This window comes from Brevibacterium sp. LS14 (genome assembly GCF_012027885.1).
Taxonomy (GTDB): Bacteria; Actinomycetota; Actinomycetes; order Actinomycetales; family Brevibacteriaceae; genus Brevibacterium; species Brevibacterium casei.
Map to the genome: position 1 here is coordinate 1 of NZ_SJXG01000052.1, position 57,671 is coordinate 57,671.

At 68.5% G+C, this 57,671-nt stretch carries 52 protein-coding genes and 1 tRNA gene (1 of these 53 running past the window's edge); 17 read left to right on the forward strand and 36 right to left on the reverse strand.

The window, feature by feature from the left end; translation table 11 throughout:
• A partial coding sequence (locus EZE58_RS11470) for an IS30 family transposase (protein WP_240941127.1) occupies positions 1-1,077 on the forward strand: 1,077 nt, incomplete at its 5' end.
• Between the two features lie 25 nt (positions 1,078-1,102).
• Here EZE58_RS11470 and EZE58_RS11475 read toward each other — a convergent pair.
• The 5 genes from EZE58_RS11475 to EZE58_RS11505 all read right to left on the reverse strand — a co-directional run bounded on the left by EZE58_RS11475 (position 1,103) and on the right by EZE58_RS11505 (position 3,930).
• Positions 1,103-1,465, reverse strand: coding sequence for a hypothetical protein (locus EZE58_RS11475; protein ID WP_009380856.1), 363 nt, complete (start codon positions 1,463-1,465; stop codon positions 1,103-1,105).
• Positions 1,462-2,007, reverse strand: a complete 546-nt coding sequence (locus EZE58_RS11480) for an ImmA/IrrE family metallo-endopeptidase (RefSeq protein WP_162909129.1) — start codon at positions 2,005-2,007, stop codon at positions 1,462-1,464. The genes EZE58_RS11475 and EZE58_RS11480 overlap by 4 nt, the downstream gene beginning before the upstream one ends.
• 371 nt (positions 2,008-2,378) lie before the next feature.
• Positions 2,379-3,068, reverse strand: a complete 690-nt coding sequence (locus EZE58_RS11490; protein WP_240388934.1) for an IS3 family transposase — start codon at positions 3,066-3,068, stop codon at positions 2,379-2,381.
• A gap of 50 nt (positions 3,069-3,118) precedes the next feature.
• Positions 3,119-3,424, reverse strand: coding sequence for a transposase (locus EZE58_RS11495; protein ID WP_009380850.1), 306 nt, complete (start codon positions 3,422-3,424; stop codon positions 3,119-3,121).
• Positions 3,425-3,857: 433 nt separating this feature from the next.
• Positions 3,858-3,930 (reverse strand) — tRNA-Thr (locus EZE58_RS11505).
• A gap of 280 nt (positions 3,931-4,210) precedes the next feature.
• Here EZE58_RS11505 and EZE58_RS11510 point away from each other — a divergent pair.
• The gene (locus EZE58_RS11510) at positions 4,211-5,302 is read left to right on the forward strand and encodes a M20/M25/M40 family metallo-hydrolase (protein ID WP_040342462.1); all 1,092 of its coding nucleotides are present in this window, start codon (positions 4,211-4,213) and stop codon (positions 5,300-5,302) included.
• Positions 5,303-5,338: 36 nt separating this feature from the next.
• On the opposite strand, the gene EZE58_RS11515 is transcribed toward EZE58_RS11510, so the two are convergent.
• Together EZE58_RS11515 and tmk are read right to left on the reverse strand one after the other, a co-directional pair.
• A complete protein-coding gene (locus EZE58_RS11515) occupies positions 5,339-6,496 on the reverse strand; it encodes a DNA polymerase III subunit delta' (RefSeq protein ID WP_009380844.1) in 1,158 nt (385 codons plus the stop codon).
• A complete protein-coding gene (gene tmk / locus EZE58_RS11520) occupies positions 6,493-9,324 on the reverse strand; it encodes a dTMP kinase (protein WP_100227541.1) in 2,832 nt (943 codons plus the stop codon). Before tmk ends, EZE58_RS11515 begins: the two co-directional genes overlap by 4 nt.
• A 140-nt stretch (positions 9,325-9,464) precedes the next feature.
• Between tmk and EZE58_RS11525 the strand changes: the two genes are divergently transcribed.
• Positions 9,465-10,244: a lipoate--protein ligase family protein gene (locus EZE58_RS11525; protein WP_313451372.1), complete on the forward strand. Its 780-nt coding sequence runs from the start codon at positions 9,465-9,467 to the stop codon at positions 10,242-10,244.
• A 116-nt stretch (positions 10,245-10,360) separates the two neighbouring features.
• Here the strand turns inward: EZE58_RS11525 and topA are convergent, their stop codons facing one another.
• On the reverse strand, positions 10,361-13,147 hold the full coding sequence (gene topA, locus EZE58_RS11530) for a type I DNA topoisomerase (protein ID WP_167560604.1): 2,787 nt from the start codon (positions 13,145-13,147) through the stop codon (positions 10,361-10,363).
• 160 nt (positions 13,148-13,307) lie between these two features.
• Complete coding sequence (locus EZE58_RS11535; RefSeq protein ID WP_131248568.1) at positions 13,308-15,086, reverse strand: methyltransferase; 1,779 nt, start codon at positions 15,084-15,086, stop codon at positions 13,308-13,310.
• Positions 15,087-15,127: 41 nt separating this feature from the next.
• On the opposite strand from EZE58_RS11535, the gene EZE58_RS11540 reads away from it, so the two are divergent.
• On the forward strand, positions 15,128-17,401 hold the full coding sequence (locus EZE58_RS11540; protein WP_131248569.1) for a DEAD/DEAH box helicase: 2,274 nt from the start codon (positions 15,128-15,130) through the stop codon (positions 17,399-17,401).
• A 1-nt stretch (position 17,402) separates the two neighbouring features.
• On the opposite strand, the gene EZE58_RS11545 is transcribed toward EZE58_RS11540, so the two are convergent.
• The 4 genes from EZE58_RS11545 to EZE58_RS11560 form a co-directional block, all read right to left on the reverse strand.
• Positions 17,403-17,720, reverse strand: coding sequence for an Rv3654c family TadE-like protein (locus EZE58_RS11545; RefSeq protein WP_131248570.1), 318 nt, complete (start codon positions 17,718-17,720; stop codon positions 17,403-17,405).
• Complete coding sequence (locus tag EZE58_RS11550) at positions 17,717-18,103, reverse strand: TadE family type IV pilus minor pilin (protein WP_131248571.1); 387 nt, start codon at positions 18,101-18,103, stop codon at positions 17,717-17,719. The genes EZE58_RS11545 and EZE58_RS11550 overlap by 4 nt, the downstream gene beginning before the upstream one ends.
• A gap of 1 nt (position 18,104) precedes the next feature.
• Positions 18,105-18,368, reverse strand: a complete 264-nt coding sequence (locus EZE58_RS11555; RefSeq protein WP_101624217.1) for a DUF4244 domain-containing protein — start codon at positions 18,366-18,368, stop codon at positions 18,105-18,107.
• A gap of 285 nt (positions 18,369-18,653) precedes the next feature.
• Positions 18,654-19,265, reverse strand: a complete 612-nt coding sequence (locus EZE58_RS11560; protein WP_100227540.1) for a GNAT family protein — start codon at positions 19,263-19,265, stop codon at positions 18,654-18,656.
• A gap of 151 nt (positions 19,266-19,416) precedes the next feature.
• Between EZE58_RS11560 and EZE58_RS11565 the strand changes: the two genes are divergently transcribed.
• Positions 19,417-20,760, forward strand: a complete 1,344-nt coding sequence (locus EZE58_RS11565) for a D-serine ammonia-lyase (protein ID WP_009380828.1) — start codon at positions 19,417-19,419, stop codon at positions 20,758-20,760.
• Here EZE58_RS11565 and EZE58_RS11570 read toward each other — a convergent pair whose 3' ends face one another.
• Positions 20,761-21,678 carry a LysR family transcriptional regulator gene (locus EZE58_RS11570; RefSeq protein WP_167560606.1) on the reverse strand — a complete coding sequence of 306 codons (918 nt, stop codon included), beginning with the start codon at positions 21,676-21,678 and terminating at the stop codon, positions 20,761-20,763.
• Between the two features lie 132 nt (positions 21,679-21,810).
• Here EZE58_RS11570 and EZE58_RS11575 point away from each other — a divergent pair, with 132 nt between their 5' ends.
• The 3 genes from EZE58_RS11575 (at position 21,811) to EZE58_RS17585 (ending at position 24,366) form a co-directional block, all read left to right on the forward strand.
• Positions 21,811-22,863, forward strand: coding sequence for an MBL fold metallo-hydrolase (locus EZE58_RS11575; protein WP_131248572.1), 1,053 nt, complete (start codon positions 21,811-21,813; stop codon positions 22,861-22,863).
• 130 nt (positions 22,864-22,993) lie between these two features.
• The gene (locus EZE58_RS17715; RefSeq protein ID WP_346773184.1) at positions 22,994-23,698 is read left to right on the forward strand and encodes an MFS transporter; all 705 of its coding nucleotides are present in this window, start codon (positions 22,994-22,996) and stop codon (positions 23,696-23,698) included.
• Positions 23,587-24,366, forward strand: a complete 780-nt coding sequence (locus EZE58_RS17585; RefSeq protein ID WP_346773185.1) for an MFS transporter — start codon at positions 23,587-23,589, stop codon at positions 24,364-24,366. The genes EZE58_RS17715 and EZE58_RS17585 overlap by 112 nt, the downstream gene beginning before the upstream one ends.
• 37 nt (positions 24,367-24,403) lie before the next feature.
• Here EZE58_RS17585 and EZE58_RS11585 read toward each other — a convergent pair whose 3' ends face one another.
• The 5 genes from EZE58_RS11585 to EZE58_RS11605 all read right to left on the reverse strand — a co-directional run bounded on the left by EZE58_RS11585 (position 24,404) and on the right by EZE58_RS11605 (position 31,001).
• Positions 24,404-25,027 carry a type II secretion system F family protein gene (locus EZE58_RS11585; protein WP_119297066.1) on the reverse strand — a complete coding sequence of 208 codons (624 nt, stop codon included), beginning with the start codon at positions 25,025-25,027 and terminating at the stop codon, positions 24,404-24,406.
• A gap of 5 nt (positions 25,028-25,032) precedes the next feature.
• Positions 25,033-25,716 (reverse strand): type II secretion system F family protein, encoded by a 684-nt coding sequence (locus EZE58_RS11590; RefSeq protein ID WP_144588084.1) that lies wholly within the window; start codon positions 25,714-25,716, stop codon positions 25,033-25,035.
• Entirely contained in the window at positions 25,713-26,882 is a 1,170-nt protein-coding gene (locus EZE58_RS11595; protein ID WP_009380820.1) for a TadA family conjugal transfer-associated ATPase, read from the reverse strand. The genes EZE58_RS11590 and EZE58_RS11595 overlap by 4 nt, the downstream gene beginning before the upstream one ends.
• Positions 26,879-27,886, reverse strand: coding sequence for a septum site-determining protein Ssd (gene ssd, locus EZE58_RS11600; protein WP_009380819.1), 1,008 nt, complete (start codon positions 27,884-27,886; stop codon positions 26,879-26,881). The genes EZE58_RS11595 and ssd overlap by 4 nt, the downstream gene beginning before the upstream one ends.
• Positions 27,887-28,115: 229 nt before the next feature.
• A complete protein-coding gene (locus EZE58_RS11605; protein ID WP_144588087.1) occupies positions 28,116-31,001 on the reverse strand; it encodes a hypothetical protein in 2,886 nt (961 codons plus the stop codon).
• A gap of 277 nt (positions 31,002-31,278) precedes the next feature.
• Between EZE58_RS11605 and acs the strand changes: the two genes are divergently transcribed.
• Both acs and EZE58_RS11615 read left to right on the forward strand, forming a co-directional pair.
• Positions 31,279-33,213, forward strand: coding sequence for an acetate--CoA ligase (acs, locus tag EZE58_RS11610; RefSeq protein WP_101624098.1), 1,935 nt, complete (start codon positions 31,279-31,281; stop codon positions 33,211-33,213).
• Positions 33,214-33,306: 93 nt separating this feature from the next.
• Positions 33,307-33,714: a phage holin family protein gene (locus EZE58_RS11615; protein ID WP_009380816.1), complete on the forward strand. Its 408-nt coding sequence runs from the start codon at positions 33,307-33,309 to the stop codon at positions 33,712-33,714.
• A 151-nt stretch (positions 33,715-33,865) separates the two neighbouring features.
• Here the strand turns inward: EZE58_RS11615 and EZE58_RS11620 are convergent, their stop codons facing one another.
• Both EZE58_RS11620 and nth read right to left on the reverse strand, forming a co-directional pair.
• A complete protein-coding gene (locus EZE58_RS11620; protein ID WP_101624099.1) occupies positions 33,866-34,687 on the reverse strand; it encodes a CoA pyrophosphatase in 822 nt (273 codons plus the stop codon).
• A complete protein-coding gene (nth, locus tag EZE58_RS11625; RefSeq protein ID WP_205772248.1) occupies positions 34,684-35,421 on the reverse strand; it encodes an endonuclease III in 738 nt (245 codons plus the stop codon). Before nth ends, EZE58_RS11620 begins: the two co-directional genes overlap by 4 nt.
• 202 nt (positions 35,422-35,623) lie before the next feature.
• Here nth and EZE58_RS11630 point away from each other — a divergent pair, with 202 nt between their 5' ends.
• Positions 35,624-36,301: a Crp/Fnr family transcriptional regulator gene (locus EZE58_RS11630; protein ID WP_040342444.1), complete on the forward strand. Its 678-nt coding sequence runs from the start codon at positions 35,624-35,626 to the stop codon at positions 36,299-36,301.
• 269 nt (positions 36,302-36,570) lie between these two features.
• Here the strand turns inward: EZE58_RS11630 and EZE58_RS11635 are convergent, their stop codons facing one another.
• The 15 genes from EZE58_RS11635 to EZE58_RS17220 all read right to left on the reverse strand — a co-directional run bounded on the left by EZE58_RS11635 (position 36,571) and on the right by EZE58_RS17220 (position 53,872).
• Entirely contained in the window at positions 36,571-37,335 is a 765-nt protein-coding gene (locus EZE58_RS11635) for an MBL fold metallo-hydrolase (RefSeq protein WP_131248573.1), read from the reverse strand.
• A complete protein-coding gene (locus tag EZE58_RS11640; protein ID WP_131248574.1) occupies positions 37,332-38,309 on the reverse strand; it encodes a hypothetical protein in 978 nt (325 codons plus the stop codon). Before EZE58_RS11640 ends, EZE58_RS11635 begins: the two co-directional genes overlap by 4 nt.
• Positions 38,299-38,772, reverse strand: coding sequence for a RidA family protein (locus tag EZE58_RS11645; RefSeq protein WP_009380809.1), 474 nt, complete (start codon positions 38,770-38,772; stop codon positions 38,299-38,301). Before EZE58_RS11645 ends, EZE58_RS11640 begins: the two co-directional genes overlap by 11 nt.
• A 43-nt stretch (positions 38,773-38,815) precedes the next feature.
• Complete coding sequence (locus tag EZE58_RS11650; protein WP_009380800.1) at positions 38,816-38,971, reverse strand: hypothetical protein; 156 nt, start codon at positions 38,969-38,971, stop codon at positions 38,816-38,818.
• Positions 38,972-39,178: 207 nt separating this feature from the next.
• Positions 39,179-41,536 (reverse strand): transglycosylase domain-containing protein, encoded by a 2,358-nt coding sequence (locus EZE58_RS11655; RefSeq protein WP_167560612.1) that lies wholly within the window; start codon positions 41,534-41,536, stop codon positions 39,179-39,181.
• 55 nt (positions 41,537-41,591) lie between these two features.
• Entirely contained in the window at positions 41,592-42,494 is a 903-nt protein-coding gene (locus EZE58_RS11660; RefSeq protein ID WP_131248575.1) for a metallophosphoesterase, read from the reverse strand.
• Between the two features lie 50 nt (positions 42,495-42,544).
• Positions 42,545-43,450, reverse strand: a complete 906-nt coding sequence (locus EZE58_RS11665) for a metal ABC transporter permease (protein ID WP_119297059.1) — start codon at positions 43,448-43,450, stop codon at positions 42,545-42,547.
• On the reverse strand, positions 43,450-44,385 hold the full coding sequence (locus EZE58_RS11670) for an ABC transporter ATP-binding protein (protein ID WP_119297058.1): 936 nt from the start codon (positions 44,383-44,385) through the stop codon (positions 43,450-43,452). The genes EZE58_RS11665 and EZE58_RS11670 overlap by 1 nt, the downstream gene beginning before the upstream one ends.
• Entirely contained in the window at positions 44,385-45,425 is a 1,041-nt protein-coding gene (locus tag EZE58_RS11675) for a zinc ABC transporter substrate-binding protein (protein WP_119297057.1), read from the reverse strand. Before EZE58_RS11675 ends, EZE58_RS11670 begins: the two co-directional genes overlap by 1 nt.
• A gap of 136 nt (positions 45,426-45,561) precedes the next feature.
• Positions 45,562-46,614: an aspartate-semialdehyde dehydrogenase gene (locus tag EZE58_RS11680; protein WP_119297056.1), complete on the reverse strand. Its 1,053-nt coding sequence runs from the start codon at positions 46,612-46,614 to the stop codon at positions 45,562-45,564.
• Positions 46,611-47,930, reverse strand: coding sequence for an aspartate kinase (locus tag EZE58_RS11685; RefSeq protein ID WP_009380780.1), 1,320 nt, complete (start codon positions 47,928-47,930; stop codon positions 46,611-46,613). Before EZE58_RS11685 ends, EZE58_RS11680 begins: the two co-directional genes overlap by 4 nt.
• Before the next feature lie 364 nt (positions 47,931-48,294).
• On the reverse strand, positions 48,295-48,528 hold the full coding sequence (locus EZE58_RS11690; protein ID WP_009380776.1) for a helix-turn-helix transcriptional regulator: 234 nt from the start codon (positions 48,526-48,528) through the stop codon (positions 48,295-48,297).
• Positions 48,528-49,157 carry a DUF2975 domain-containing protein gene (locus EZE58_RS11695; RefSeq protein WP_081591051.1) on the reverse strand — a complete coding sequence of 210 codons (630 nt, stop codon included), beginning with the start codon at positions 49,155-49,157 and terminating at the stop codon, positions 48,528-48,530. The genes EZE58_RS11690 and EZE58_RS11695 overlap by 1 nt, the downstream gene beginning before the upstream one ends.
• A 354-nt stretch (positions 49,158-49,511) precedes the next feature.
• The gene (gene recR, locus EZE58_RS11700) at positions 49,512-50,108 is read right to left on the reverse strand and encodes a recombination mediator RecR (protein WP_063250836.1); all 597 of its coding nucleotides are present in this window, start codon (positions 50,106-50,108) and stop codon (positions 49,512-49,514) included.
• A 5-nt stretch (positions 50,109-50,113) separates the two neighbouring features.
• On the reverse strand, positions 50,114-53,872 hold the full coding sequence (locus EZE58_RS17220) for a DNA polymerase III subunit gamma and tau (protein WP_009380770.1): 3,759 nt from the start codon (positions 53,870-53,872) through the stop codon (positions 50,114-50,116).
• 90 nt (positions 53,873-53,962) lie between these two features.
• On the opposite strand from EZE58_RS17220, the gene EZE58_RS11710 reads away from it, so the two are divergent.
• The 6 genes from EZE58_RS11710 to EZE58_RS17225 form a co-directional block, all read left to right on the forward strand.
• A complete protein-coding gene (locus tag EZE58_RS11710) occupies positions 53,963-54,625 on the forward strand; it encodes a DUF1707 domain-containing protein (protein WP_009380763.1) in 663 nt (220 codons plus the stop codon).
• Complete coding sequence (locus EZE58_RS11715; protein ID WP_009380761.1) at positions 54,625-54,903, forward strand: hypothetical protein; 279 nt, start codon at positions 54,625-54,627, stop codon at positions 54,901-54,903. The genes EZE58_RS11710 and EZE58_RS11715 overlap by 1 nt, the downstream gene beginning before the upstream one ends.
• Before the next feature lie 77 nt (positions 54,904-54,980).
• Positions 54,981-56,066 carry a GNAT family N-acetyltransferase gene (locus EZE58_RS11720; protein WP_119297053.1) on the forward strand — a complete coding sequence of 362 codons (1,086 nt, stop codon included), beginning with the start codon at positions 54,981-54,983 and terminating at the stop codon, positions 56,064-56,066.
• A gap of 31 nt (positions 56,067-56,097) precedes the next feature.
• Positions 56,098-56,718 carry a DUF4178 domain-containing protein gene (locus EZE58_RS11725; RefSeq protein WP_119297052.1) on the forward strand — a complete coding sequence of 207 codons (621 nt, stop codon included), beginning with the start codon at positions 56,098-56,100 and terminating at the stop codon, positions 56,716-56,718.
• Positions 56,718-57,353, forward strand: coding sequence for a DUF2617 family protein (locus EZE58_RS11730; RefSeq protein WP_131248577.1), 636 nt, complete (start codon positions 56,718-56,720; stop codon positions 57,351-57,353). Before EZE58_RS11725 ends, EZE58_RS11730 begins: the two co-directional genes overlap by 1 nt.
• A protein-coding gene (locus EZE58_RS17225; protein WP_009380753.1) for a hypothetical protein crosses the window boundary here: on the forward strand, positions 57,350-57,671 show its 5' portion. 206 nt of this gene lie beyond the right edge of the window; 322 of the gene's 528 nt are visible here — the first part of the coding sequence; it begins with the start codon at positions 57,350-57,352; the stop codon falls past the right edge of the window. The genes EZE58_RS11730 and EZE58_RS17225 overlap by 4 nt, the downstream gene beginning before the upstream one ends.

Below are 57,671 nucleotides of genomic sequence, written 5' to 3' on the forward strand. Positions count from 1 at the left end.
AACACTCCCGGTCGGCGGGGGTCTGATCGGTGGAGTGTGCAGATGGCGCGGGTGGGGTTGTCGTTCAGCGACAGGTCGGAGATCTCGGCGGCCTCGAAAGCGGGCTGGTCGGTGCGGAGGATCGCCCGTCACCTGGGGCGTTGCCCGTCGGTGATCTCGCGGGAGCTTCACCGGAACTCGACGAAGACCCGCGGCTACCAGGCCGTGACCGCAGACGTCAGAGCGCAGCGTCGGCGAGCTCGCCCGCAGCAGCGGAAGGTCGCGGGGGATCCGGTGCTGCAGGCGAGGGTGGACGCCGACCTGGCCGCGTCCTGGACGCCGAACGAGATAGCGGGCCGGTTGCGTCTGGAGGCGACAGACCCGACCGTTGAACGCATGGCGAACTCTCCTGACGCACGCGGCCGAACCGTCTCCGGTGAGGCTATCTACCAGTACATCTACGCAATCCCGAAGGGTGAGCTCGCCCGCAAGGGCATCTTCCTGCAGTCCAAGCGGACCAAGCGCCGACCACGTACGACCGGGCGGACGCGCGGTGGCCCAATCGTAGGTATGGTCCCGATCGCGGAGCGAGGTGAGGACGCCGCCCAGCGTCGGGTGCCGGGGCACTGGGAGGGTGACCTGATCATCGGGAAGAACGGCACCTCGTGCGCGGCGACGCTGGTGGAGCGGATGAGCGGGTTCACCGGGCTGCTGGCCCTGCCCTCGAAACACGCCGAGCCAACCGCTGACGCGGTCATCGAGTTTTTCAACGACCTGCCCGAGATGATGAAGGCATCGTTGGCGTGGGACCAGGGCAGCGAGATGGCCCAGCACGCGAAGGTCTCCCTGGCCACGGCGATGCCGGTCTACTTCGCCGATCCCCACTCGCCCTGGCAGAGGCCCAGCAACGAGAACACGAACCGGCTCTACCGGGAGTATCTGCCCAAGGGCACGGTGATCCCCGATCACCAGCCCTACCTCACCACCATCGCCGAGGAGATCAACAATCGACCCCGCCGCCGACTGGGCTATCTCACGCCCACCGAGGCATTCGCTCGACTGCTCGCCGGCGAGCCCCATGTTGCTTCGACGCCTTGACATCGCCGAGGCCTTTGGTGACACGTTAGTTGGCGCCGTTTGACTTATCGCTGAGCTCGAAGGGGCTGCCTCGGTAAACGTTCGACGTGAGGACGCCGACTAGAATGAACGGCTGCACGCCGAATGCCGCGATCGCAGCTACCTGACCGGATGCCGTCAATTCCATGTTCCCTATACCTAGCATGAAAACGAGAATCACAGTCAGCAAAAAGCTGATGACGACGAGAAAACAGACTCCCACAAAGAGAATCTTCTGCTGACCGTTGCGCTGCTTGACTCCTTGTGCAATTTCGCCGGCAAGGTCCGACACATTTTCCGAGCGATTGACATTGGTCTTTAGTTCTTCCGCCGGGGCGTCCCCGAGAGAGTCGTCGCTCGCCTTGTTCACCTCGGGTGCTTCCTCAGGCGCTGCAGACGCTTCGAAACAGCGTCAACGGAAACGTCGAAGAACTCAGCCATCTCTGCAAGTGTGTAACCACTTTCTTTGAGCTCGAGGATCTTCGCCTCAGGCATCAGCAAAGCTCCGGCAAACTCGTCTGCGAAGAACTCATGCAGATCGTAGTCGGTGCTCCGCTTCAGTTCTTCGAACGAATAGTCGTCGTCGTCGGCAAGTTCGCGACGCTCAACTATGTGCCCAATTTCGTGCGCCCACGTGAACCGGTTCCGGCGCTTGACGTGTCGGGAGTTGAGTACGATCTTTGCTGGCTTCCCAGCTTCCTTCGAGACAACGCCAGACAGATCGTCGCCCAAGTCTGCTTCGTAAGCCTGCGCCCCCACCTCTGAGTTGAAGGGCTTCATGCGGACCGGATAGTTGCCACTCCACACCGTGTCAAGGAGTCGCTTGGCTTCTCTCCTTGCGGCCTGGTAAACAAGTTCAGCCATCGCCGTCCCCCTCTCTCCTGTAGGTTTCTCAAAGAGCGCCTTGGTCAAAGAGACTATTCCACGCGTCACTGACACGAATCTCTGTATCACCATACGTCACCTCGAACCTGTCGGTGTAGCGCCGCGCTGGAAGGCATCAAAGGTGGCCCCGCCGCTCGGTGTGAGCGACGGGGCGTAGGTCAGTGCCTCGGTTCGTAATGTCAAGCCCCGGGTTTCGTAGAGGTTCCTTTTCTTGGTTTCCTTGCAGCTGCGGGTGTTGTCGCGGACAGGTTGCTCCATTCCGAATGGACCTCGAGCGGCGGGCGGTACCCGATCGCTGAGTGCAGCCTGGACTGGTTGTACCAGGCCACCCACGCAGGCGTCTTCGCCAACACCTCGATCAACCCCGACCACACCTTACGGTCGATCAACTCAGCCTTCTACACCGAGTTCAGTGCCTCAGCCATCGCATTATCGAACGAATCCCCACGCGATCCCACAGACGCGACGATCTCTGACTCCGCGAGGGCCTCACCATAGCGAATCGACCGGAATTGAACCCCGCGATCGCTGTGATGCACCAGCCCGGACACGTCTTCACCAACCCGATACTTCGCCGCCAACGCCATCGTCAAAGCGTCTCTGGCCAGAGACTCCCGCATATGGTTCGTCACCTGCCAGCCCACGATCTCCCGATGGAACACATCAAGAATGAACGTCGTGTACACCCACCCAGCCTGAGTCGGGACGTACGTGATGTCGGCGACCCAGACGCGGTTCGGGCCCGGTGCTGTGAACTCACGCTCAACGAGATCGTCCGGACACTCCTCAGCCCGGGCCGAGACCGTCTTCGGACGCTTGCGCTTCCTCCGGACCCCGTCGATGCCCAACCGACGCATCAACCGCTCCACCGTACAGCGGGCCACCGCACCGAAACGGTCGGCGTAGCCGCGGTTGATCGCCTTCCACATCTTCCGCACCCCGTAACAGGAATAGTTCGCCTCATAGACGTCTCTGATGACGACCATGAGCTCCCGATCTCTGATCGCACGTGCCGAGGGTGGGCGCTTCTTGTACGCGTAATACGAGCTCACAGCAATCCGTGCAGCAGTCCCTTTCAGGGCGCGCACGATCGGCTCGACTCCGAACTCGTGACGATTGTCGTCGATAAAATCAACGACTACTTCGATGGGCGGCCTGGCTCCGCCGCGAAGAAAGCCGACGCTCTCTTCAGGATCTCGTTGGCTCGTTTCGCTTCGGCCAGCTCAGCCCGCAGCCGGCGGTTCTCCGCTTCCAGGTCGACTGACTCAGTCGGCGTGGATTTGCCGGATTCCTTGTGCTTGCGCACCCAAACCCGCAGGGTCACTTTGCTCAGGCCGAGTTCCTTCGCGACGCGGGTGATGGCTCCGTTCGCAGTTTCGGGATCGGCTTGGGCATGGATGACGAGCTCGACGGCACGAGCCTTGAGTTCGTCGGTGTATTTCACTGGCAAGAGAGAAACTCCTTCTTCCAATCTCCCTGCCTCGTTTATCCCCGGGGCATGACAGAGTCCCCGACTCGGGTGCAATCTTCCCCACATCAGTCGGCACCTGGCTAGACAAGAACAACTACGCTGCGCGTTTTCGGCAGGTTCGCGAGATGGCCGACGGTGTGGATCTGTCATGGGTGACATCGCACACCATCCGAAAGACTGTCGCTACGCAGGTCTACCGCTCGTCGGACCTCAAGGGGGCCTCACAGCAGCTTGGGCACTCCGAGGTGGGCGTGACCAGCAAGCACTACATAGAGCACGAGAATCGCGGTCCTGCCGATGTTGTCGGGGTTCTCGACGCGTTCATCGCCCGGACACAAAGCGTGGCGTAATCGTGTCATTCGGATATGACGAAGGCCGGATACCTGAGTATCCGGCCTGGTCACCGAGCCGCCTGCGGGAATCGAACCCGCGACCTATTCATTACGAGTGAATCGCTCTGCCGACTGAGCTAAGGCGGCAACCGCACCAACTCTAGCCAATGTCCGTGCCCAGGGTCAAAACGGCGAAGCCCAGTCAGCGACGTCCCCGCGGGGACGTGTTCACCTCGACGGGAAGCCCTCTGATCAGCGCATTCATCCAGGGAAATCCCGCCGTGCTCGGAAGCCGGACGGATCAGCCGCCCAGCGCCCGACTCCCATGCGACACGGATCACAGGCCGCTGACCAGCTAACCTTGGGAGGACGATCTGAAAGCAGAAGAGAGGCACAGTCCGTGAGAGAGTTCGATTCCACAGAGTTCATGAGCGACTTCCAAGCGCTCATCGAATGCGAATCGTTCTCCCACGACCCCGAGGCGCTCGCCCGCAGCGCCCGCCTCATCTCCCGCATCGGCACAGGACTCCTCGGTGCGGCGCCGCACGTCATCGAGACGGACTCACGCCCGCACCTGCTCTGGCGCTTCGGCGACGGCCCTCGCGAGGTCGTCCTCATCGGCCACCACGACACCGTCTGGCCGACCGGCACCCTCAAGACCTTCCCCTACTCCGCCGTCGACGGCGTCGTCCGCGGCCCCGGCGCCGACGACATGAAGGGCGGGGTCCTCATCGCCCTCTACGCCATGGCACGAATGCGGGCCGAACGCGGCAGCCTCGACGGGGTGAGCATCCTCATCACCGCCGACGAGGAACTCGGCTCCCCCGGTTCGCGCGAGATCATCGAGAACGAGGCCCGCGGAGCGAAAGCGGCCCTCGTCTTCGAAAGCGGAGCCCCCGACGGCTCGGTGAAGATCGCCCGCAAGGGGGTGGCCATCTACTCCCTCGAGGTCGAAGGCCTGGCCGCCCACGCCGGAGTCGAACCCGAGAAGGGCATCAACGCCACCGTCGAGATCGCCAACCAAGTCGTGCGGATCGCGGCCCTCCACGCCCCGGCCGTCGGTACCTCCGTCGTCCCCACGGTCATGCACAGCGGATCGACGACGAACACCGTCCCCGCCGAGGCGGTCGTCGGCATCGACTCACGTGCCGCGACCGTGTCCGAACAGGAGCGCATCGACGCCGAACTGCGGTCCCTCACCCCGTCCGTCGCCGGAGCGAAGCTCAACCTGCGCGGCGGCATCAACCGCGCACCGCTCGAGGAGGAGATGGCCATGGCCCTCTATGCCCGAGCGCAGCGCCTCGCTTCGACCCTGGGCCACCCGCCGCTGCGCTCGGTCGCCGTCGGCGGCGGCTCGGACGGCAACTTCACCGCCGGAGTCGGCACGCCCACGCTCGACGGGCTCGGCACCGTCGGCGGCGGTTCGCATGCTCGCACCGAGCACGCCCTGCAGTTGTGGATCCCGCGCCGGGTCGAACTCACCGCCGCCCTCGTCGGCGAAATCCTCGACGAAGCCTGAGCAGCCCCACGCTGTGCAGGACTGATCCGAGGTCGGTCAGGCTGCGCCGTCCCGGTCCGCGGCCAGCCACGGATTCGAGAGCAGGACGAACGCGGATTCGACGATGAGCACCGGTGACATCGTCGTCTGCAGGCGTCGCCTCGCCTCGGCGATGGCGTCGATGCGCAGCAGCGTCGTATCGGCGGTGTCCCTGTTGCCCTGCTCGGCGATGAGCTCGTCCTCACCGGCGTTGATCCACCCGTCGCGGATCCCCAGCTGGTACATGAGGATGTCCCGGTAGAGACTCATGAGCTCGAGGAAGATCCGATCGAGCTCATCGTTGCGCGCCCGCACCGACCGCCGCTTCTGCTCCTCCTCGAGCCTGCGGATCTGCGCCCTGGCCGACGGGGGCACGGTCTTCTCCCCCGCGATGCCGAGGGTCTCCATGAGATCGCTGCGCTCCTTCGCGTTGCGCTCCTCCACCCGGGCCTTCGCCGTCTCCGCCGCCTCGTCGACGATGCGACCGGCCAACCGGATCGTCGCCCCCACCGAGGTGAGCTTGCCGGGGATGTCGAGGATCTTCCGCCGTTCGTCCGCAGCGGTCTCGCTCAGCGCCATGTGCTTGGCCCGCCCGATGTGGTTCTGGGCGACCGCGGCCGCCCAGCGCGCCCGCTCGGGGGCGACGTGGTCGCGTTCGATGAGCAGCGTCGAGACGGCCTCGCGCGAGGGGATGCGCAGCCGCACCGGACGGCACCGGGACCGGATCGTCGTGAGCACGTCGATCGGGCTCGGCGCGCAGAGCAGCCAGACCGTGGCAGGCGGCGGTTCCTCGATGGCCTTGAGCAGGACGTTGGCGGTGCGTTCGGTCATCCGGTCCGCGTCCTCGATGATGACGACGCGCCACGGCGCATTCACCGGCGCCGACTGTGCAGTGCCGACGAGATCGCGGACCTCGTCGATGGCGATGACGGACTTCTGCGTCGACATGATCGTCAGCGACTCGTGGTGACCTTTGAGCACACGATCGGTCACCTCGTTGGGAGCCTCTCCCCCGGAGATGAGCGCGGCGGCGAACGCGCGCGCGGCGTTCGAGCGCCCCGACCCGGGAGGACCGGTGAAGAGCCACGCGTGCGTCATCGCCCCCGGAGAGTGGAGGGCGTACTCGAGCTGGCGGACGACATCGTCCTGGCCGACGAGTTCGTCGAAGACGCTCACCGGCTTCCCTCCGGCCCGTTACCGCGGGAGCGGTTGCGCTCACGCTGTCGACGCACCCGCTCACGCGCCTGGCGTTCGATCTCGGCCTGCGCCTGGAGGCGCTCCCGGCTCGTCTGCCGGGCGCTGCGCGCAGGCAGGACGGTCGTCTCCGCCTCGTCGGCGGCGTCGGCCGACCGGTCCTGTCCCCGGGCCTCCGAGGTGTCGATGACGTTCGTCGGCGCCTCATCGGGGTCATCCTCGTCGGTGAGCGGTGCCCTCGGGGTGAATCGCTGCGCCGGCAGCACAGTCGTCGCCGCTTCCCCGGGATCGCCCGGCTTGTCAGCGGACCGCTTCGGCTCATCGCTGTCCCCGCGCTCGGCGGCTTCGCGCTCGGTCGCCCGGGCATCGGTCGTCGAGGTGACGTTCCGACCAGCAGCAGGCTTCTCGCGTTCGATGACGACGATCTCGTCGTCCTCGCCGTCAGCCTCGTCGTTCCTGCCTGCGGCGGAGTCGACGTCCGCCTCGTCAGGACGGTCGTCCCTGAGGTCGGCGCCGAGGTCGACGCGATCGGTCGCGACGCCGTCCGCCTCGGCATCGGGACGCGCCGTCGGCACGACGCGCTCGTCGGAGACGGGGATGAAGCGCGACCGCTCGTCGGCCTCGTCGTCTCCCGCTGACTCGCTCTCGTTCGACCGGTGATCCACCCCTGGGCTCGGCGGATCGGGCGCGCCGGTGGACGGCGCATCGGGATCGTCCGCGGCCGCCGCGGCGGAGGCCTCGGGAGCACCGACGGTTCCGGGCGCGCCGGGGGTTCCGAGGACGATGGTCTCCGATTCCTCGGCGACGCCGGTGACCGGCTTCTTCGAGGACTCATCGACAGCCTCGGCGGCACCGGCCGCGCCACCCGACCCCGCGGTCAGGGTATGGGGCAGGCGCGCATGGACGGCCTCGAGGATCTGCCCGGTGAGCTCGTCGGCGGTCACGGAGGCATCGAGGACGACGTAGCGCTCAGGGTCCTTCTGCGCGCGCGAGAGGTAGGTCTGGCGCACACGCTGGTGGAACTGCTGGCTCTCCTCGTCGAGGTAGTTGGCGCCTCCGCGCGCGCTCATCCGTTCGGCGGCGACCTCGGGGTCGATGTCGAGGACGATCGTCAGGTGCGGGATGAGCCCTTCGGTCGCCCAGCGGCTGAGTGCGAGGATCGTCGTCGGATCGAACTCCCGGCCCGCTGCCTGGTAGGCGACGGTCGAGTCGATGTAGCGGTCGGTGATGACGATGCTGCCCGCCTCGAGGCCGGGATCGACGAGGGAGGCGACGTGATGGGCGCGGTCGGCTGCGAAGAGGAGCGCCTCGGTGCGCGGGCTCGGCGGATCGGAGTCGAAGAGCACCGACCGGATCTGTCGGCCCAGCTCGGTCCCTCCGGGCTCCCGGGTCGATTCGACGCTGTAGCCCTCATCGGCCAGCGCCCGGGAGATCCGTGCGATCTGCGTGCTCTTGCCCGATCCGTCGCCGCCTTCGATGGCGATGAAGAAGCCGGGGCCGAACCGGTCGGCCAGAGCCCCGACGCCGTCTCTGCTCGCGTCGTCGGTGTGGGCGTGCGGGCGGAAGCCGTGGACGATGTCGACCGAGAGGCCCTGCAGGCCGTGCGGGTCGAAGACGAAGAGGCCGACGATGCCGGCGACGACCGCTGCGAGGCCGATGAGGACGAAGGCGACGTCGGCAGGAGGCAGCGACCACATGGGGGCGGCGCCGATCGGATCGACGGTGACGTTGACGGCGTTGATGAGCAGCGCGATGAGACCGCCGGCAACAGCGCCGATGCGACGGGAGAAGTCGTAGACCTGTGAGCGCACACCGATGCCGACGAGGAACGCGACTGCTCCGGTGAGCACCACCTTGCCCGAGAGCTCGTCGATCGCGCCGGTCGCGATGAGGAGGATTCCGGAGACAGCGAGCGCGAAGGCCGAGACGCGGGGCCGGGACATGCCCGGGGCGAAGGTCGGGCCCATCTCGAACCCGATGGCCCAGCCGAGGAGGGCCACGACGAGGATGAGCGCATATCCTGCCTGGCCGAAGCCGTGCTCGACGGCGGTCGGCTGCGCGAGGATGAATGCCGCTCCGAGCACCGCGAAGAGCGCGGTCGGCACCCACGGCCGCTCGATGGTCGCCGGCGGCCGGGCGACCTTCGCCTTCGCGATCGGGAAGGCTCCGGTCGTCGCCGATTCCGCGTGGAGGGCGCGTTCGGGGGTGAGGTAGATCATCACGGCGCCGATGGCCATGGCGACGCCGACGGCGAGGCTCATCCAGCCCAGAGCCTGGGTGCCGGCGGCGGGGCCGCCCATGATCTGGAAGGAGCACGCGAGGAAGAGGAGAACCGTCGCGGGCACGCCCACACGACGCCACGGCTTCTCGTTGGTGAAGGGGGTCAGGCTCATGAGCAGCCCGATGACGGCACCGAGGATGAGGGCGCAGACCCAGGTCAGCCACGCGCTGGGGGCGAGGCTGAGGACGATGAGCAGGCCCGCCTCGGCGATGGTGGCGATGCTCAGCGCGAGCTTGCGCACCCCGGGACCGCGGCGGGCGAACACGGTGGCGGGGATGAAGAGGCCCGCCCCGGCGAGGACGAAGACGATGAGGAGGGAGAGGCTGCCGGCGAGGTTGTCGAACTCCCCGGCCACGAGCGTCTCCCCGATCATCGTGAACGCGCGACCGCCGACCGTCGTGAGATAGCCGTTGGTGCCGGCTACGACGTAGCTGATCGCGGCGAGGACGATGAGAGCGCCCCAGACCGCGGTTTCGGTGACCAACCGGCCGGGTGCGCCGGGAAGCCGATGTCCTGTAGTCGTCAACATGCTCACGCCTCTACCCTATCGGCAGCGTCTGACATCTCTCTTGGAAGGTCAGTGCCGGTCGGGGCCCTGCCGCGTCCCGACTGGCGCAGCGCACGGGGTCGGACGCGGCAGCGGGCATGTGCGTCCTCTACTCTGGTTCCGTGACGAACGAGCGCGCATCCGAGGACCAGGACCGACGAGAGACGATGGACGTCGTCGAGACGAGCGGTCTGAGCCCCGTCGATGAGCTCGCCTTCGCCCGCGTCCTCCTCGACTCGGTCAAGTCCGGGCGCCGAGGTGCGACCCTGCGGATCTACCGGCCGGCCCCGACGCTCGCGTTCGGCGTCCGCGACCGCTTCCTCCCGGGGTTCCCCGCGGCGATCGAGGCCGCCCGCGCCCACGGGTTCACCCCCGCTCTGCGCAGCCTCGGGGGGCGGGCGGCGGCCTACCATCCGGGGTCGATCGTCATCGATCACATCGAACCGAGCGACTCCTTCATCACGGATACGACGACGCGCTTCTCGACCTTCGGCGCCGACTACGCCGAGGTGCTCCGCTCCCTCGGCGTCGACGCCCGGGTCGGAGAGATCCCCGGCGAGTACTGCCCGGGAGAGTACAGCGTCAACGTCGCCGGCCGGATCAAGGCGATCGGCACCGCGCAGCGCGTCGTGGCCGGGGCGTGGCTGTTCTCGTCCTCGGTCGTCGTCACCGATCCCGACCCGATCAGGGCTGTTCTCACCGACGTCGAGGCGGCCCTCGGCGTCGCGTGGGATCCGACCACGGGCGGGTCGATCAGTGAAGTGAGCCCAGGGATCACGGTCGATGCCGTCGCCGAGGCGTTCGCCTCCTACTACGGACGCGACCGTGTGCTCACGCCGAGCTCACCGACCCCCGAGGAGCTCGCCGCCCTGCCCGAGCAGGCCGCCAAGCACGCGCTCTGAGCGCGGGCAGTCCGCGCCCGCCCGATCGCGCGGCCGGCGGCTCCACCCGGGACTGTGCGGGCACCGCACACAGGGCAGGCAGCCGGAGGACCGTCTCCCCTGAAGGTGCTCGCCCCTCAGGGGGTCTTCGGCTTCGCCGTCGTCCGCTTCGCCGCCGTGGTCTTGGCGGCAGTGGACTTCTTCGCAGCCGTGGTCTTCGCGGCGGTCGTCTTCTTCGCCGCCGTCGTCTTGGCGGCCGTGGACTTCTTCGCCGGTGCCTTCTTCGCCGGTGCCTTCTTCTTCGCCGGGCCCTTCGCGCGCTTCTCGGCGAGGAGTTCGGCACCGCGGGCAGGCGTGATCGACTCGACGTCGTCGTCCTTGCGCAGGGTCGCGTTCGTCTCCCCGTCGGTGACGTAGGGACCGAAGCGACCGTCCTTGACGACCATCGGCTTCTTCGTCTCCGGATCCTCCCCGAGCTCCTTGAGCGGCGGCTTGGCCGTGCGGCCGCCGCGCTGCTTGGGCTCGGAGTAGATCTTCAGCGCCTCCTCGAGGGTGATCGTGAAGATCTGCTCCTCATCGGTCAGCGACCGCGAATCGGTGCCCTTCTTCAGGTACGGACCGTACCGGCCGTTCTGCACCGTGATGTCCGTGCCCTCCTCGTCCTGGCCGACGATGCGGGGCAGGCTGAGGAGCTTGAGCGCGGTCTCGAGGTCGATCGTACCGACGTCCATCGACTTGAACAGGGACCCGGTGCGCGGCTTGGGCTTCTTCACACCCCGCTTCGGCTTCTCCTCGGGTTCGGGCAGCACCTCGGTGACGTAGGGGCCGAATCGGCCGTTCTTCGCCACGATCGTGTGCCCGGTCTCCGGGTCGACGCCGAGTTCGCGGTCGCCGTCACCCTGGCTCTCGATGAGCTCCGCAGCCTTCGCGGCGGTGAGCTCGTCGGGGGCGAGATCGTCGGGCAGGGAGACGCGCTTGGGGTCCTCCCCCTCGACCGCCGAGGCGACCTCGAGGTAGGGACCGTACCGACCCACCCGCAGTGCCACCCCATCGGTGATGGGGACCGTGTTGACCTCACGGGCATCGATGTCGCCGAGGTCGTCGACGATCTCCTTGAGCCCTTCCCGGTCGTAGCCCTCGGCTCCGAAGTAGAACCGCGCCAGCCATGCCTTGCGATCCTCTTCGCCCATCGCGATGCGGTCGAGCTCGGATTCGAGGTCGGCGGTGAACTCGTAGTCGACGAGCTCGGTGAAGTGCTCCTCGAGCAGGCGGACGACGGAGAACGCGAGCCAGCTCGGCACGAGCGCGTTGCCGCGCGAGGTGACGTAGCCGCGGTCCTGGATGACGGAGATGATCGAGGCGTACGTCGAGGGACGACCGATGCCGAGCTCCTCGAGCTGCTTGACGAGGCTCGCCTCAGTGAAGCGCGGAGGCGGTGCCGTGGTGTGGCCGTCGGCCTCGACGGAGACGACGGAGAGCTTCTGGCCCTCCTCGACCTGCGGGAGACGGGACTCGCCGGACTTCGTGTCGTACCGGCTCGCGTCCGTGCCCTCCTCGTAGGCGGCGAGGAAGCCGCGGAAGGTGATGACGGTGCCGGAGGCGCTGAAGCCCGCCTCATGGCCGTCGCCGAGGTCGGCGGCGACGCGGATCGTCGCGGTCTTGCCCTTCGCGTCGGCCATCTGGCTGGCGACCGTGCGCTTCCAGATGAGGTCGTAGAGACGGAACTCGTCACCGCTGAGCGACTTCGCGACCTGGGCGGGGGTGCGGAACGAGTCACCGGCAGGCCGGATCGCCTCGTGCGCCTCCTGCGCGGACTTCTGCTTGCTCGAGTACTGCCGGGGCGCCTCGGGAACGAACTCGGGACCGTAGAGTTCGGTGACCTGCCGGCGGGCGGCGGAGATGGCCTGACCGGACAGCGCCGAGGAGTCGGTGCGCATATAGGTGATGTAGCCGTGCTCATAGAGCGACTGGGCGGTGCGCATCGCCTGACGCGCGCTCATCCGCAGCTTGCGGCCGGCCTCCTGCTGCATCGTCGAGGTCGTGAAGGGCGCCGCCGGGCGCCTCGAGTACGGCTTCGACTCGACGGCGGTGACGGTGAGCGCGTCCTTCGCACTGCCCGAGAGCAGACTGGCGAGTTCTTCGGCCTTCGCCTGGTCGACGACGACAGCGGACTTCGTCTTCAGCTGACCCTTGTCGTCGAAGTCGCGGCCGCTGGCGACCCGCGATCCATCGAGGGTGGTGAGGTTCGCGGCGAACGGGTTCGACCCGTCGGGCAGGCCGAGGTCGATGTCGAGGTCCCAGTAGTCCGCGGGCACGAAGGCCATGCGCTCGCGTTCGCGTTCGACGACGAGGCGGGTGGCCACCGACTGCACGCGGCCGGCGGAGAGTCCGGCACGGACCTTGCGCCACAGCACCGGGGAGACCTCGTAGCCGTAGAGGCGGTCGAGGATGCGCCGGGTCTCCTGCGCGTCGACGAGGGCGTCGTCGATCTCGCGGGTGTTCTCCAGCGCCCGGGCGATCGCCTCGGGCGTGATCTCGTGGAAGACCATGCGCTTGACGGGGATCTTCGGCTTGAGCACCTCGAGCAGGTGCCACGCGATGGCCTCACCCTCGCGGTCCTCATCGGTGGCGAGGTAGAGTTCGTCGGCGTCCTTGAGCAGGCGCTTGAGTTCGGTGACCTTCTTCTTCTTGCCCGGGTCGACGCGGTAGTAGGGTTCGAAGCCGTTGTCGACGTCGACCGCGAACTTCCCGTAGGGACCCTTCTTCATGTCGGCCGGGAGCTCCGACGGCGTCGGCAGGTCGCGGATGTGCCCGACCGAGGCCTCGACGTCATAACCGTCGCCGAGGTACCCCACGATCGTGCGCGCCTTCGTCGGGGACTCGACGATGACGAGACGACGGGGCTGCTTCTCGGTTGTGGCCACGTTCACTCATTCCTCTCACGGCGGTGCGATGATCGACAGTATGGACGATCCGGCCCAATGTAACACTGTTGTCACCCTGCCCTCTCCATCGGGGCGGGCGCACCGGCTCGCGTACGGATCGCCTCCCCCGCCTCGGCGCAGGGGGCCGGGCGAACCCGGTTCAGGGGGTGCCCGGGAGCAGGGCACCCGCCCCGACAAGGCCCCTGACCTGGGCGATGAGCTGGGCTTCGAGGGCTGCCGCGTCGACGTCGAGGAGCTGCGCAAGAGCGGCGGCCGTCTGCCGCAGCGTGAGCGACCCGTCGGCGACGGAGACGAAGCCCGCGAGCGCGGTGTCGAGGTCGAAGACCTGGCCGAAGCCGATCCCCTGCTCGAGCGTGATCGACGTCGGATCCTCCTGTCCCGGCACGTGGTGACGGTGCTCGACGAGGTCGGGTGAGCGGGTGAACGCGGTCGCCGCGATCTCCTCGTCGCTCGCCTGGGCCAGCCACGACCGCAGCTCCTCGACCGTGGTGAGGAACGCCCCGATCCCGTGGGTGTTCGTCGACTGCGCCGAGGTGATCCTGACCTTCTCGCGGGGCGCGGGCACCGCTGCCGCCTCGGTGGAGGGCAGGTCGTCCGGCGAAAGAGTTGGGGAATCGTTATCTGTCCGGTGCATGAGGACGTACCCGAAGGCGATCCCGGTGACCTGCCGGGAGGCGAAGTCGTCCAGCCACGCAGCCGTCGCCGCGTTCCACTCCTCACTCGCCCGCTGGATGCCGCCGTCGCGGATCCACGTCTCGGCGTAGGCGACCGGATCGAGGACTTCGCGTTCGATGACGAGCACCGAGGTGGACGGGTCGACCACCCACGTCTCGGGTCCGTCCGACGAATCTGCGGTGACCTCCCAGTTGCCCAGGCACAGCGCGCGGCCGCCGGCGGTCAGCACGGAAGGGACCTCGGCGAAGAGCCCGCGCACGAGGCGGTCCCCGCTCATGCCCCCGTCCCGGTACTCGAAGTCGGGGACGACCGCCTCGGCGGCGGTGCGCGGGGTGATGACGAACGGCGGATTCGACACGAGCAGGTCGACGTCCTCGGTCAGCGGTTCGAGCAGCGACCCCTGGCGCAGGTCGATGTTCGTCGCCCCGGCCAGCGCGGCCCCGAGCGCGGTGAGGTGCAGCGCCCGGGCGGAGATGTCGGTGGCGATGACCCGCTCGGCGTGACGGGCCAGCAGGAGCGCCTGGACACCGCAGCCGGTGCCGATGTCGGCTGCGGTGGTCACCGGTTCGCGCGGGGTGAGGGCCACGAGCGTGCGACCGGCCCCGCCGAGGCCGAGGACGAAGTCGCCGGGAAGGACCTCGGGCGAGGTGAGCGTGCCGTGGTCGGCGACGAGGTAGAGGTTCTCATCGCCGCGGCGCAGGCCCCGGGGCACGCCGACGGGGATCTCGTACGGGGTGAGCGCGTACGGGGCGAAGGCGCGCAGGTTGGTCCCGTCGGGGCGGACCTCCTCGACGAGGCCGAGATCGCGGGCCGCGCAGTACGCCTCGAGACCGAGGGCTGCGGCGAGGACGATCGCGGGAACCTGCTCGCGCAGCCAGAAGACCAGGGTGATCGCGGCCAGCCGTTCGTCACCGGACAGGGGCGGGAGAGCATCGGCCCCGGCCTCGCCTGCCGATTCGGCGGGTGATTCGCCTGCCGATTCGGCGGGTGATTCGCCTGCCGATTCGGCGGGTGCGAGGCGGGCGGCACCGCTGCCGATCACCTCGACGAGGCTGTCGTCGAGGACGCTGCGGCAGTGGTGGAGGGCCGGGGCGGCGTTGGTGCGGGTCAGCGCGTCGGAGACGGCACCGCCCCAGAACTGCCGCAGGTACGGTTCGGTGTACCCGGCCGCATAGAGGGTGGCGCCGAGGTGTTCGGCTCGGGGCAGCTGGTCGGCGGTGAGGGGGTGCGTCTCTTCGGTCACAGGTGAATCCTAGCCAGCAGGCTCTGGGACATAATTGAGACATGTCCTCTTCCGCTCTCCACGACATCGTGACCGGGTTCGGTGTCAGGGACGATCGGATCGTCCACCTCCGCGAGATTCCACAGCGTGTCGAACACGAGTCGGACTGGCCCGACTGGGTCGATGAGGAGCTGCGGCATGCGGCCGAAGCGATCGGAGTCGACCGTCCGTGGCGCCACCAGGTCGAGGCGGCCCAGGCCGCCCGCGACGGTGAGGACGTCGTCATCGCCACCCCGACCGCCTCCGGGAAGTCACTGGGCTTCTGGCTGCCGGTCCTCGAATCGATCCAGACGACCCGGGACAGTCTGCGCACCGCCTCGGCGATCTACATCGCCCCGACGAAGGCTCTCGCCGCCGACCAGCTGACGAAGCTCGAGCAGCTCATCGTCCGCGGGGTGCGTCCGGCCGCCTACGACGGGGACACCTCGCAGGCGGCGAAGGACTGGGCGAGGCGACACGCGAACATCGTCTTCACCAACCCCGACATGCTCCACCGGGCGATCCTGCCCCAGCACGAGCGCTTCGCGCGCCTGTTCAAGTCCCTGCGCTTCATCGTCGTCGACGAAGCGCACCGGTACCGCGGCGTCTTCGGATCCCACGTCGCCCTCATCCTCCGCCGACTGCTGCGCATCGCCGCGCACTACGGCGCCCACCCCGTCGTCATCGGCGCTTCGGCGACGATGGCCCAGCCCGATGACGCCTTCGCCCGGCTCACCGGCCGCCCCGCCCACCCGGTGACCGAGGACGCCTCCCCACGCGCGGCGGGCAGCTTCGCCCTGTGGGAACCGCCGCTCTCGGCCGCCGGGGACCGGCGCGGGGGCATGGCCGAGGCTGCCGATGTCCTCACCGATGCGATGTGCGCAGGTTTCCGCTCTCTCGCCTTCATCGCCTCCCGCCGCGGCACCGAGACACTCGCGGCGACCGTGCGCGAGCAGGTGGGGCTCGTCGACGAATCACTCACCGGAAAGGTCGCCGCCTATCGGGGCGGGTACCTCGCCGAGGAGCGTCGGGCCCTCGAATCCGCGCTGCGTTCGGGGAGGCTCCTCGCGGTGGCGTCGACGAACGCGCTCGAGCTCGGCATCGACATCTCCGGCCTCGACCTCGTCATCGTCTCCGGGTGGCCGGGCACCCTCGCGTCGCTGTGGCAGCAGGCCGGTCGTGCAGGCCGCGCCGGACAGCGGTGGATGGCGGTCTTCATCGCTCGCGACGACCCGCTCGACACCTACGTCGTCCACCATCCCGAGGTGATCTTCGACGCCCCCGTCGACGCGGGTGTCATCAACCCCGGCAATCCGTACGTCCTCGCCGGCCACCTCTGTGCGGCCGCGGCCGAGGTGCCGCTCACCCGCTCGGACTTCGCCCACTTCCCCGACAATGCCGCCGAGGTGGTCGACGACCTCGTCGAACGCAAGCTCCTGCGGGCCCGACCCTTGGGATGGTTCTGGGCGAAGGACGAACCGGCGACCGATCAGTCGGACATCCGCGGCTCAGGCGGCGGCCAGTTCCGCCTCGTCGAGGCGAGCACAGGCACGCTGCTCGGCACGGTCGACGAGACCGGTGCGCACCGTGGGGCGCACCCCGGAGCCGTGTACACCCACCAGGGCACGGACTTCCTCGTCGAGGACCTCGACCTCGACGAGCACATCGCCCTCGTCGACCGCGCGGAGGTCGACTACACAACGCAGGCGCGTTCGCTCACAGAGATCTCCATCGTCGACACCGCGACTCAGCGCACTCTGCCCTCGGGTGTCGGCGTGGCCAGCGGCACCGTCGACGTCACCGACCAGGTCGTCGCCTATCGGATGCGGGCGAAGCGCGGCGGGACGATCCTCGCCGAACACGAACTCGACCTGCCCGAGCGCACCCTTCGGACCTCAGCCGTGTGGTGGACGATCCCGAAGGCGCTCCTCGAATCCGCGGAGGTGCTGGCGGCCGATCTGCCCGGAGCCGTCCATGCCGCCGAGCATGCCTCGATCGGTCTGCTGCCCCTCTTCGCCGGCTGCGATCGATGGGACATCGGCGGGGTCTCGACAGCTTTGCACGCGGACACGGGCATGGCCACCGTCTTCGTCTACGACGGCCTGGCCGGGGGTGCCGGCTTCGCCGAGCGCGGCAGCGAGGTCATCGAGGAATGGCTCGGTGCCACCCGGGATGCGATCGCCGCCTGCGAGTGCGTCGACGGCTGTCCCTCGTGCGTCCAATCACCGAAGTGCGGCAACGGCAACGAACCGCTCGACAAGGACGCCGCTCTGCGCCTGCTCCGGGCCGTGCTCTAGGTCACTTCCCGGCCACGGCTTTCTCCCTGACCTCGGGAAGCGGCCCGGGGATGTCGACGGCGACCTCGACGTAGGCGCTCTGCTCCGCTGACGAGGCACGACAGTCGCGCATGACCGCCCCGTTGCGCTCACTCACCTCCTTAGCCGCCTCACAGGGGTCCCCAGGCGCCAGGCCGCGGACGGCGTCGGCGGCGGCAAGCGCCGCAAGGTCGGCCGCGGCCTGCGCGGTGCTGTGGGCGACGAACGCCTGGCTGAGTGCCCCGATCGCAGTGACGAGTCCGAGGATGACCCCGCAGAGTCCGATGACGATGTTCGTCATCCCGGATCACTCCCTCCCGGCCGTCCGCCCTCGGTCCGGGCCGTCGCCGCCGCTTCGACCTCGTCGAGGAAGAAGATCGCGTCGGGCAGGCGCACGGTCACCGTCACCGTCGCGTAGCCGCCGTCGGAGCCCACACGCACGGTCGAGGCGCGTCCCGCATGCTTCTTCGCCTCATCGACGACCACAGCGTGAGGTTCGCCCCGGGCGATCTCGCGGGCGGCCGACCGTGCGGCGTCGAACGCACGCAGCTGGGTGAAGCCGATCGCTGCGGCCCCGGCGAGCACGACGACGAGGAGGACGAGAGCGGGGAGGACGACGGCGAACTCCGCGGTCGCCGTCCCCCGGTCCCGGCGCTCCGCGTCGGCGTACTCGCAGACCGTCATCTCAGCCTCCGAGGCCCAGCGCGGTCTGGATGACGCCGGTGACGAGCTCCTTGATCGGCTCGGACTTGAGGATGACGACGAGGAGCGCGGCGAAGCCGCACGCTGCGAGGGTGGTGATCGCGTACTCCGCCGTCGTCGCCCCGGTGTCCGGACCCCACTCGGCATCGGGACCCAGCGGCGACTCGGCGGTCGGAGGACCCTCGGGCGGCCGGGTCTGCGGCGGTGGCTCGTCGGGAGTCGGGGTCGTCGAGGTGTCTGTGCTCATGTTCTCCTCCTCGAAGAAATGACCGTGCGCGCTCTGCGAACGGTCCTCCACTGTGGAGGAGGCACACGGGCCGGGTCGAGGGGCGGATCCGAGGCTGTGGAAACCGTTTGGGCGTCCACAGACCCGTGGCACACGAGTCGCACCGTCTTCCACAGGAGAACGGACACAAGTCACGCGGTCGCCGGTCGGCTCCGGTCGCCGGTCGGCTCCGGTCGCCGCCCGGCTCTGATCGCCGGCCGACTCTGGCCGCCGGTCGGCTCCGGTCGCCGCCCGACCGGAAGGCCCTCAGTCGGCCCAGTCGTCCCTGAGCACCGCCATGATCACCTCGTCGTGGCGGCGGCCGTTGAAGAACACGGCTTCGCGTCGCCTGCCCTCCTCGACGAATCCGGCCTTCGTGTACGCGGCGATGCCGCGGGTGTTGAACGCCCATGTGCGCAGTTCGATGCGGTTGAGTCCGAGCTGGAGGAACCCGTAGCGCAGGGCCAGGCGCACGGCGTCGGCTCCGAAGCCGTGTCCGTGGAACTCGGGACCGAGGATGATCGCCAGCGTCGCCGACTGATTGATCGTGTCGCGGCCGAAGAGGGTGACGTGCCCGACGAACTCCTCAGTCTCGAGCAGTTCGATGCTCAGACCCACCGAACTCGAGTCGGTGTTCGCACTCCACTGCGTGAACTGCTCGGACACACCGCCTTCGGGCCGCGGCAGCACGGTGGTGTTCTGGAGGACGACGATCGAGGGGTCGAACCACCACTGCTCGAGATAGGGAAGGTCATCGGACTGCAGTGGACGCAGCCGCACAGAGGAGCCGACGAAGAGGTTCTCGGCGTACTGCTCGGCCTGTTCGACGTCGGCCAGCCGTTGGAACGGTGTCACGGAGGTCGGTGTCACAGAAGACATGCATCGACCCTATCAATCGCCTCGCCGCACCCGCGCGGACCCGCGTCGAGCCCACCGGCATTCGCCCTCTGCGACGGGCAGCGCTCACCCCGATCCGTGGGAAGCTGGGTGGGAGGACACCGCCGAGGCGCCTCGGGAAAGGACTGCCATCATGAGCACAGGAGCACATCCCGATCGGGGAGACCCCGCGGCAGAGGGCAGCGACGAGGTCGTGGCCGCGCTGGCCTCGGGGCAGCAGACGACGTGGTTCCGCCACGATCTGCCGCCGAGCGCCGACGTCCTTGCCGCCATCGACGTCGACTCCCGGGTGATGGACGCCGCGGCCGAACGCTTCGCGCGCTTCGCTCCCTGGTTCGCAGAGACGTTTCCCGAGGTCCCGGACGGCATCATCGAGTCACCCCTCGTCGCGGCCTCCGGCGCACGCGATCACCTCGGGGCCCGTCTCGGGGCCCGCCTTCCCGGGCGGCTCTGGCTCAAACGCGACGACGCGCTGCCGGTGAGCGGCTCGATCAAAGCCCGCGGCGGGTTCCACGAGGTCCTCGAGTTCGCCGAGGCCGTCGCCGCAGCCGCGGGTTTCGACACCGCGGACGCCGACGTGTACAGCAGCGGTGCCTTCCGTGCGATCGCCCGGGACCGGACCGTCATCGTCGGGTCGACGGGGAACCTCGGACTCTCGATCGGCATCCTCGCCGCCGCCCTCGGCTTCGCCTGCACGGTCCACATGTCGGCCGATGCGAGGGAGTGGAAGAAGGAGAAGCTGCGCACCCACGGCGTCGAGGTCATCGAGCACGAAGGCGACTTCGTGGCCGCCGTTGCCGCCGGTCGCACGGCGGCCGCCTCAGACCCGAGCGCACATTTCGTCGACGACGAGGACTCCGTGAGCCTCTTCGCCGGCTACTCCGTGGCAGCGCTGCGGCTGCGCGACCAGTTGGCGGCCGCCGCGGTGACGGTCGACGCCGACCACCCCCTCGTCGTCTACCTTCCGTGCGGGATCGGCGGAGGGCCGGGCGGGGTGACCTTCGGACTCAAACGGATCTTCGGCGACTCCGTCCACTGCGTCTTCGTCGAACCCGCCCACGCCCCGGCGATGTTCCTCGGCGTGCGCACGGGGCTCCACAGCGGGATCGCCGTCCAGGACATCGGGCTGAGCGGAGCGACGATCGCCGACGGGCTCGCCGTCGCCCGTCCCTCACGTTTCATCGGTCCCCGGATCGGGCCGCTCATCTCGGGATTCGCCTCGGTCGACGACGAGGTCATCAGGGCCGGCGTCGGTGTCCTCGCCGACGCCGAAGGGATCGCCGTCGAGCCGTCGGCGACCGCCGGTCTCAGCGTGCCCTGGCGGGCGACGACTGTCGACGCCCCCTGGCCGATGGGCGAGACCACCACGCACCTCGTGTGGCTGACCGGGGGCGCGATGGTCCCCCGGTCCGAACGCGACCACTACCTCGCAGCCGCCCGCGCCGTACCCGAGGACATCGCCCGACCCTGGAGATGATCACCTCGCCAGCCAGTCCCACCCTGACGCCTCCTCCAGGCAGTAGTCGAGGACGGCCCGTGTCCGCCGCGGCAGGGTCTGTCCCTTCGGATAGAGGGCGACGACGGCGTTGAGGGGGTGCGGGTCGGCGATCGGGATGTAGGCGATGCCGTCATCGGACATCGGATCCTCGGCCCCGGGCCGATGATTGCCCACCGAATACCCCAGCCCGCGGCGCACGAGTCCCCGGACGGTCTCCGGGCTCGAGCTCTGCCAGCGGACATCGGGTTCGACACCGGCGGCCCGGATGAAGCCCTCGACCCGATCGCGTGAGGGCGGCTGGCTGTAGATGACGAGCGGAAGGTCGGCGACATCGTGGAAGCTCAGCTGCTCTGCCTGCGCGAGCGGGTGCGAGCGGGCGAGCATGATCGTCTGCCGGAAGCGCACGATCTCCTGTGACCATTCGCCCTTCGGCAGCTGCGCCGCGTACTTGATGGCAAGGTCGAGGCGACCGACGTCGAGCTCTCGTCGCAGGTCACCGGTGGCGCCTTCGACGAAATCGACGTGGAGCTGCGGATGTGCGTGCGCGAAATCGCCGATGAGACGCGGCAGCAGGTAGGGCCCGAGAGTGAAGACGCACCCCACCCGCACGGTCCCGGTGAGAGCCGACTGCTCCCCCGCCGCGAGATCCGGGATCTCCCGTGCGAGGTCGAGGACGCTGCGAGCGCGCGAGACGAGGGCCGAGCCGGCTGCCGTGGGGTGGACTCCAGCGGTGCGACTGCGCACCAGCAGGGTCACGCCGAGGCTGCGCTCGAGCTCGTTGAGCGCGGTCGACACGGTCGCCTGAGTGACGTTGCAGGTCCGCGCCGCAGCAGTGATCGAGCCGTCGTCGAGGGCTGCGAGGAAGTACTCGAGCTGACGGAGGGTGACCTCTCCCATTGAGAATTCCTATGTGCATCCAAAGAACAATTGATTGGATTGATTCTATGATCCACGACACACTGAGAGAAGTCTCGGACCCGGTTGGTTCCCGAGCATCCTGACACCCCAGCTTCGACGGAGAGGCACGACATGTCCCCCACCACCGCTTCCCCCCGCGTCATCACCCTGGGCGTGGCCGGCGGCCCACGCTGGTGGCCGGCCACTGCCACCGAGGAGCCCTCGGGCATCGCCACCGCGATCGTCGTCGGCGACGCCCACTATCTCGTCGACTGCGGTGCCGGGACCGGCCGCAATCTCACTCGGGTCGGCCTGGCCTTCGACGATATGCGGGCGATCTTCCTCACCCATCTGCATTCGGACCATGTCGCCGACCTCGCAGGCCTGCTCCTCTTCAGCAGCTACGGCACGAGCGGCACCCGCAGCACCCCGGTGCAGATCCTCGGACCCGGGGACCGCGGGACGGCGCCGCCGCTGTCACCGTTCGCCGCCTCGGCGGATGGGACCGCCTCCCGCACCCCGATCTATCCGCGGCAGCCGACCCCCGGCACCGCGGACATGGTCGACCTCCTCCAGCGGGCCTTCGCGACCGATCTCAACGACCGCTACCTCGACGGGCTGCGTCTGACCGCCAAGCAGCTGTTCACGGCCTCCGACATCGCGCTGCCCGAGGGACTCGGCTACCACCCGGATGACAACCCGACGCCGGTGATGAGCCCCTTCGCCGTCTACGAGGACGATCGGGTGCGGGTGAGCGCCACCCTGGTCGCCCACCCGCCGGTGGCGCCGGCGTTCGGCTTCCGCTTCGAGACCGACGAGGGAACGATCGTCGTCTCCGGGGACACCACGTACACGCCGAACATGGTCGCTCTGGCCCAGGACGCCGACCTGCTGCTTCACGAGGTCATCGACTCCGACTGGATCGAAGCGACCTACGGTGCCGCGACCGACCCGGCGACAGGGGCGATGAAGTCCCACCACCTGCGTTCGCACACGACCGTGACCGACGTGCTCCGGCTCGCCGACGAAGCGTCAGTCGCACGGCTCGCACTCCACCACATCGTGCCCGGCACGGCACGCCCGAACATCGAAGCACAGCTGCAGGCGGCCGGCGCCAGCCGCACGGTCATCGCCCGCGACCGGGAGGAGTTCCTCCTCCGCGCTCCGGCCCGCACCGCCGTCTGACCGCCTGCCCTACGCCTTACCCGCACCGACGATCCGAACCGCACCGCCGTTCCGTGCTCGACCGCGCCCGGAAACCGACAGCGACCAGGCGGCAGAGAGCCGTCCCCGCTGCACGATTCAAGGAGGAATTGTGACCCAGCCCGTCGATCCCATATCCCGTCCCGACCCCGGAACCGGTCCCGGCACCGGCACCGAGGCAGGCTCCACTCCGGATCCCAGGGAAGTGCGCACCGTACTCGCCTCCGGGTTCCTCGGCACGATGCTCGAGTACTACGACTTCATGCTCTACGCGACGGCGGCCAGCCTCGTCTTCGGACCCCTCTTCTTCTCTTCCCTGGGCCCGCAGGGTGCTCTCCTCGCCTCGTTCTCCACCCTCGCCGTCGGCTACTTCGTCCGACCCATCGGCGGCATCGTCCTCGGGCACTTCGGCGACAAGATCGGACGCAAGCCGATCCTCGTCGTCAGCCTCATCCTCATCGGCGTCGCCACCGTCGGCATCGGACTGCTGCCGACGACCCAGGACGGCAACTACACGGGGGCGATCCTCCTCGTCGCCCTCCGCCTCGTCCAAGGCTTCGCCGTCGGCGGTGAGATCACGGGAGCCGCGCTCATGGCCGTCGAGCACGCTCCCGCCAGGAGCCGCGCCTTCGCCGGCGCCGTCGCGGTGGCCGGGGTCCTGCCGGAGCCGTGCTCGCCACCCTCGCGGTCGCGGCGATGGCCCAGATCTCCGGCGACCACTTCCTCGACTGGGGCTGGCGGGTGCCGTTCCTCATCAGCGGCGTCCTCGTCATCGCGGCCTTCATCATCCGCCTCCGGGTCACCGAGTCCCCGCTAATCGAACAGCTCGAGGCGAAGCGGAAGGCCCGGAAGCTGCCTCTGCTCGAGGTCTTCCGCTCGCACACGCGCATCATCCTCATCGGCATCGCCGTGTGCGGCGCGATGTACATCACCCAGCAGCTCGTCACCGTCTACGGTCTCGCCCTGGCCAACCAGAACGGCGTCGACCAGTCCGACTCCCTCTACGTCAAGGCCGGCGGGGCCCTGGCACTGATGTTCACGACGATCTTCTTCGCCCGCCTCAGCGACCGCGTCGGCAAGGCGAAGGTCCTCCTCGGCGGCGCACTCGCCGGAGCGGTGTTCGCGATCCCGGTGCTCACGCTGCTGAGCAACGGCACCGTCTGGGGCTTCGTGCTGGCGATCCTCCTCGGCAACGTCATCGTCCAGGGTGCCCTCTACGGTCCGTTCGCCGCCTTCGTCGCCGCGCACCTGCCGCCGGCCGTCCGCTTCACCGGCACCGCGCTCACCTACAACATCGGGTCGATCCTCGGCGGCCTCGCCCCGACGGTCGCGGCGTCGCTGGCCGTCGTCTTCGCCGGAGAGTACCTGCCCATGGGGATCGTCTGGACCGTGTGCATGCTCATCGCCGCCGCCGCGATCCTCCTGGCCCCCAAGCCCGTGAACCCGGTGCAGACCGGAGCGGACGCCCTCGTGGCCAAGCGCTGAGTCTCCCGCGTCGGCTCTCGGCGTCCCCGTCGTCACCTCAGAAGAACACCGTCGTGAGATCGGTGAGCAGGGAGATGACGACGGGGACGACCGAGAGGAGGAGGAACGCCGGGAGGATGCACACCCCGAGAGGGACGACGAGACGGACCCCGAGAGCTGCGGCCGCCTCCTGCCGGCGCCGCCGGGAGGCCGCCCGCAGCTCCCCCGCGACGGACTCGATGAGCGGTGCGGGACCGACACCCGTGTGCTCGGAGAAGGCGAACACCTCGAGGACGGGACGCAGCCGGTCATCATCGGCGAGGTCCTCCCCGCCGATCGTCTTGCCCCGTGCGATCCGCAGCAGGCCCGAGCGGTCCGCGGTCGCCTCGGCGGTGAGGGTGAGGGCGACGGGGATCGGCAGGCCCGCCGTCAGACAGATCGCCACGAGGTCGAGATCGAACGCGAGTTCCTCATCGCTCACCCCTCCCCGCGCCGAGGCGGTTCCCCCTCCTCTCGCCGAGGCGGCCGTCCCCGCCGTGACCGCCCCCTCGGGGCGCCCGCCGATGTCGTCGCCCCGAAGACCGGTCCCTCCCCCAAGCAGGGTGCGCAGCCGACCCGCCGACCTGCCCGACCACAGGAGGACGCCGAGACCGACGAGGAGACCGACGAGGACCGCGACCATGGGGATCAGCGCTCCGCCCGCCGCATCATCCGCATCATCCAGACGCGGCCGAGCACGTAGAGGACGATCCCGCCCCCGATGCTCAGCTGTCCGGGCAGACCGGTGAGGAGGTCGAGGGGGCGGACGCCGATGAGCATTCCGAGACCCACCCCGATGAGCGGCAGCCAGCTGAGCACCCGCACGGTGGCTCGCGGCCCGGCCATCGCGATCCGTCGCTCCCGGTCGGCGTCGAGGGCGTCGCGCCTGGCCGTCGCATAGCGGAGGATCATGTCGGCGGCAGGTGCCCCCGAACGCTCCGAGACCGTCCACACCGCTGCCATGCCGGCGAACACCTCGGCGGCGGAGGTCGGCAGCGCCTGCCCGCGGGTCGCGATCGCCCGTCCCGGCTCCTCGCCCAGGGCGATCGCCCGCGAGATCGGACGCAGCCGATCATCCTGCCTGCTCAGGGTTGCCATCACCGCCTGCGGTGTCATGCCGACCCTGAGCAGATGCGCGCAGTTCTCGACCGCGCCGATCGCCCACAGTCGCTCCGCGTCCTCGTCTCCTGCGCGACCGCCTCGGCGAGGGGACCCCGGGCCCTCGGACCCGCCTCGGCGGGAGGCGAGGAGCTCGCGCAGGCGCACACCGGGGTCGGAGGGAGCGGCGAGCACGATGCCTGCGGCGACGAGAACGGCGAGGAGGACGATCATGACGACCTCTGCTCGAGCACGGCCTCGAAGCGGGCGAGCGCCCGCCGGTTGAACTCCCCCGGCGCTCGCGGGGAGGCTCTCCCCCACACGGGTTCCATCGTCAGGGACTCACCGGTGTCATGGGTCGGGATGGCAAGCTCCGTGAGCCCGCGGTCGACCCCGACCCGCCGGAGGTGGATGACGAGGTCGATGGCGGTGGCGAACTGGGAGTGCACGGCCTGCGGACTCATCCCGGCGAGCGCCCCGAGGGCGGCGAGGCGACTCGGCACCGCTTCGGCGGTGTTCGCATGGATCGTCGCGCACCCGCCCTCATGCCCGGTGTTGAGCGCGGTGAGCATGTCCCGGATCTCGGGTCCCCGGCATTCCCCGACGACGAGGCGGTCGGGGCGCATCCGCAGGGCGTTGCGGACGAGGTCGGTGAGCGTGACCTCGCCGCCGCCTTCGACGTTGGCCTGCCGGGCGGCGAGTTGGATGACGTGGGGGTGGCCGACGATGAGCTCGCGGGAGTCCTCGACGACGACGATGCGGTGGAGCGGATCGACGAGACCGAGGAGGGCGCCGAGGAGGACGGTCTTGCCGGTGCCGGTGCCCCCGGAGATGAGGATGTTCGCCCGCGAGCCCACAGCCTCGGTGAGGAGCGCTGCGACCTCGGCGGGGATGAAGCCGTCGGCCCGGAGATCGTCGACGGTGAAGCCTGAACGCCTGGGCACGCGGAACGAGATCGACGTGTGCTCCCCCGCGATGGGAGGGACGATCGCGTTCATCCGCACCCCGTCGGGGAGGCGGACATCGACGAAGGGACTCGAATCGTCGAGGCGGCGACCGCCGAGGGCGGCCAGACGCACGGCGAGCGAGCGCACGTCCTCCTCGGAGCCGAGGGAGAGCTCGAGCCGGACGGGTCCCGCGCCGGTGTCGGCGAAGACCTCTCGGGGACCGTTGACGAAGACGTCGGTCGTGCCGGGGACGTCGAGCACGGCTTGGAGGGGGCCGGCTCCCGAGAGTTGGGCCGAGAGCCGGGTGACGAGGTCGAGGAGGGCCGCGGAACCGAGCACACGGCCGGTGCGCTGGACCGCCTCGGCGACGGCGGCCGTGGTCACCGGCCCGGGATTGTCGAGCAGGGTCTTGCGCACCTCGGCGACGAGGGAGGCGTCGAGCCATTCGCTCATCCCACCCACTCCCCGAGCAGACGGTCGACGAGGCGGCCGAGCCTCGCCCCTCCCGGGATGCCCTCACCGCGGTCGACGGCGGCCGACAGCCCGCGGTCGTCGCGGATGCTGCCGGCGAGCCCGAGTCCGATCGACTCGGCCAGCAGTCCAGCGTCGAGCCCGCCGCTGCCGGTCTCCCGGACGACGAGGCGGACGTCGGGATGGGAGTGCGAGAGGCGTTTGGCGACCTGGGAGGCGGCGACGGCTGAGCGCACGCGCGCGGGAGCGACGAGAAGGACGTGGTGGCAGCGCCTGGTCCACTGGGGTGGGGCGTGGCGGGGCAGATCGACGATGACGAGGTCGAAGGCCTGGGAGGCGGCGGAGAGGACGTCGTCGAAGATCTCCGGGTCGAGGTCGAGGGTGTCGTCGCGTCCCCATGAGAGGATCGCCAGACCGTCATGGACGGGCAGGGCCTGGCGGAGCACCGAGGGCCGCACCTGTCCGCGGGAGGCGCTGAGGTCCGACCACCGCGGTCCCGGCACCTGTTCGGCTCCGAGGACGAGGTCGAGCCCTCCCCCGAGCGGGTCGGCGTCGACGAGCACCGTGGGGACCTCGGCCCCCGCCCGCCTCGCCAGGGCGCATGCGAGCACCGAGGCGCCGGCCCCGCCGCAGCCGGCGACGACGCCGACCGTGACCCCTGGTGTCACCGGGGGTTCGACCGCGGCGATGATGCGCTGGCTCAGCCATTCCGCGGCAGAGGGCAGCATCGCGAGCTGTTCGACGCCGAGGTGTGCCGCCCGCCGCCACGCCGAGGCGGTCTCGTCGCCGTCGAGGACGACGAGGATGCGGTCCGCACCGTCGGTGGCGGGAATGTCGGTGACGTCCTCGCCGAGGAGGATGAGCGCCGCCTTCTGCCACCCGCCCGAATCGGGTGGGAGGACCTTGAGGTCGACACCGATGCTCTCGGCGACACGGGCGCATTCCTCCGTGATCGCGCCGAGGTCGGTGATGAGTGCGATCTGCATGGGCCCAGGATGACCCCGGGACGGCGGCCGCGACCAGGGCCCGGTCCGCAGCTGTGGACGGAGACGACGAAAGGCGGCCCCTGTGGACACAAGTCACAGGAGCCGCCCCTCAGCGTTTCGCCTGCGCATCGCACCCGGTCAGGCCGGGCGTGCGGCGTCGGGTACGTGCCTGATGCCGGGTCAGGTGCGGCGCAGACCGTCCGCACCGTCCACAGACTCAGCGCACGAGTCAGCCGCGCTGGATGCCTTCGAGGTTGCGCAGCACGCCCTCCTTGCCGTCGGAATCGCGGACCGTGAACGACGACCCGTGATCCTCGAGCGCGAGGAACCAGTCACCCGGGTAGATCGTGAACACCGGCATCCCGGTCGTCGCGTCGACGGCCTCGCGCGGCTCGGGAACGGCGAACCAGAACGCCTGGATGACCGTCTTCTCCTCAGTGGTCTCCGCGGTGCTCGACGCCGGCCGGTCCGCACCCGAGCCCGATGCGCTGCGGTCCGACGACTCCCCATCCGAAGTATCCCGATCCGTCGACGCGGTCCGCTCCTGGGAGGAGTCCCGATAGTTCGTCATCGGCACGTACTGCGTCGGTTCGTCGGAGTCCGGTGGTGTGGTCCGCTCGGTCGTCGGCTCCGCCGAGGACCGGCTGTCCTCGGTGGTCACGGCGTCGACCTGGACGGTCTCCTCGCCGGCGGTCTCGCGGCTGACAGGCTCGTCGCCGACGGTCTCGGTCGAACCCTGGTCCTGAGGACGGCGGTCGCCGACTGACCAGCGGTCGGCCGAGCCTCCGTCGCCCGAGCCCATAGCGCGGTCGGCCGAGTCGCCGTCAGGCGAGCTCGAAGCGCGGTCGCCCGTCATCGCTGTCCGCTCGGTCGAGGACTCAGCCTCGGTGGTCGTCACGTCGTCTCCCGACGCGACGGTGACTCCGCTCGATGCGGCGACGACGCCTCGGCGCTCCGTCGAGGCGCGGGAGTCATCCGCCCTCGATTCGGCACCTTCCTTGCCGGTGGGGTCCGCACCGGGATCGGTCTCGACGACACCCTCGGCGTTGACCACGGTCGCCTCGGTCGAGCGGATGTTGCTCTCCTCGGACTCAGCGGATGCGGAGGTCGTCGTCGCTGAGTCCACGGACGTCGCGTCTGCCGATGTCGCGTTGGCGGACGACGTGCTCGCGGACGTCGTCTCGGCGGATGTCGCATCCTCGGCCGCACCCTCCCTCGAAGCGGGTGAGGCATTCGCCGACCGGGACTCCGTCCCCTGGGACGCGGCCGCCTTCGTGCCGCCGTCGAAGACCCCGAGCGGGCCGGGTCCCGGCTCGTCGGCCGAGGTCACGGTCGACGAGGTCACTGTGCCGGGCTGCGAGACCGTGCTCGATCCCGACCGTGCGTCGGAATCCGGTGACGCAGCGTTGGCCGAGGACTCGGCCTCCACGGTGGACTCGGCGGAATGGCGTCCGCGGCGGCGTTCGGAGACCGAGATGATGGTCTCCTCCTCGGTCGAGGTCGGGCCGCTCTCGACGACGGTCCGGCTGATCGCCACGGTGTCATCGGCGTTGGTCTGCGGGGCCGCGGCGTCGGCACTGTCGTCACCAGCGGTCCCGTCGCGACGTCCCACAGACGCGTCGTCGGCGTCGGCCTGCGATTCCGCCGGAGTCGGCTCGGCAGCCGACGCGGTCGAGGCGGTCGAGGCGGCCGACGCGGTCGACGTCCACGCGGATTCCTCGGGTTCGGTGCCGAGCCCGAAGGTCTGCGTCGGCTCGCTCTGCGAATGCCGCGGATCCCGCGGATGCTGGTCGCCGAGGTACGTCTGCCCGGATCCGGTGCTCTGCACCGGCTGTCCCGAGGCATCATCGGTGCCGGAGGAGCGGTCCTCGGCCGGCGGGGCGAAGGACGCCTGCGGGCGCGGGGTCCCACCGGTGAACGGGCTGCCCGCATCATCGGAGTAGGCGTGCCGGCCGGACGCGGCCTGATCGCCTGGTCGACCCTGCTGTCCTGCGTCATATGCGGACTGATCGGATCCCCAGGTCGGCTGTGCCGAATCGTAGCCGGGCTGGCCGTAGCCGCCCTGCGGGGCGCCGTACTGGCTCGGGCCGTCCTGACCGGGCACTGCCTGCCCGTACTGGCCCGGGCCGACCCCGCCGGGGCCACCCTGACCCTGGGGTCCCTGCGCACCGGGGTGGGGGCCGCTGCCGTAACCGCCGTCGAACCCGCCGGGCACGTGGGCCTGCGGCGCGGGATGCTGAGCGGCTTTGGTCACCGGACGCGCCTTGGCGTGGGCGGGGACGTCCTCGCGTCCGGCGAACTCAGCGGCGAAGAACGGCAGCATCGTGAAGACACCGGCGAAGAACGCGATGAGCGCGGCGAAGAACGCGAGATAGGCGCCGACGCTCCAGTACGGCGCCGAGGTGATGAGCTGGACGAACGCAAAGGCGAACGCGACAGACGAGAGGACGGAGATGAACTGGTCGAGACCGAGTGACCCCACACGCATCCGACCGTTGCCCAACTTGTTCATGAGCACGGCCCCGACGATGAGGAGGATGGCGAGCACGACGAAGACGAAGGTGCCCATCGCATCGATGTTCCACGACCACAGCGACATCGTGATGATGTCGTAGTTCTTGTAGGGCACGAAGAGCACGATGAGTGCGAGCAGTCCCGCGAAGAGGAGGAAGAGGTCGCGCAGGGTGAGCGGGCCGAGCAGGCCGGGTCCCGTGCGGCGAGGACGCTGCGGGGCAGGTCCCGGGCCGAACTGTCCCGGACCGGAGCCGTAGGGTCCTGGGCCCGACCCATACTGGCCCGGTCCCGACCCGTACTGTCCCGGTGCCTGACCGTACTGTCCCGGCCCCGAACCGTAGGGTCCCGGACCCGACCCGTGCTGCGCAGGTCCCGAGCCATACGGTCCCGGACCGGATCCGTAGGGAGTCGGCTGCCCGCCCTGGGCGTCCGGACCGTACGGGCCCGGACCCTGTCCGTACTGGCCGCCGGGACCCGGATTGCCCGGGCCCTGTCCGTACTGGCTTCCGGCCAACGGCTGGCCGTTCGGTCCGGGATGGGGGCCCGGCTGGTCGCGCCACTGCGGCGCTCCTGGTCCTGTGGGATGGTGCGGCGAACTCATCGCTGGCTCCAGTCGATCGTAGGGACACTGTCCTGTCTGCGGGGTCCATCCTGGCAGACCTAGGGCCATCCTTGCAGACCTCGGCACCCGTGCGCACGCATTCTTCGCCGCCAGTCCCCTTGCCGAAGCGCCACAGCGCACCGCATTAGCACATGCGACCCGTCATGACTACCCCCGCTCACCCCCGCTCATCACCGACGTCAGGCTGACCGGGGTCACCCCCGCGGGTATACAGTCGGAGGGAATCTTCGTTCCATCAAAGAAGCCGGAGGGAATCATGACCGACAGCGCCGAGGCGACCGAGACCTTCGCCCCGCCACAGGAGTTCGCAGCCGCCGCCAATGTCAGGGAAGACGCCTATGAGCGCGGTGCCGAGGACTTCGAGCGCTTCTGGGCCGAGCAGTCCCGTGAACTCGTCGACTGGAAGGACGACTTCACCGAGGTGCTCGACTGGTCGAACCCGCCGTTCGCGAAGTGGTTCGCCGACGGAAAGCTCAACGTCGCGTACAACTGCCTCGACCGGCACGTGCTCGCCGGCAACGGCGACCGTGTGGCCATCAACTTCGAAGGCGAACCCGGGGACTCCCGGACACTGACCTATGCCGAACTCCTCGCCGAGGTGTCGAAGGCGGCGAACACCCTCACCGAACTCGGTGTCAGGGCCGGAGACCGGGTCGCGATCTACCTGCCGATGATCCCCGAAGCGATCATCGCGATGCTCGCGTGCGCCCGCCTCGGCGCGGCCCACTCCGTCGTCTTCGGCGGCTTCTCCGCCGATGCCCTGCGCTCGCGGATCATCGACGCCGAGGCGCGCGTGGTCATCACCGCCGACGGCAGCTATCGCCGCGGCAAGGAGACGAGCCTCAAGCCGGCCGTCGATGAGGCTCTCTCCCACGGCGACACCCCGGTCGAGCACGTCATCGTCGTCCGCCGCACCGGCCAGGACGTCGAGATGACCGAGGGTCGGGATCAGTGGTGGCAGGACACCGTCGACCAGGCCAGCCCCGAACACGAGGCCGAGTTCTTCGAAGCCGAGAACCCGCTCTTCATCCTCTACACCTCCGGAACCACCGGAAAGCCCAAGGGCATCCTCCACACCTCGGGCGGGTACCTCACCCAGGTCCTCTACACGATGAAGGCCGTCTTCGACGCGAAGCCGGAGACCGACGTCTTCTGGTGCACCGCGGACGTCGGCTGGGTCACCGGGCACTCATACGTCGCCTACGGTCCGCTCGCTGCGGGGATGACGCAGGTCATCTACGAAGGCACCCCGGACACGCCTGACCAGGGCCGCTGGTGGGAGATCGTCGAGAAGAACAAGGTGACGACGCTCTACGCCGCGCCCACGGCGATCCGGACGTTCATGAAGTGGGGCGAGGAGATCCCCGCGAAGTACGACCTGTCCAGCCTGCGCCTCCTCGGCAGCGTCGGCGAGCCGATCAACCCCGAAGCCTGGCGCTGGTACCACCGCGTCATCGGCGGAGAGCGGTGCCCGATCGTCGACACGTGGTGGCAGACGGAGACCGGTGCCCACATGATCGCTCCCCTGCCCGGTGTGCTCGCGACGAAGCCGGGGTCGGCGCAGCGCCCGATCCCCGGCATCTCCGTCGACATCGTCGACGAGACCGGGGAGAACCCTGCAGGACCCGAGGGCGGTCTCCTCGTCATCCGGCAGCCGTGGCCGTCGATGCTGCGTGGGATCTGGAAGGACCCCGAGCGCTTCAAGGAGACGTACTGGTCGCGGTTCGAGGACACCTACTTCGCCGGTGACGGGGCACGTCGTGATGAGGACGGGGACATCTGGTTCCTCGGCCGCGTCGACGACGTCATGAACGTCTCCGGGCACCGCCTCTCGACCGCGGAGATCGAGTCCGCGCTCGTCGCCCACCCCTCGGTCGCCGAAGCGGCGGTCGTCGGTGCCGCGGACGACACGACCGGCCAGGCCGTCATCGCGTTCGTCATCACCGTCGGCGGCGTCGAGGACAGCCCGGAGACCGCCGAGGAGCTGCGCCAGTTCGTCGGCAAGGAGATCGGTCCGATCGCCAAGCCGAAGCAGGTGCACATCGTCTCGGAGCTGCCGAAGACCCGGTCGGGCAAGATCATGCGGCGTCTGCTCAAGGATGTCGCTGAGAATCGCGAGGTCGGGGATGCCACGACTCTTGCCGATTCCTCGGTGATGAAGCTCATCGAGGAATCGGTGGCGAAATCGTGACTCGACACTGATCCTGCACGTCTTTGGTGAGGAGGAACGTTCAGACTACTCTTGAGAAAGATTGTCACAACGTTTCTGGCGATAGGAGCACTCATGGCCGAGAGGTCGATCAGCGAACTGATCAAGGACATCGGCGACGATTCCAAGGCGATCGCCGAGGAGGAGCTCGCGCTGGCGAAGGCCGAGGCCACCGCTGGGGCGAAGAACCTGGGGATCGGATCGGCCCTGGCGCTCGCGGCCCTGTTCTTCCTGTTCCTCGGCTCGTTCATGGTGATCTTCGCCGGAGCCGCCGCGTTCCGTGAAGGACTCGACTGGCCGTGGTGGGCGAGCTTCCTCATCATCTTCGGCATCCTCGCCGTCATCGCCGTCATCCTCGTGCTCATCGCGGTGCCGCTGCTGAAGAAGGGCAACCCGGTTCCGGGCGGAGCGATCGCCTCGGCGAAGTCGATCGTCGCCGCGGTCAAGCGGGCGCTGAAGAACCCCTCGGGTCCGCGGTACTGACCCGACCACCATCGACAGGCATGGCGCCGAGTTCCCACGTGGGACTCGGCGCCATTCGCGTCTCCGAACGTCCCCGCGGGGACGTCCTGCGGATTTCTCAGCTCAGCGGGCTCCTCAGCTCAGGAGTCGATCGGCTCAGTGGCCGATCGGTTCAGTAGTCGATGTCGATTGCGGCTTTGCGATCCCAGTCGAGCGCCCAACCGAGTTCGTCGAGGGCGAAGTCGAGGATGCCGGCGGTGAAGCCCCACACTTTGAGCACTCCGACGTCGAAGGCCGGGGTGGTGATCGCGAGATCAGGCCTCGAGAAGCTGCCGCGGTTGGCGGGGGCGACGAGATCGGCGATCGCGACCCGGTAGACGGAGTACGACTCTGCCTCGTCCATGACGGACACGACCCCGGGCACCGCCCAGTAGCCGACGACGGGGGTGACCTGGAACCTGCTTACCGGGATGTAGAGAGGTTCGAGCTGACCGAGGACATCGACGCTGGCCGGGACGATGCCGGCCTCCTCCTCGGCTTCGCGCAGGGCGGCAGCGACCATCGAGTCGTCCTCGGGGTCGCGTCCCCCTCCGGGGAAGGCGACCTGTCCGGGGTGGAGGCGCAGAGTGCTCGCCCGCTGGAGGAGGACGATGTCGACGTCAGCGACGCCCTTCTCCTCGAGGTGCGGCAGGGCGGCTCGACCGGCATCCGTGCGCGGGGCGCCGCCGCGGCCGAAGAGCATGAGGACGGCGGCGTCGCGGACGACGGCGTCACCGCGGGCCTTCGCACGGCGCAGCCACAGCGGCGAACCCTTCGACTCGGCGAGACGCGCCAGCTGATCACGCAGATCCGGATCGTCAGCGCGCTCGGGATCCTCCGACCTCGGTGCGACCGCCTCGGCGTCGGCAGTCGGGACCGCCCCGTCGGCAACGGGGACTCCACCGTCAGCAGCATGCCTTCCGGAACCCGAGAGGCCGTCGAGGAAGTCGCTCATGCCAGGGGAGCCATCTCGTACTTGAGCATCGCCTCGGCCTTGGCCGGATCGAGTTCGCCGATGCCGAACGACGGGCACAGTGCCATCAGCGGGCAGGCCCCGCACGCCGGCTTGCGGGAGTGGCAGATGCGACGGCCGTGGAAGATCACCCGGTGGGAGAGCAGCGTGAGCTCTTTCGTGGGGAAGAGCGCGGCGATGTCCTCCTCGGCCTTGACCGGGTCGGTCTCCGTCGTCCACCCGAAACGCCGCGCCAGGCGGCCCATGTGGGTGTCGACGGTGATGCCGGGGGTGTCGAAGGCGTTGCCGAGGACGACGTTCGCCGTCTTCCGCCCGACACCGGCGAGCTTGACGAGCTCCTCCATCGTCCGGGGCGCCTCGCCGTCGTAGTCGTCGACGAGGTCGTTCGCGAGCTTGACGATGTTGCGGGCCTTAGCCCGGTAGAACCCGGTCGAGCGGATGAGCTCCTCGACCTCGCCGAGGTTGGCGACCGCAAGTGCGTGCGCGTCGGGGAAGGCGGCGAAGAGTCCCGGGGTGACGGCGTTGACGCGGATGTCCGTCGTCTGCGCCGAGAGCACGGTGGCGATGAGAAGTTGGAATGGGGTCTCGAAGTCGAGTTCGCACTTCGCGTTGGGGTAGACCTCGGCGAGGATCCGATTGATCTTCCGCGCGCGGCGCGTCTTCCCCAGAGGGGTCTCCTTGGCGAACCTGCGCGCGCTCTTCTCTGCCACGGTCAACACAAGTGTCGATTCTAATCCGCAGGAGCCGATACCGCAGTTGTCCGGCTCACAGCGTGCGCACGCAACCGTGACCCACCTCGGCGAGGGCCGAGGAAACGACACAAGGGACCCTCAATTCCCACGACCCGCGCGTATTTGGTGGTCCAGGTACCCTTGACCAGGTAGATTTATGTGTGGAGACCATCACAAGGAGGACACTGTGGATATTGAAGTTGTGAGGGGCGCAACGCTTTTCGCCGGACTCGATGACGAATCGACGAGCGCATTGATGAAGTTCATGAAGCCGCGGAGCCTCCGCCGGGGCACCGTGCTCTTCCACGAAGGCGACGCCGGAGACGAGCTCTACATCGTCTCCACCGGAAAGCTCAAGATCGGCCGCGAGTCCTCCGACGGCCGCGAGAACCTCCTCTCCGTCGTCGGACCGGGTGAGATCATCGGCGAACTCAGCCTCTTCGATCCGGGCCCGCGGTCCTCCTCCGTCACCGCGGTCTCCCAGTCCGAACTTCTCAGCCTCAAGCACGAAGACCTCACGACGTGGCTCAAGGACCGTCCGCAGGCCGGACTCAACCTCCTCAAGGCACTCGCCCAGCGCCTGCGCCGGACGAACGAGACCGTCGGCGACCTCGTGTTCTCCGACGTCCCCGGTCGTGTCGCCAAGGCGCTGCTCGACCTCGCCGCCCGCTTCTCGAAGCCGGCTCCCGACGGCGTCCTCGTCGCCCACGACCTCACGCAGGAGGAGCTCGCGCAGCTCGTCGGCGCCTCCCGTGAGACCGTGAACAAGGCGCTGGCCGACTTCGCCGCCCGCGGCTTCATCCGCCTCGAGGCCCGCTCGGTCGTCATCCTCGACATGGAGCGCATGCGCAACCGCGCCCGCTGATCACGCCGGCCGGCCTGCACCGGTCGCAGACTGCGAACGCCCCGACAGTCACTGTCGGGGCGTTCGCCGTCTGCCGGGGCCTTCGGCGACGTCTCCCCCCCTCCACCCCCGCATTTGTGGTCGATAAACCGAGGGAAATGAGCCAAAACCGCCGATTCTCCTCGGTTCTTCGACCACTAACGGGCCAGGCACCACAAACGGGTCGGGCATCAACAACTTGGCCGGGCACCACAAACGGGTCGGGCGGCACCTCGCCTGGTGCCCCTGTCCTATGCGTCGTCCGGGGACAGGGCGCCGAGGTAGCTCAGCTGGGCGCGCACGATCTGCTCGGCGGCTCCGCGGACCCGCGGGTCGACGTCGTGATAGACGATGTCGCAGACCTCGGCCGCGGTCGTCGCGCCCTGCTCGAGCGCGGCCCTGACCTGGGCGATGCGCTCACGGCGGTGGTCGCGGTAGTGGTCGATCACCTCGGCGGGTGACTCGATCGTCGGGCCGTGGGCCGGTTCGATGCGCGCATACGCCCCTGAGTCATAGAGCTCGCGGAGCCGATCGAGACTCACCAGGTAGTCCCCGAGCGAACCCTCGGGGTGGGTGACTATCGTCGTCCCCTCACCGAGGATGGTGTCGCCGCTGTAGAGGACGCCGTCATGGAGGAGGCTGATGCTGTCACCGGTGTGCCCCGGCGTCGCGACGACCTCGATCACGTCGAGAGGATCATCCCCGAAGACGATGCGATCGCCGTCGACCACCGGTGGGGTGTGGCGGGCGAACCGGTCGAGGACGGCGTAGACGGGCACCTCGGGCGCCCAGTCGGCGACGCTGCCGAGCATCTCGGAATGATCGGCATGCTGGTGGGTGAGGACGATGCCCGCCAGCCTCCGGTCCCCCACCTCGGCGAGGAAGCGCTCACGGTGCTCAGCGAGTTCGGGACCGGGGTCGACGATCACGGCCGCGGTGTCGTCGCGGGAGGCGAGCACATAGGTGTTCGTCCCGGTCAGGGTCATCGGGGACGGGTTGTTCGCACGGATCCTCATGAGTCGTCGGTGTCCTCGTCTGCGCTGGTCGCGTCATCGTCGTCGGCGCCCAGGCTCATCAGCCCGGTGCGGTCCTCTTCCTCATCGTCGCCGACGGCCACATCGCGGTCGCGCAGGGTGCCCTTCTGGTGGAAGTCCCGGCGGGGGTGGATGACGAGCCGCCATTCGCCGTCCTCGTCGGCGATCTCCGGACGCAGGGGGTGGACGTCGCGAACCTGGGCCATGGCCGCTCCCACGGTCGGAACGGTCTGCAGGCTCTCGACGATCAGCCGCGTGCTCGCACTGATCCGGTCGGGATCGTCGGCGGCGTCGGCGAGGATCTCCTCGGGTCGCTTCCACCCGCCCGAGCTCTCGTTCGAGGCGAGGAAGTCGACCTCCTGGCCGAAGGGCACGGCGGCGAGGAAGTACGTGGTGTCGAAGCGGTGGAGCTGGGTCGCCGTGTTGATCCAGCGCAGCCACGGCTTGAGGAGGTCGGGGCGCAGCCGCAGGTCCCGCTCGCGCAGCACCTGCGACCACGACACCTCGTTCGAAAGCAGCCGATACCGTGTCGCCTGCCATTCCGTCTGCGGACTCGCGACGAGGTCGTGGTCGACGTTCTCTGCCAGCAGCACCCCGGTCGAGGCGAAGGCGACGCGCGCGGCAGCGGAGAACTGCTGCAGGGCGCGTGACTTGTTCTCGATGCTCAGCGTCATCGCGCACCGGGACGACTTCCATCCGGTGACCGGCAGCTTGCGCAGATCGCTCGGGCGCAGGTCCCCGACGGGATAGGCCCAGCGGTTGCGGTCCTCGACGCCGCGCGCGTCGAGCTGACGCGTCACGAACGTCTCGAGCCCCTCACGGGTGTCGCGGACGAGGATGATCGCCGAGGCGGGCCGTGGGGGCTCGGGAACCGGCCGTCGTCCCTCTGAGCGCCAGAGGTCGAGCAGCCAGGTGAGTTCCGTGGAGACCGGGAGGGAGCGTCCGCTAAGCGGCATCGTCCTCGACCTCGACGACGACCTCGACCTCGACGGGAGTGCCGAGCGGCAGCGTGTTGACTCCGACGGCGCTGCGGGCGTGCTGGCCCTTGTCCCCGAAGATCTCCCCGTAGAGCTCGGAGACGCCGTTGATGACCGACGGCTGCTGGGTGAAGTCGTCGGTGGAGTTGACGAAGCCGGTGACCTTGACGACGCGCACGATCCTGTCGAGGTCGCCGATCACCGAGGCGATCGCGGCCAAAGCGTTGAGCCCGGCGATCCGCGCCAGCTGGTAGCCGGTGTCGACGTCGACCTCGGCGCCGAGGTGGCCCGTCGTCGGCAGCGCACCGTCGACGACCGGCAGCTGACCGGAGGTGTAGACGTAGTTGCCGGTGCGCAGGGCCGGGACGTAGACGCCGGCGGGGGCTGCGACCTTCGGCAGCTCGAGGCCGAGTTCGCTGATGCGGTCAAGGACGGTCGACATGGGTGGTCTCCTTCGACGAAGAGTGCAGACTGCTGAGCGGGGGTCAGGGCTTGGGGCGCTTGAGGTAGGCGACGAGACCGTTGTTGTCCGGCCCCGGCACGACCTGCACGAGTTCGTAGCCGTCCTCACCCCACTGATCGAGGATCTGCTTCGTCGCATGGACGATGAGCGGAACGGTGACGTATTCCCACTTGGTCATGGCTCTCCTACTCGGTTCGTCGGCACCCGGTGCACGTGTCTCGGCCCGGGCGGGCTGGCAGTCTCGGCGCGTGTTCACGCGTCGCTCATTGCCCCACCCCACACTAGCGGAGAAGGCGGAACAATGGCGACGGGGACGTCGCAGACGCGAGTGGGGCGGAACGATCGAGAAGATCGTTCCGCCCCACCGATGTCAGCCGCCGTCGACTCAGTTGCCGCCGAGGCCGGGGGCTTCGTCTCCCCCGCCGCCGTTGTCGCCGCCACCGTCGCCGCCGTTTCCACCGCCGCCACCGCCGTTGCCACGGTCGCCGCCGCCTCCGCCGCCGTTAGAGGAACCGCCGCCGCCGTTTCCGCCTCCGCCGTTTCCGCCTCCGCCGCCGCGGTTGGTGCCGGTCGATGACGAACCGCCTCCGCCACCGGAGCCCCCGCCCTGGAAGTACTTCGAGCTCGGCTTCGGGAAGCCGGTGTTGCCCTTGGTCTCCTTGACGGCCTTGCTCATGAACGCCTGCCAGGTCTTACCGGAGATCGTCGCACCGTAGATCTGACCGCGCACCTTGCCCTTGCCGTTCTTGCGCCAGTCGCGGGTGCCTCGCGGGTCACCGGTCCACACGGCCGTCGACAGGGTCTTGGTGAATCCGAGCAGCCAGGTGTGGCCGACCTCGAAGTTCGTCGTACCGGTCTTCGCGCCGGCGGGCACGCCGATTCCCAGACTGCTGGTCGTACCGCCCTTGAATGTCTGCGTCAGCGCGTAGGCAACGCCGCGCGCGACCTGTTTGTCGAGGACCTGCTTGCACTCCTCGCCCGGGACGTCGATGTTCTTGCCGTTGCGGTCCGTGATCTCGAGGATCGGCTTCGGTCCGCAGAACTTTCCGTCGTTGGCGAAGGTCGCGAACGCCGCGGCCATCGCGATCGGGGTCGTCTCCGTGGTGCCGAGGATCGACGACGGGGAGAGCGCCTGGATGAAGCCGGACTTGTCGGCGTAGTCGAGCTTTTCTCCGCTGCCGTAGCGGATGCCGAGATCCATCGCGGTGTCCATGATCTTGCACATGTTGAGCTGGTTGCCCATGGCCGCATACCCGGTGTTCACCGAGTTCTTCGTGGCGTTGAGCACCGTCATCGAGCCCTTGCCCGAACCGTCGCCGGCGTTGTTCGGATCCCAGTCACCGGCCATGTTGGGACAGCCGCTGTACTTCCACGAACTCGCCGGGAAGTTGCGCTTCGTCGCATTCACCGAGGCGTTGAGGCTCTTGCCCGACTTCAGCCACGTGGCCAGCACGAACGGCTTCCACGTCGAACCGACCTGGAAGCCGGCACCGCCGTTGTGCTTCTTGTCGACGGTGTAGTTGATGTTCGTCTTCTTGTTCTTGTCCTTCTTCTCGACCTCGCCCTCCGTGTACTCACGGTTCTGAGCCATGGCGATGACCTCACCGGTACCCGGTTCGATCGTCACGAGGGCATGGCCGGCTCCCGAGGGATCGCCGACGGGGACGCGCTTCTTGACCTCTTTGTCCGCGATCTTCTGGATGTCGGGATTGAGGCTGGTCTTGATCGTCAGGCCGCCGCGCTGGAGGGTGGCGATGCGATCTTCGACGGTCTTGCCGAAGCTCTCGTCGTTCTTGATGACGTTGACGACGTAGTTGCAGAAGAACGCGGCGCTGTTCTCTGCCGCCGAGCAGCCGTTCGGGGTCTCTCTGATCTTGAGGTCGAGGCCGGTCTTGACCGCCTCGTCGTACTGCTTCTGGGTGATGTGCCCGTACTTGAGCATCTGGCCGAGCACGACGTTGCGGCGTTCGAGCACGGCGTCGGGGAAGCGCTCGGGATTGAACGCCGACGGGTTCTGCACGATGCCGGCGAGCATCGCCGACTGCTGGATGTTGAGGTCCTTCGCGTCGATGCCCCAGTAGCGGTAGGCCGCTGCCTGCACGCCGTAGACGTTCGGCGATCCCGAGTAGTTGTTGATGTTGAGGTAGCGGTTGAGGATCTCCTTCTTGTCGTACTTCTTCTCCACCGCAACGGCGAGCTTCGCCTCACGCAGCTTGCGCGCGTAGCCAGCCGTGCCCTCGGACTCCCTGGCGGCCTCCACGCCTTCCCGGTTCGATTCCGCGTGGGCGTTCTCGGCCAGCACGTTCTTCACGTACTGCTGAGTCAGCGTCGAACCGCCCTGCGTCGTCGAGGAGACCATATTGTGCACCGCCGCGCGGGCGATGCCCTCGAGGTCGATGCCTCCGTGTTCGAAGAACCGGTAGTCCTCGACCGAGATCGTCGCGTCCTGCATCTCCTGGGAGATCTGGTCGAGGGGAACCTCGACGCGGTTCTGCCAGTAGAAGTCAGCGATCTTCGAGCCGTCGGCGGCGAGCATCGTCGACTTCTCGCCGAGGTCGCGCTCCTCGAGCGTGGCCGGCAGCGCATTGAAGATCTCGACGGCGCTGTTCGCGCTGGCAGTGGCGACACCGACGCCGGGGATGGCAAGTCCGGCGGCCACGATTCCGGCCACCGCGCTCACCGCGACGAACTGGAGGAAGGCCGCCATCTTGGTCGGTTCGGGATTTGACTCAGGAGACACCATGAAACCAAGTTTAACCAACCGGAGTTGAGCGCCGTCTCAGAGAACGGTGAAAGTGCTACGTCCTGGGCACGAGCGTGAGCAGGCTGACTTCGGGTCGGGCTGCGAAACGCACAGGTGAGAACGGTGAGAAGCCGAGCCCCGCGGAGATCTCGACGGTCGACTCCCGATAGGGGAACACGCCGCGTGCGCGTGTCCGATCGAGGTCGCAGTTCGTCACCGGTGCGCCCCAGAACGGCACCCGGATCTGCCCTCCGTGGGTGTGCCCGGCCATGATGAGGTCCGCCCCCGCCGAGGCGAACGCCTCCAGAGCCCGCGAGTATGGGGCGTGAGTGACGCCGACCTTGAGGTCAGCCGCCCGATCGAAGCGCGGGTGGACGAGCTCGCCGTCCTCGGTCCAGCGGATCCGATCGCGGTCGATGTGGGCATCGCCGAGGCCGGAGAGGTCGATCAGGGTGCCGCGGATCTCCATGGTCGCCTCGGCGTTGTCGAGGAAGATCCACCCGCGGTCCTCGAACCCCTTGATGAGAGCCTCGACGTCGAGGTCGGGGCTCGTGCGGTGCTTGACTTCGGAGGGCGAGCGCAGGTACTTCGCGGGGTTCTTCGCCTGCGGGGAGAAGAAGTCGTTCGAGCCGAGGACGAAGACGCCGGGGACGTTCAGGAGTCCGTCGAAGACCTCGAGGACCTGCGGCACGATGTCGGCGGAGAGGTTGTCGCCGGTGTTGACGACGAGGTCGGGCTCGAGGTGGGTGAGCGCACTCACCCACGCCGCGCGGTGCTTCTGCCACGAGGTGAGGTGGAGGTCGGAGACGTGGAGGATGCGCAGCGGCTCGTGTCCGGCCGGCAGCAGCGGCAGGGTGTGGCGGCGGACGGCGAAGAGATGGGGCTCGATGCCTGCAGCCCAGAGGCCGGCGGCCGCAGGGAGGGCGAGGCTGCCTACGGCGAGTGCGCGTGTCTTCATTCGACACAGTTTAGTCGGTGTCGGATACCCTCAAGCACCAACCGACCTTGTCACACCGACTGCGTATGCTCGGTGCCCCGCTCGGCCCGGGCAGCCCGACGCCGGTGGAGGGAGCTGAGCCGGCGGTGCCCGATGACTCGGCAGACGAGGTAGATGAGGAAGGAGATCGTCGTGACGAACGGGCTGATCGGAACGACCGGTGAGCCGAGGGCGAGGAGGATCCCGCCGACCGAGGCGGTGACGGCGAAGACGACGCTGAGCACGGGCACCCACACCGGTGAGGCGGAGACCTGGGTGGCGGCGGCAGCGGGCGTGATGAGGAGGGCGAGGACGAGGAGGACGCCGACGACCTGGACGCTCAGCGCCACGGCGAGACCGAGGACGAGCATGAAGACGATCGTCAGACCGGACACGGGCACCCCTTTGGCCCGCGCCACCTCGGGGTCGAGGCTGGCGAAGAGGAGCGGTCGCCACACGACTGCGAGGACCACGAGGACGATGAGGGCGCAGACGATGAGGGTGAGGATCTGGCCGGGGGTGATCGCGACGATCTGTCCGGTCAGCAGCCCGAACTTGCTCGCCGAGCGCCCGTCGTAGAGGGCGAGGAAGAGGATCGCGAGCCCGAGCCCGAAGGGCATGAGGACGCCGATGATCGCGTTCTTCTCCGAGGCCCGGGCCCCGCCGATGCCGATGATGAGGGCCGCGAGGATGGAGCCTGCGATCGATCCGCCGACGACGTCGAAGCCGACGAGCAGGGCGAAGGCGGCGCCGGCGAAGGAGAGCTCGGAGACCCCGTGAACGGCGAACGGGATGTCCCGGGCCATGACGAAGACGCTGATGAGACCTCCGACGACGCCGAGGAGGGCGGCGGCGATGAGGGAATTGGTGAGCAGGGCGACGAGTTCCCCGTAGTCCTCGAAGGAGAACAGGCTGGAGACGATCTCGGCGATCGACATCAGATCGACCCCCGTTCCGTCTCGGTGACCGCCGGTGCATCGGCGTGGACGTCACCCCGGTGGTGGACATGATGGTCGGTGCATTCGTCCTCACCGCCGACGACGATGAGGCGACCGCCGACGCGGACCACCTCGACGGGAGAGCCGTAGAGGCGGGTGAGCGATTCCGAGGTCATCACCTCGGCGGGAGTGCCGATGAGGAAGTGCCCGCCGACGATGTAGAGGATCCGATCGACGTAGGGCAGGATCGGGTTGATCTCGTGGGTGACGAAGAGGACCGCGGCGTCGCGAGCCCGCCGCTGCTCGTCGATGAGTCCTGCGACGACCTGTTGATGGTGCATGTCGAGGGAGAGCAGAGGTTCGTCGCAGAGGAGCACCGAGGGGTTGCTCGCGAGCGCCTGCGCGACCCGCAGCCGCTGCAGCTCTCCCCCGGACAGGGTGCCCGCCGGGGCGTCGGCGTAGTTCCCAGCCCCCACCGAGGCGAGGAGTTCGTCGACGTGCCTCCGTCGCTTCCGCGACGGCCAGCCCGGACCCCAGCGGTACCCGTCGATGCCCATGCGGACGATGTCGCGACCGCGCATCGGCGTGTGCGGGTCGATGCCGCGCTGCTGCGGGATGTAGCCGATGGCCGGGTTGCCCGAATGGACCCGGTGACCGTCGATCTCGGCGGTGCCCCGGTAGAGCCCATGCTCGCCGAGGAGGACCTTGAGCAGCGAGGTCTTGCCGGTGCCGTTGGGGCCGAGCACGGCGAGGAACTCCCCCGGTGCGACCGCGAGGTTGAGATCGTGCCAGAGCACCCGGTCGCCGAAGCGCAGCTCGGCATCGTGGAGGCTGATCGCGGGGGTCGGGCCCCCACCGTGGAGCGACCGGCTCGCCTGCCCTGCGTCGGCGGTGGGCCGAGTCCTCGTCACCGTGTCGGAATCCCCTGTCATCATCAGTGCCCATGCCCTTCGAGTGCCGTGGCGATCGCGTCGATGTGCCCGCCCATCCAGTCCGTGTACTCGGCGCCCTGAGGCATCGTCTCGGCGAGGTCGACGACGGGAACGCCTGCCCCCTCGGCCGTGGCCTTGAGCTGCTCTGCCTGGGGTCCGGCCGCCTGCGTATTGTATCCGAGCAGCACCGCCTCCCCGGAGGAGATCTGCTCCTCGGCGTCCTCGAGGACAAGGGGCGGCACGTCATTGCCCTCCTCGACAGCGGCGAGGAATTCGGGACTCGTGATGGTCTCGAGCCCCATGTCGTCGAAGAGCCGCAGCGGCACCGGTTCGGTCGCCGCGACCTTCTCTCCCCCGTGCTCGTCCTTGACCGCAGCGATCGTCGACTCCAGCTCGCCGAGGCGGTCCGTGTACTCCTCCGCGTTCGCCGTGATGGTCTCCGCCTGGTCGGGCAGTGCCTCGCCGAGGTGGAGCGCGACATCGTCGACGAGCTTCGTCATCGTCGGCACCGAGTACCAGAGGTGTTCGTTGAACTCCCCGTGGTCGTGTCCGGCGTGGCCGTCGGCCTCTGCGGACTCGTCCTCTCCATGCCCGGCGTGGTCGTGGTCGGCGTTGTCTGCGCTGTCGTGGTCGGCGTGGTCGTGGGAGTGCGGTTCACCGGCGGCGTCCTCGGAACCCGGCAGGCCCGAGAGTGCGACGACGTCGATGACCTCGGGTTTGACGTCGGAGGCCTCGAGCATCGTCGTCATGAAGCTGTCGTATCCGCCGCCGTTGATGACGACGAGGTCAGCCTTGGAGAGGCGGAGCCGGTCCCGGGTCGTCGCCTCGTAGGAGTGCGGGTCCTGATTGGGATCGTCGATGATCGCCGTGACGTCCGCGGTGTTCCCGGCGACCGCGGAGATGATGTCGGCGTAGACGTTCGTCGAGGTGACGACCGAGAGCTCGGCCGAATCGCCGCTCTGCCCGCCGCCGCACCCGCTGAGGACCAGGCCGGTGACGAGACCGATCGACCCGGTGGTGAGGAGGTGTCGGGACAAGCGCATGGCGGGCCTTTCGTGTCGAGTCGGTGATCTCTCCGATCACAGTACTCAGCCGAAGGGCCCGCCACTAATATAAATATTTATATATAGCAACCTGTTTATGGTTCCCGCTACGGTCCGCTTGGGACCGCACGACCGCTCAGGCCGCCTGCGCCTCGAGCTTCGCCGCGAGCAGCGCGGCGATCTGGACGGTGTTGAGCGCCGCACCCTTGCGCAGGTTGTCGTTGGAGACGAAAAGGACGAGGCCCTTGCCTGCGGGAGCCGACTGGTCGGCGCGGATGCGGCCGACGTAGCTCGGGTCGGTGCCGGCTGCCTTGAGCGGAGTGGGGACGTCGTCGAGGACGACTCCGGGCGCCTCGGCGAGGATCTCCGTGGCCCGCTCGGGTGTGATGTCGGAGGCGAACTCCGCGTGGATGCTCAGGCTGTGCCCGGTGAACACGGGAACGCGCACACAGGTGCCGGCGACGAGGAGGTCCGGGAGTCCGAGGATCTTCCGGCTCTCGTTGCGCAGCTTCTTCTCTTCGTCGGTCTCGAGTTCGCCGTCGTCGACGATGCTGCCGGCCATCGGCAGGACGTTGAAGGCGATCGGTTCGACGTAGTTGTTCGGCGCCGGAAGGTCGACGGCGCTGCCGTCGCGGGTGAGCGCCCGGGCGTCGGCGATGCCGGCTTCGAGCTGACCGGCGAGCTCCTCGACGCCGCTCAGCCCTGATCCGGAGACGGCCTGGTAGGTCGAGACGATGAGGCGGGTCAGCCCCGCCTCCGTGTCGAGCGCCTTGAGCACGGGCATCGCGGCCATCGTCGTGCAGTTGGGGTTGGCGATGATGCCCTTGGGCACAGTGTCGAGGGCCTCGGGGTTGACCTCGCTGACGACGAGGGGCACCTCGGGGTCCGAGCGCCAGGCCGAGGAGTTGTCGACGACGATGACCCCGGCGGCGGCGAACCGCTCAGCCTGGGCACGGGAGGTCGCCCCGCCGGCGGAGAAGAGGGCGATGTCGAGTCCGGTCGGGTCCGCCTCGGCGGCATCCTCGACGACGATCTCACGGCCCTGGAATTCGACGACCTTGCCTGCCGAGCGGGCCGAGGCGAAGAGCCGCAGGTTCTCGATCTCGAACCCGGGATCGTCGGCGAGGAGGTCGAGCATGACGCCGCCGACCTGGCCGGTGGCTCCGACCACTCCGATTGAAACGCTCATCGTCCTGTCCCTCCGTAGACCACTGCTTCGTTGTCCTCTGTGTCGAGTCCGTAGGCCGCATGGGCGGCACGGACGGCGTCGTCGAGCAGGTCGGCTCGGGTGACGACGCTGATGCGGATCTCCGAGGTGGAGATCATGTCGATGTTGACCTGGGCGTCGCTGAGCGCTTCGAAGAGCGTCGCGGTGACCCCAGGGTGGGAGCGCATGCCGGCGCCGACGACGGAGAGTTTGCCGATCTGGTCGTCGTAGCGGACCTGGTCGAAGCCGATCTTCGCCTTCGCACCGTCGAGGGCTTCGATGGCCTTCGCTCCGTCGGTCTTCGGCAGCGTGAACGAGATGTCCGTCTTCCCCGGTTCGCGGGTGGAGATGTTCTGGACGATCATGTCGATGTCGATCTCCTGCGCGGCGATCGTCTTGAAGATCTCCGCCGCCTTGCCCGGGACGTCGGGGACGCCGACGATCGTGACCTTGGCTTCCGAGCGGTCGTGCGCGACTCCGGAGATGATTGCCTGTTCCATGGTGGACTCCGTTTCTGTTTCCGCTGCCTTCGCACTCCGTGCCGGCAGAAATGCTTCGGGGATGGCCGAATCGGTCACCCAGGTGCCCTGTTTGCGCGAGAAGGACGAACGCACGTGGACCGGGACGTCGTAGCGCCGAGCGTACTCGACGCACCGGAGCATGAGGACCTTGGCGCCCGAGGCCGCCATCTCCATCATCTCCTCGAAGCCGATCTCGTCGATCTTGCGCGCGGTCGAGACGATGCGAGGGTCGGCGGTGAAGACGCCGTCGACGTCGGTGTAGATCTCGCAGACGTCGGCGTCGAGGGCGGCGGCGAGGGCGACGGCCGTGGTGTCGGAGCCGCCGCGGCCGAGCGTCGTGATGTTCTTCGCCGTCTGGCTCACGCCCTGGAATCCGGCGACGATGGCGATGTTGCCGTCGTCGAGGGCGGAGCGGATCCGCCCCGGAGTGACGTCGATGATCCGCGCCTTGCCGAACTGCTCATCGGTGATGACTCCGGCCTGGGAACCGGTGAACGACTGGGCTTCGAAGCCGAGGTTGGCGATCGCCATCGCGAGCACGGCCATCGAGATCCGCTCTCCGGCGGTGAGGAGCATGTCGAGCTCACGCGCCGGGGGCAGCGGAGAGACCTGCTGGGCGAGGTCGATGAGGTCGTCCGTGCTGTCCCCCATCGCCGAGACCACCACGACCACCTCGTGGCCGGCTTGTCGGTATTCGACGATGCGCTGGGCCACACGTTTGACCGACTCTGCGTCGGCAACCGAGGACCCGCCAAACTTCTGGACGACTAAGCTCACTGAAGTCTCTTCCTGTTCGCTGATGCGGACTGCGCCGATCGACTGCTCTCGCAGTGCCGAGCGCTGCGGTGAGGCAGACGGCGTCGGCGGACCGGCGTCCCCACCATTGTAGGAGGTGGGCACTTCGCCCCGAGGGGGTGCCCGTCATACAGACACCTGTCTCACCTTGGGCAGTGGTCTCTTTCGGTCAAGCCGGCCAGCACTTTTCGACGCTCCAGGCCGATTGCCACGCTCACTCAAGCCGGCCAGCACTTTTCGACGCCCCCAGCCGTTCGCGACGCTCGCTCAAGCCGGCCAGCACTTTTCGAACGTTCCTCGCTTCGAAAAGTGCTGGCCGGCTTGACCGAGCCGCCGGTGGCCGCGATCAGTCCTCCGCCGTGGTGACGGTGAAGAGGTCACCGGGCTGGCAGTCGAGCGCGGCGCAGAGGGCGACGAGCGTCGAGTACCGGATGGCCTTTGCCCTGTTGTTCTTGAGCACGGAGAGGTTGGCCAGGGACACGCCGACGGCGTTCGACAGTTCGGTGAGCGTCATCTCCCGCTGGGTGAGCAGCGCGTCGAGGTGGCAGACCACTCGCCCTTCGCCGAGGTCGGCCGGCATCAGACGAGCCCCTCAAGTTCTTCCTGCGCCTTGCGCCCGGATGCGAAGCTGCGCTGCAGGAGCGCGATGCCGCCGGCGATGCCGAGGAAGAGGAACACCTGGGTGACTCCGAGACCGCCGCTGACAGAGTCGGAGATGCCGAGGTCGCGCGAGGCGAGGTTGGAGCCGAGCGTCGCAGCGATCGCGTAGATGATGACGAGAATTGCGACCGACAGCGCGAGAACGGACAGCGCCTTGAGTGCGCGCGACGTGAAGGGCGTTCCATGAGCGATGTCCCTGAGGATGGGGAAGCAGATGATCGCCGCACCGATGAGGCCGATGATCACCGTGAGCTTCGAGATGATGAGGAGCACCATCGTCTCGGGAGCGAGCAGCACCGTCGAAACGGTCACGTCAGCGGGACCGGAGAGAGCAACCGCGCTGCCTCCGACGTCGATGGCTGCCGACGCATCATCGGCGAACTCGAACCGAATACCGATCTCGTTGGCGATCAGTCCCTTGACGAGAATGTAAGCCAAGTACACGCCGTAGACTCCGAGCACTCCGCTGATGACGGATTCCATTCCCGACCTCGACTTGCCTTCGCTCGACTTCGTCATCTCCACCGGCATTCCGTTCGTTTCACCCATCACTGGTCACACCTTCCATCTCGACGACCGGGACACTCCGTCTGGTCGCATTCGGGCTGCTCTTATCGATACTCGATATATCGATAAACAACATGCTTCACGATAATCGATAAGGTGTCAAGGGCGTCGAACCAGAATATTGCGAGGTGAGCCGCCGCTGCGGACGAGTTGCGGTCGAAGAACCGAGGCGAAATCGCGAAAATCGCGGATTCTCCTCGGTTCTTCGACCGCAAACAGGTTGGCAGGCGGGGTGGCGTCGCCTCAGAGTGTGGTGGCCGGGTGAGTGGAGACGCCTCAGGGAGCCGTCACGACCAACGGCCGCTGAGAGGCCTGCTCGGCCGCGGCGGGATCTGCTCAGTCGACTTCGCGGCGACCGGAGAACGCCCGGCCCAGCGTGACCTCGTCGGCGTACTCGAGGTCTCCGCCGACGGGCAGACCCGAAGCCAGCCGTGTCACCGTCACCCCGAGAGTGCTCAGCAGCCGCACGAGGTAGGTGGCGGTGGCCTCGCCTTCGAGGTTGGGGTCGGTGGCGATGACGATCTCGGTGACCTCGCCGTTCTGCAGGCGAGGCATGAGCTCCTTGATCCGCAGGTTGTCCGGGCCGACGCCGGCCATCGGATCGATCGCTCCCCCGAGCACGTGGTAGAGACCGCGGTATTCGCGAGTGCGCTCGATGGCGACGACGTCCTTGGGCTCCTCGACGACGCAGATCATCGTCCGATCACGGCGCGGGTCCTGACACACGGTGCACTCGGCCTCTTCCGAGACGTTGCCACAGATCTCGCAGAAGCGCACACGCTTCTTGACGTTGCTCAGAGCCTGAGCCAACGCGTTCACATCACCGGAATCGGCTTGGAGGATGTGGAACGCGAGCCGCTGGGCCGACTTCGGCCCGATGCCCGGGAGCTTGCCGAACTCTTCGACGAGGTCCTGGAGGGCACCCTCATACACTGCGCTCATACGTCTCTTTCATCGATGATCTCTCCGCCGAGGACCTTGGCGATCACGGCCACTCCGACCTGTGGGGCGTCGGTGATGTCGAGGTCCGTCTCCGGATCATACTCGTCCTCGTCCCGGCCGGAGCCAGTGGGCCGAGCATCGACCGGTGCCGCTGAGGTGGGTGCAGGCGCATCGAACCCACCGCTGCCTGTGCCGGAGCTGCCAGCCGAGTATCCGCCGGTGTCCATGCCGTGGCGTTCGGCGATCGCAGCGAACCGGGATTTGAATGGCTTCGCACCGCTGGCAGGCGCGGAGGCGGAGCCGTTCGTGCTTCCCTGAGGATAAGCGTTCCCCTGCGCACCATTCGCGATCCCCGCGCCCCCGGAATCGAGATCGGAATCCCCATAGGCGCCGAGGTAGTCCCCCTCGTCGTCCTCGGGCGGCGGGACGACGACGGCACCGACATCGACGGCACCGCTGCCGGCACTCGTCGAATCGGCGTCGTCACCGGCGGGAGCCGACTGCTGCGGCGCGTCGTGCCACACGGGTTCCTCCCACCGCGGCTGGACATACTCCATCGGCTCGTCGTCGGAGAAGTCACGTGACGACTGTCCGCCATGGGACTCCGATTCCCCACCACGGGTGGTCGAATCGAATGCCGGAGTCGGTTCCTGAGCAGGCGACGGTACGGAGGAGGCGGGGTTCGCACCGCCGCCAGAAGGGCCGAAGAAGTCCTCGTCCGAGAGGTCGGGAACGACGATGTCGTCGACCGGGGACGAAGGCTGCGATACCGATGGCTCTTCGCTGTGGGACGGAGCGTCAGTGCCTCCGAACGGCGACGCGCCCTGCTCGGGACGCGAGGCCGGTTGCACGCTCGAACCGGGATCGGTCTCTGCTTCCGCGGCGTTCACATCACCGGCGCCTGACGAATCGACGCGAAGGTCGGAGGATGCTGTCTCTGCCGGTGCGGCAGCGGCGTTGCTCGATTCGGCTCCGGCATCGCCCTGTCCGGCGCGAGCCTCAGGGGGCTCATCACGGGCAGAGTCATCCGCCGCTTCGGGGCGGGGGCCTGTTTCGCCCTCCTCGTCGTCGGCAGACCACGGGCCCTGCGGGGCGTCGCCGGTCTCCCAGAACTTCTCGCGATCGACCTGCGGCTTGTCGACCTCCCGGGTGCCGACGACCGCGGCGACCTCTTCAGGGCTGGGGCGACGGAACTCGGTTCCGGGTCCGCGATTCTGATTCTGCTGCGGCGCAGGCGAGCCTGTTCCTCCCCCGGGCGCTCCGCCCGAGTTCCCACCGATGCGGCCGACGTCGCCGATGTCGATGCGCGCGTCGATGCCGAGGACGTCGTTGATCGCCGTGGCGAGCTTCGCGGCATGATCACGCTGTTGGAAGCCTTGCACGGAACCGGCGTTGTTGAAGCCGAGGTAGACGACGCCGTCGGAGAACGACTGCGGGATGGCATTGGCCGCGATGATCGCACGCGTCAGGCGACTGCGCTTCTCGACGGCTGCGAGGATGCTCGGCCAGGCGCGACGGATCGCTTCGATCTCTCCGCCGATGCCGCCGGCGGCTCCGGCAGGCCCCGACTGCGATGCCGCCGCAGGCGACTCAGGTGCCTCGGAGTCCGCTCCGCCGGAACCACTGTGCGCGGAACCATCGTTCGGCGCAGCGCCTCCGGCTGGCGACGACGGATATCCACCCGAGGGCGACGACGAACCGCTGCCTGCGGGCGATGGTGCACCACTTGACTCACCGGCGGAGTCGCGAGCGGGCTGCGTCCGCTGGTCGGTCGGGGCCTGCTCTCGGTTCGAGCGCTCGGGCTGCGCCGCCGGCTCTCGTGGCGACCGGTCATTCGGAACGAACTCTTCGCGAGCCGAACCCGGCTGATGAGCAGGCCTCTGCTCCTGCTGCTCGGTGCTACTGGACGCCTGATTTCCAGATTGCGGCGGACCGTCGTGCATCGCTCCCAGACCGGACTGGCTCGGCTGATCGTTCTGCTGCGAGTGAGCCGCTTGACCCGACTGCGATCGGCGGTCGTCAGACTGCGGCGGCTGACCACCAGATCGTTCCTGACCTGCTTGTGGCTCCTGCTGCGAGGGAGCCGCCTGACCAGGCTGCCCAGAAGACTGTCCATCGGCAGACGCTCCGCGACGCTGGTCGTCCTGCGGTGCGCGTGCTGTCTGAGCAGTGTGGTCGCGTTCGGTCTGAGCGGGGCGATTCTGCATCGGTGCAGGCTGCCGGTCAGCACCGTTTGCCGGTGAAGCCGACGCTGGTGCAGCCGGCGCCGGAGTGTCGTTGAGCAGCGACTCGGCGGCCGCCGCGGCTGCGGTGAGTTCGTCGAAGTCGTCGGGCGCAGGAGCAGACGACGGCCCACCGAGGCTCTGCCCCGGCGCACCGGCCCGACCGGTCGGGGCACCCGCCCCGACAGAAGCCGACTCAGCCGAAGTCGATCCGCTCTGAGGTCCGACACCCTGAGGTCCGTTGCCCCGAGCCCCAGCGGCCTCCTGAGGCGCCCCGCCCTGCGCCGCCGCACTCTGCGGAACGCCCTGAGCCCCGCCCTGCCCCTGACCACCGGCCTGGGGCGGAACGTTCCCGCCCGAACCTGACGCGGACATGCCGATACGCCGCTCCATCCGCTCGACGCGGCTGAGCACGGCGTCGCGACTGCGACCCGAGGCGGGCAGGAGGATGCGGGCGGCGATGAGTTCGAGCTGCAGCCTCGGGGAGGTCGCCCCCGACATCTCGGTCAGTCCCTGGTTGAGGATGTCGGCGGCACGGGAGAGTTCGGCCTGACCGAAGCCGCGCGCCTGCAGGGTGAGGCGCTCGAGCCGATCCGGCGGCACTTCCGGAAGGAAGGCATGGGCTGCCTCGGGGGCGGCATGGATGACGATGAGGTCGCGCATCCGCTCAAGGAGGTCTTCGACGAACCGGCGCGGATCCTGACCCGACTCGATGACCCGCTCGATCGCCCGGTAGACACCGGCGCCGTCACCGGCGGAGAACGCGTCGACGATGTCGCTGAGCAGAGAATCCGGGGTGTAGCCGAGCAGCGCCACGGCCGTCGCATAGTCGACGCCGTTCGGACCGGAGCCTGCGATGAGCTGGTCGAGCACGGAGAGGGTGTCGCGCACTGACCCGCCGCCGGCACGCACGACGAGCGGGAGCACGCCCTTGTCGACCTGGACGTCCTCGCGTCGGCAGAGCTCCTCGAGGTAGTTCCCGAGCGCCTCGGGCGGCACGAGCCGAAACGGATAGTGGTGGGTGCGTGAGCGGATCGTCCCGATGACCTTCTCGGGTTCCGTCGTCGCGAAGATGAACTTGATGTGCGGCGGCGGCTCCTCGACGATCTTGAGCAGGGCGTTGAAGCCCTGCGAGGTGACCATGTGCGCCTCATCGAGGATGAACACCTTGTACCGGTCACGAGCAGGTGCGTAGATCGCGCGTTCGCGCAGATCACGGGCATCGTCGACGCCGTTGTGGCTGGCCGCGTCGATCTCGACGACGTCGAGCGAGCCGGGTCCGCCGTTGGCGAGGTCGCGGCAGCTCGGGCACTCGCCGCAGGGCACAGGTGTGGGCCCCTTCTCGCAGTTGAGGCACCGCGCGAGGATCCGCGCCGAGGTCGTCTTGCCGCAGCCGCGCGGCCCGGAGAACAGGTAGGCATGGTTGATGCGACCACGGTCGATCGCGGCCTTGAGCGGCTCGGTCACATGCTCCTGACCGATGACCTCGTCGAAGGTCTCTGGGCGGTATCGTCTGTACAGTGCGGTGGACACAGCCCTAGCCTAATGCCACCCCCTGACGCGACACAGAGACACTGCACAGGCCGTTGAGACCGCGGACTCACTTCGGGCACGATAGTCGGTATGACGGACTCCACCTCCTCCCCCGAACCACCCGATCCGGCCCGCACCTTCCGCATCGGACACAAGGAGCGCGACGAAGCGATCGAACTCCTCCGGGAGGCCGTGGGCGACGGCCGGATCACCGTCGACGAACTCGACGAGCGGATGGAGGCCGTCCAGGCCGCGAAGTACCCTGTCGACCTCGATGCCGTCCTCTCCGACCTCACCCCCGACCTGCCGTCGGACCGCTACCGCCCCCGCGCCGAGGTGGCCCGCCGGCTCCCGCCCGCACGGTCCGCACACGGCTGGGACCCCGTCGACCCGCTCGTCATCAAGGCGACGTGGGACTCTGAGCACCGCCGCGGCCGATGGCAGGTCCCGCCCTACATCCGCTGCGAACCGTCGATGTCGACGATCGAACTCAACTTCCTCGAGGTCGACACCGACCTCACGACGATCGACATCGACGTCGTCGCCGGGGCCGGCACGCTCGTCATCGTCGTCCCCGACGAGTGGGCCGTCAACGTCGACGACCTCGCGAAGTCATGGGGTTCGGTGAAGTCAGCGGCGAACGCGCTCCCCGCCCCCGGCGCCCCGACCGTCGTCGTCAGCGGCTCGGTGGGCATGGGCAGCTTCCGTGCCCGCTTCGCCAACTACTTCGACCGCCGCCGGATGGCCCGCTGATGCCTCCCGGCCTCGATGCGGTCATCTTCCTCACGATCGCCATCATCATCGTCTTCGCGATCGGCTTTCTCCTCGTCCATCGGGTGATGACAAAGCCCGGTTCCCACATCGGCTCACGCCTGCCCAAGCCTGACCCGAATCGCGACGACCCCCGCCGAGGCGGCCCCTCCCCGGAACGGACCGACCCCTCCGCCCCCGGCTGGGACCCCACCGATCCTCGCTGGGACAAGGGCGACGAGGGACCGGACGACCACCTCGGCGACGGCAGGGACCGTTGACCTAATAGGGGCACTGACCTGGGAGAATATTTCCCGCACCCCTTGATTGCGGGGTCAGAGCGTGATGCACTCATCTCATGGCTGAGCTCAGCATCACCCGTCTGGCCCCCGACGATGCCTCACGACTGAGGCAGTGGCTGGCCGTCATGCGCGAGGGCTACACGGCCGGTCGCACCGGGGCATGGTGGGCGAGCGAGCCGGCGATGCTCACGCAGTTCGCCCACCCCCGCCACGACAAGACCGACATCGCCCTCCTCGCCCACCTCGGCGGGGAACCCATCGGCGGGGCCGAGATCAATCTCCTCACCGACTCCCCCGCCATCGTCGAACTCGCCGTCCTCCCGGCGCACCGTCGGTCCGGTCACGGCACAGCCCTCGCCGAGGCGGTCGAGGCGATCCTCCGCGACTCCCCCGCCACGCTCGTCCAGACCGAGACCTATACGCCCGAGGGGATCGCATTCGCCGAGTCCCGGGGACTGCACATCGGCAATGAGGAGCAGCGGATGCTCCTCGACCTGCCCGCCTACCTCGAGGCCGACGCGAACCGGTACAAGCAGCGGCAGCGACCGAAGCCGACCGTCGGCCCCGCCGACCCGACCGAGGTCCATCCGCGACCGGACTGGACGATCGTGTCCTGGATCGGGATGTGTCCCGAGGAGCTCGTCGAGTCATGGGCAAGGCTGCGCCGGCAGATGGACGAGGACGTGCCGCTCGGCGACCTCACGCGTTCGGACCACCACGCCGACGTCGCGGCGATCCGGACGTACGAGGAGAGGATGGCCGAACAGGGGTGGATCCTCGTCAGCTCGATGGCGCAGGTCGACGAACCGGGCACCGATGCCGGCGCAGACGACGTGGATCCCGCGACGCTCGCCGTCGGCTACACGGAGATCATGGTCTCCGCGCACGATCCCGACATCATCATCCAGGAGGACACCCTCGTCGACCGGTCCCATCGCGGCCTCGGCATCGGACGGGCCCTCAAGGTCGCGAACATGCGCCAGCTCCACGACGTCCCCGAGGCCGCCGGTGCCCGCTGGATCCAGACGTACACTTCGACCGACAATGCCGCGATGCTCGCCCTCAACGAGGACCTCGGCTTCCGAGTCGTCGACACGATGACGGCCCTCGAAGGCCCCGTTCTCGACTACACTGACCAGTGACCGCACCCGCATCGAAGCGAAGCAGGCTACCGTGTCCTCCAACGTCATCATCATGATCGTCGTCTTCGTCATCGTCGTGCTCGTGACGATCCTCATCATCCGGGCGCGTTCGGCGAAGGCGAAGCGGGAGCGCGAGACCCAGGCCGCGGCCGCCTCCACCCCACGCGACCCGTTCGCCTCCGACCAGAACACCGGCGGCGACCCGGCGGCGATCAAGGCCGGCGACCTCCTCGAGTTCGGCAACGAGAAGTACTTCGTCCGCGGGACCCTGCGGATCTCGGAGGGCGGCTACGACTGGGCCGAGCACTTCTTCCAGTCCGACGACTCCGCGACCCGCCTCTGGCTCACCGTCGAACACGACCCCGACCTCCAGGTCTCCCGGTGGCGCGACCGCCCCGACCTCGACATCGAACCGACGTCGAAGACGATCACGATCGACGGCACCGAGTACGAGATCGTCGAGCACGGCACCGCCTCCTACCGTTCCGAGGGCACGACGGGGCTCAACGAGAAGGGTGGCCTCGACTACGTCGACTACGAAGCCCCCGACGGGAAGATGCTCGCCTTCGAGCGCTTCGACCACGGCAGGTGGGAAGTGAGCACAGGCGAGTCCGTCCCGGTGGGCTCCTTCACCATCTACTCGAGCAGCTGATGAGCCTCGCACCCCCACTTCCCATCACCGTCGACGTCCCTTTCGCCGACACGAGCTCCGAGCAGCTTCGCTTCTCCCTCACCCGCCCGCGCATCGCCGCGCTCGCCACCGAGATCGTCGACCTCGAACCGCTCGGCTGCCCCGGTCTGTGCCTCGAACTCCACGTCATCGGCTCCTCCCACCAGGTCGTCCTCGCCGGGCCAGAGGACCATCTCGCCGGGTCAGAGGACCATCTCATCGAGACCTTCGCCTGCCCTCCGACCGCGGACGGCCCCGCACCGCAGGTCGCGGACGACGGGACGCCTCACTGGGGCACCCGGCAGGTGACCCGCGGAGCGTGGGCGGGATTCACCTGCCATGGGTTCCGCGCCACCCGCACCACCGCTGCGGATGAGTTCCGCACCGCCGTCGCCGAGGCGCTCGACCGTGTCCGCGACCACGACCGTCACCTCGTCGTCGGGTTCCCCGGCGACCCGGACGCCATCACCGCGCTCGCCCTTTCAGGCGCCGAGGCGGGCCACCTGAGCTGGCAGACGTGGCACGTCTACCCTCAGCAGACCGAGATCGTCCACACTACGACCGAGCTGACGAACGCACCCGACGTCCCGTCCGCCTCGGCGAGGGGCGTGCGATGACGAACAACCCGAACATCTCCACCGGCGGCGGTTCCTTCGACTTCGACGCCGAACACCGCCGTGGGGGCGGCCCCGGCGGGCCGTTCGGCAACCGGCCGGGCGGTGGCCCGGGTGGCGGTGGCCCGGGCGGTCCGGGAGGCCCCTTCGGCAGTGGGCCGGGCGGCGGACCCGGCGGGGGCTCGGGGAGGAAGCCGCGCCGCTTCGGCTGCGGCGCGGTCATCGGGCTCGTCGTCGTCCTTCTCCTCGTCGCGATGCTCTTCCAGAGCTGCGGGGCGAACTCGGGCAGTGCGAACTGCGGGGACTACGACCTCGTCGACG

Coding starts and splice junctions, on each gene's coding strand:
- EZE58_RS11605 (WP_144588087.1), bottom strand. CDS start 31,001: ATGAGTTCGCCGCACCATCCCACAGGACCAGGAGCGCCGCAGTGGCGC.
- EZE58_RS11545 (WP_131248570.1), bottom strand. CDS start 17,720: ATGACGAACATCGTCATCGGACTCTGCGGGGTCATCCTCGGACTCGTC.
- EZE58_RS11555 (WP_101624217.1), bottom strand. CDS start 18,368: ATGAGCACAGACACCTCGACGACCCCGACTCCCGACGAGCCACCGCCG.
- EZE58_RS11585 (WP_119297066.1), bottom strand. CDS start 25,027: ATGGTCGCGGTCCTCGTCGGTCTCCTCGTCGGTCTCGGCGTCCTCCTG.
- EZE58_RS11730 (WP_131248577.1), top strand. CDS start 56,718: ATGAGCCTCGCACCCCCACTTCCCATCACCGTCGACGTCCCTTTCGCC.
- EZE58_RS11595 (WP_009380820.1), bottom strand. CDS start 26,882: ATGAGCGAATGGCTCGACGCCTCCCTCGTCGCCGAGGTGCGCAAGACC.
- EZE58_RS11615 (WP_009380816.1), top strand. CDS start 33,307: ATGGCCGAGAGGTCGATCAGCGAACTGATCAAGGACATCGGCGACGAT.
- EZE58_RS11570 (WP_167560606.1), bottom strand. CDS start 21,678: ATGGGAGAGGTCACCCTCCGTCAGCTCGAGTACTTCCTCGCAGCCCTC.
- EZE58_RS11670 (WP_119297058.1), bottom strand. CDS start 44,385: ATGATGACAGGGGATTCCGACACGGTGACGAGGACTCGGCCCACCGCC.
- EZE58_RS11690 (WP_009380776.1), bottom strand. CDS start 48,528: ATGCCGGCCGACCTCGGCGAAGGGCGAGTGGTCTGCCACCTCGACGCG.
- EZE58_RS11510 (WP_040342462.1), top strand. CDS start 4,211: ATGAGCGACTTCCAAGCGCTCATCGAATGCGAATCGTTCTCCCACGAC.
- EZE58_RS11695 (WP_081591051.1), bottom strand. CDS start 49,157: ATGGGTGAAACGAACGGAATGCCGGTGGAGATGACGAAGTCGAGCGAA.
- EZE58_RS11720 (WP_119297053.1), top strand. CDS start 54,981: ATGGCTGAGCTCAGCATCACCCGTCTGGCCCCCGACGATGCCTCACGA.
- ssd (WP_009380819.1), bottom strand. CDS start 27,886: ATGCAGATCGCACTCATCACCGACCTCGGCGCGATCACGGAGGAATGC.
- tmk (WP_100227541.1), bottom strand. CDS start 9,324: ATGTTGACGACTACAGGACATCGGCTTCCCGGCGCACCCGGCCGGTTG.
- EZE58_RS11715 (WP_009380761.1), top strand. CDS start 54,625: ATGCCTCCCGGCCTCGATGCGGTCATCTTCCTCACGATCGCCATCATC.
- EZE58_RS11655 (WP_167560612.1), bottom strand. CDS start 41,536: ATGGTGTCTCCTGAGTCAAATCCCGAACCGACCAAGATGGCGGCCTTC.
- EZE58_RS11710 (WP_009380763.1), top strand. CDS start 53,963: ATGACGGACTCCACCTCCTCCCCCGAACCACCCGATCCGGCCCGCACC.
- EZE58_RS11650 (WP_009380800.1), bottom strand. CDS start 38,971: ATGACCAAGTGGGAATACGTCACCGTTCCGCTCATCGTCCATGCGACG.
- EZE58_RS11565 (WP_009380828.1), top strand. CDS start 19,417: ATGAGCACAGGAGCACATCCCGATCGGGGAGACCCCGCGGCAGAGGGC.
- EZE58_RS11575 (WP_131248572.1), top strand. CDS start 21,811: ATGTCCCCCACCACCGCTTCCCCCCGCGTCATCACCCTGGGCGTGGCC.
- EZE58_RS11590 (WP_144588084.1), bottom strand. CDS start 25,716: ATGATCGTCCTCCTCGCCGTTCTCGTCGCCGCAGGCATCGTGCTCGCC.
- EZE58_RS11560 (WP_100227540.1), bottom strand. CDS start 19,265: ATGTCTTCTGTGACACCGACCTCCGTGACACCGTTCCAACGGCTGGCC.
- EZE58_RS11550 (WP_131248571.1), bottom strand. CDS start 18,103: ATGACGGTCTGCGAGTACGCCGACGCGGAGCGCCGGGACCGGGGGACG.
- EZE58_RS11635 (WP_131248573.1), bottom strand. CDS start 37,335: ATGAGGATCCGTGCGAACAACCCGTCCCCGATGACCCTGACCGGGACG.
- acs (WP_101624098.1), top strand. CDS start 31,279: ATGACCGACAGCGCCGAGGCGACCGAGACCTTCGCCCCGCCACAGGAG.
- EZE58_RS11665 (WP_119297059.1), bottom strand. CDS start 43,450: ATGTCGATCGCCGAGATCGTCTCCAGCCTGTTCTCCTTCGAGGACTAC.
- EZE58_RS11640 (WP_131248574.1), bottom strand. CDS start 38,309: ATGCCGCTTAGCGGACGCTCCCTCCCGGTCTCCACGGAACTCACCTGG.
- EZE58_RS11540 (WP_131248569.1), top strand. CDS start 15,128: ATGTCCTCTTCCGCTCTCCACGACATCGTGACCGGGTTCGGTGTCAGG.
- EZE58_RS11620 (WP_101624099.1), bottom strand. CDS start 34,687: ATGAGCGACTTCCTCGACGGCCTCTCGGGTTCCGGAAGGCATGCTGCT.
- EZE58_RS11660 (WP_131248575.1), bottom strand. CDS start 42,494: ATGAAGACACGCGCACTCGCCGTAGGCAGCCTCGCCCTCCCTGCGGCC.
- EZE58_RS11645 (WP_009380809.1), bottom strand. CDS start 38,772: ATGTCGACCGTCCTTGACCGCATCAGCGAACTCGGCCTCGAGCTGCCG.
- EZE58_RS11675 (WP_119297057.1), bottom strand. CDS start 45,425: ATGCGCTTGTCCCGACACCTCCTCACCACCGGGTCGATCGGTCTCGTC.
- EZE58_RS11680 (WP_119297056.1), bottom strand. CDS start 46,614: ATGAGCGTTTCAATCGGAGTGGTCGGAGCCACCGGCCAGGTCGGCGGC.